55 protein-coding genes (2 of these 55 running past the window's edge) are annotated in these 57,671 nt (G+C 53.2%); 34 read left to right on the forward strand and 21 right to left on the reverse strand.

Features of this window, described 5'->3' with window-relative positions; all coding sequences use genetic code 11:
- From MT343_RS02745 to MT343_RS02800, 12 genes are all read left to right on the forward strand, one after another.
- Window positions 1-1,270, forward strand: partial view of a peptide chain release factor 3 gene (locus tag MT343_RS02745; protein WP_145471063.1) — the 3' portion only. It extends 320 nt beyond the left edge of the window; 1,270 of the gene's 1,590 nt are visible here — the last part of the coding sequence; its start codon lies beyond the left edge, outside the window; the stop codon is at window positions 1,268-1,270.
- A gap of 180 nt (window positions 1,271-1,450) precedes the next feature.
- Window positions 1,451-2,080: a response regulator transcription factor gene (locus MT343_RS02750; protein ID WP_145471062.1), complete on the forward strand. Its 630-nt coding sequence runs from the start codon at window positions 1,451-1,453 to the stop codon at window positions 2,078-2,080.
- A gap of 46 nt (window positions 2,081-2,126) precedes the next feature.
- Window positions 2,127-3,899: an ATP-binding response regulator gene (locus MT343_RS02755; RefSeq protein WP_186436047.1), complete on the forward strand. Its 1,773-nt coding sequence runs from the start codon at window positions 2,127-2,129 to the stop codon at window positions 3,897-3,899.
- Between the two features lie 79 nt (window positions 3,900-3,978).
- Complete coding sequence (locus MT343_RS02760; RefSeq protein ID WP_145471060.1) at window positions 3,979-4,290, forward strand: hypothetical protein; 312 nt, start codon at window positions 3,979-3,981, stop codon at window positions 4,288-4,290.
- 222 nt (window positions 4,291-4,512) lie between these two features.
- Complete coding sequence (gene rplM, locus MT343_RS02765) at window positions 4,513-4,944, forward strand: 50S ribosomal protein L13 (protein ID WP_145471059.1); 432 nt, start codon at window positions 4,513-4,515, stop codon at window positions 4,942-4,944.
- Between the two features lie 4 nt (window positions 4,945-4,948).
- Entirely contained in the window at window positions 4,949-5,341 is a 393-nt protein-coding gene (gene rpsI, locus MT343_RS02770) for a 30S ribosomal protein S9 (protein WP_145471077.1), read from the forward strand.
- A gap of 223 nt (window positions 5,342-5,564) precedes the next feature.
- Window positions 5,565-6,161, forward strand: coding sequence for a ubiquinol-cytochrome c reductase iron-sulfur subunit (gene petA, locus MT343_RS02775; protein WP_145471058.1), 597 nt, complete (start codon window positions 5,565-5,567; stop codon window positions 6,159-6,161).
- Window positions 6,161-7,393 (forward strand): cytochrome b, encoded by a 1,233-nt coding sequence (locus MT343_RS02780; RefSeq protein WP_222428625.1) that lies wholly within the window; start codon window positions 6,161-6,163, stop codon window positions 7,391-7,393. Before petA ends, MT343_RS02780 begins: the two co-directional genes overlap by 1 nt.
- A gap of 2 nt (window positions 7,394-7,395) precedes the next feature.
- Window positions 7,396-8,151: a cytochrome c1 gene (locus tag MT343_RS02785; RefSeq protein WP_145471057.1), complete on the forward strand. Its 756-nt coding sequence runs from the start codon at window positions 7,396-7,398 to the stop codon at window positions 8,149-8,151.
- A gap of 89 nt (window positions 8,152-8,240) precedes the next feature.
- Window positions 8,241-8,867, forward strand: coding sequence for a stringent starvation protein SspA (sspA, locus tag MT343_RS02790; protein ID WP_145471056.1), 627 nt, complete (start codon window positions 8,241-8,243; stop codon window positions 8,865-8,867).
- A gap of 11 nt (window positions 8,868-8,878) precedes the next feature.
- Window positions 8,879-9,286 carry a ClpXP protease specificity-enhancing factor gene (locus MT343_RS02795; RefSeq protein WP_222428627.1) on the forward strand — a complete coding sequence of 136 codons (408 nt, stop codon included), beginning with the start codon at window positions 8,879-8,881 and terminating at the stop codon, window positions 9,284-9,286.
- A gap of 233 nt (window positions 9,287-9,519) precedes the next feature.
- Complete coding sequence (locus MT343_RS02800) at window positions 9,520-10,572, forward strand: BMP family ABC transporter substrate-binding protein (RefSeq protein WP_255449073.1); 1,053 nt, start codon at window positions 9,520-9,522, stop codon at window positions 10,570-10,572.
- Window positions 10,573-10,642: 70 nt separating this feature from the next.
- On the opposite strand, the gene MT343_RS02805 is transcribed toward MT343_RS02800, so the two are convergent.
- The 4 genes from MT343_RS02805 to gatC form a co-directional block, all read right to left on the reverse strand.
- Window positions 10,643-11,254, reverse strand: a complete 612-nt coding sequence (locus tag MT343_RS02805; protein ID WP_145471053.1) for an SRPBCC family protein — start codon at window positions 11,252-11,254, stop codon at window positions 10,643-10,645.
- Between the two features lie 140 nt (window positions 11,255-11,394).
- Window positions 11,395-12,855: an Asp-tRNA(Asn)/Glu-tRNA(Gln) amidotransferase subunit GatB gene (gatB, locus tag MT343_RS02810; protein ID WP_145471052.1), complete on the reverse strand. Its 1,461-nt coding sequence runs from the start codon at window positions 12,853-12,855 to the stop codon at window positions 11,395-11,397.
- A 10-nt stretch (window positions 12,856-12,865) separates the two neighbouring features.
- Window positions 12,866-14,332, reverse strand: a complete 1,467-nt coding sequence (gene gatA / locus MT343_RS02815; RefSeq protein ID WP_145471051.1) for an Asp-tRNA(Asn)/Glu-tRNA(Gln) amidotransferase subunit GatA — start codon at window positions 14,330-14,332, stop codon at window positions 12,866-12,868.
- A gap of 41 nt (window positions 14,333-14,373) precedes the next feature.
- Window positions 14,374-14,661 (reverse strand): Asp-tRNA(Asn)/Glu-tRNA(Gln) amidotransferase subunit GatC, encoded by a 288-nt coding sequence (gene gatC, locus MT343_RS02820; RefSeq protein ID WP_145471050.1) that lies wholly within the window; start codon window positions 14,659-14,661, stop codon window positions 14,374-14,376.
- A 126-nt stretch (window positions 14,662-14,787) separates the two neighbouring features.
- Here gatC and MT343_RS02825 point away from each other — a divergent pair, with 126 nt between their 5' ends.
- From MT343_RS02825 to MT343_RS02855, 7 genes are all read left to right on the forward strand, one after another.
- Window positions 14,788-15,825, forward strand: a complete 1,038-nt coding sequence (locus MT343_RS02825) for a rod shape-determining protein (protein ID WP_145471049.1) — start codon at window positions 14,788-14,790, stop codon at window positions 15,823-15,825.
- A gap of 183 nt (window positions 15,826-16,008) precedes the next feature.
- Window positions 16,009-16,854 (forward strand): rod shape-determining protein MreC, encoded by an 846-nt coding sequence (mreC, locus tag MT343_RS02830; RefSeq protein WP_145471048.1) that lies wholly within the window; start codon window positions 16,009-16,011, stop codon window positions 16,852-16,854.
- A complete protein-coding gene (gene mreD / locus MT343_RS02835; protein WP_145471047.1) occupies window positions 16,851-17,330 on the forward strand; it encodes a rod shape-determining protein MreD in 480 nt (159 codons plus the stop codon). The genes mreC and mreD overlap by 4 nt, the downstream gene beginning before the upstream one ends.
- Complete coding sequence (locus tag MT343_RS02840) at window positions 17,327-17,914, forward strand: Maf family protein (protein WP_145471046.1); 588 nt, start codon at window positions 17,327-17,329, stop codon at window positions 17,912-17,914. Before mreD ends, MT343_RS02840 begins: the two co-directional genes overlap by 4 nt.
- Window positions 17,915-17,918: 4 nt before the next feature.
- Entirely contained in the window at window positions 17,919-19,370 is a 1,452-nt protein-coding gene (rng, locus tag MT343_RS02845) for a ribonuclease G (RefSeq protein WP_145471045.1), read from the forward strand.
- 8 nt (window positions 19,371-19,378) lie between these two features.
- Entirely contained in the window at window positions 19,379-23,398 is a 4,020-nt protein-coding gene (locus MT343_RS02850; protein WP_145471044.1) for a YhdP family protein, read from the forward strand.
- Window positions 23,398-24,195: a carbon-nitrogen hydrolase family protein gene (locus MT343_RS02855; protein WP_145471043.1), complete on the forward strand. Its 798-nt coding sequence runs from the start codon at window positions 23,398-23,400 to the stop codon at window positions 24,193-24,195. Before MT343_RS02850 ends, MT343_RS02855 begins: the two co-directional genes overlap by 1 nt.
- Window positions 24,196-24,206: 11 nt before the next feature.
- Here the strand turns inward: MT343_RS02855 and yjgA are convergent, their stop codons facing one another.
- The 12 genes from yjgA to MT343_RS02915 form a co-directional block, all read right to left on the reverse strand.
- A complete protein-coding gene (gene yjgA / locus MT343_RS02860; protein WP_145471042.1) occupies window positions 24,207-24,719 on the reverse strand; it encodes a ribosome biogenesis factor YjgA in 513 nt (170 codons plus the stop codon).
- Window positions 24,720-24,739: 20 nt separating this feature from the next.
- A complete protein-coding gene (gene mgtE, locus MT343_RS02865) occupies window positions 24,740-26,095 on the reverse strand; it encodes a magnesium transporter (protein ID WP_145471041.1) in 1,356 nt (451 codons plus the stop codon).
- A 109-nt stretch (window positions 26,096-26,204) separates the two neighbouring features.
- On the reverse strand, window positions 26,205-26,474 hold the full coding sequence (locus tag MT343_RS02870; protein WP_145471040.1) for an HPr family phosphocarrier protein: 270 nt from the start codon (window positions 26,472-26,474) through the stop codon (window positions 26,205-26,207).
- Window positions 26,475-26,479: 5 nt separating this feature from the next.
- Window positions 26,480-27,352 (reverse strand): RNase adapter RapZ, encoded by an 873-nt coding sequence (gene rapZ, locus MT343_RS02875; RefSeq protein WP_145471039.1) that lies wholly within the window; start codon window positions 27,350-27,352, stop codon window positions 26,480-26,482.
- Window positions 27,353-27,385: 33 nt separating this feature from the next.
- Complete coding sequence (gene ptsN, locus MT343_RS02880; protein WP_145471038.1) at window positions 27,386-27,850, reverse strand: PTS IIA-like nitrogen regulatory protein PtsN; 465 nt, start codon at window positions 27,848-27,850, stop codon at window positions 27,386-27,388.
- 3 nt (window positions 27,851-27,853) lie between these two features.
- Window positions 27,854-28,156, reverse strand: a complete 303-nt coding sequence (gene hpf, locus MT343_RS02885) for a ribosome hibernation-promoting factor, HPF/YfiA family (RefSeq protein ID WP_145471037.1) — start codon at window positions 28,154-28,156, stop codon at window positions 27,854-27,856.
- Window positions 28,157-28,188: 32 nt separating this feature from the next.
- The gene (locus MT343_RS02890; RefSeq protein WP_145471036.1) at window positions 28,189-29,688 is read right to left on the reverse strand and encodes an RNA polymerase factor sigma-54; all 1,500 of its coding nucleotides are present in this window, start codon (window positions 29,686-29,688) and stop codon (window positions 28,189-28,191) included.
- 128 nt (window positions 29,689-29,816) lie between these two features.
- Window positions 29,817-30,542: an LPS export ABC transporter ATP-binding protein gene (lptB, locus tag MT343_RS02895; protein ID WP_145471035.1), complete on the reverse strand. Its 726-nt coding sequence runs from the start codon at window positions 30,540-30,542 to the stop codon at window positions 29,817-29,819.
- A complete protein-coding gene (gene lptA, locus MT343_RS02900) occupies window positions 30,539-31,120 on the reverse strand; it encodes a lipopolysaccharide transport periplasmic protein LptA (protein ID WP_145471034.1) in 582 nt (193 codons plus the stop codon). The genes lptB and lptA overlap by 4 nt, the downstream gene beginning before the upstream one ends.
- Window positions 31,107-31,670 carry an LPS export ABC transporter periplasmic protein LptC gene (gene lptC, locus MT343_RS02905; RefSeq protein WP_145471033.1) on the reverse strand — a complete coding sequence of 188 codons (564 nt, stop codon included), beginning with the start codon at window positions 31,668-31,670 and terminating at the stop codon, window positions 31,107-31,109. Before lptC ends, lptA begins: the two co-directional genes overlap by 14 nt.
- Window positions 31,670-32,644, reverse strand: a complete 975-nt coding sequence (locus MT343_RS02910; RefSeq protein WP_145471032.1) for a KpsF/GutQ family sugar-phosphate isomerase — start codon at window positions 32,642-32,644, stop codon at window positions 31,670-31,672. The genes lptC and MT343_RS02910 overlap by 1 nt, the downstream gene beginning before the upstream one ends.
- Window positions 32,641-33,603 (reverse strand): calcium/sodium antiporter, encoded by a 963-nt coding sequence (locus MT343_RS02915; RefSeq protein ID WP_145471031.1) that lies wholly within the window; start codon window positions 33,601-33,603, stop codon window positions 32,641-32,643. Before MT343_RS02915 ends, MT343_RS02910 begins: the two co-directional genes overlap by 4 nt.
- A 185-nt stretch (window positions 33,604-33,788) precedes the next feature.
- Between MT343_RS02915 and MT343_RS02920 the strand changes: the two genes are divergently transcribed.
- From MT343_RS02920 to hisC, 10 genes are all read left to right on the forward strand, one after another.
- Window positions 33,789-34,601 carry an ABC transporter ATP-binding protein gene (locus MT343_RS02920; protein ID WP_145471030.1) on the forward strand — a complete coding sequence of 271 codons (813 nt, stop codon included), beginning with the start codon at window positions 33,789-33,791 and terminating at the stop codon, window positions 34,599-34,601.
- Window positions 34,601-35,395: a lipid asymmetry maintenance ABC transporter permease subunit MlaE gene (gene mlaE, locus MT343_RS02925; RefSeq protein ID WP_145471029.1), complete on the forward strand. Its 795-nt coding sequence runs from the start codon at window positions 34,601-34,603 to the stop codon at window positions 35,393-35,395. The genes MT343_RS02920 and mlaE overlap by 1 nt, the downstream gene beginning before the upstream one ends.
- A gap of 2 nt (window positions 35,396-35,397) precedes the next feature.
- A complete protein-coding gene (gene mlaD, locus MT343_RS02930; protein WP_145471028.1) occupies window positions 35,398-35,859 on the forward strand; it encodes an outer membrane lipid asymmetry maintenance protein MlaD in 462 nt (153 codons plus the stop codon).
- Window positions 35,860-35,886: 27 nt separating this feature from the next.
- Entirely contained in the window at window positions 35,887-36,546 is a 660-nt protein-coding gene (locus tag MT343_RS02935) for an MlaC/ttg2D family ABC transporter substrate-binding protein (protein ID WP_145471027.1), read from the forward strand.
- Window positions 36,547-36,578: 32 nt separating this feature from the next.
- Entirely contained in the window at window positions 36,579-36,884 is a 306-nt protein-coding gene (locus MT343_RS02940) for an STAS domain-containing protein (RefSeq protein ID WP_145471026.1), read from the forward strand.
- Between the two features lie 140 nt (window positions 36,885-37,024).
- Window positions 37,025-37,258: a BolA family protein gene (locus MT343_RS02945; protein WP_145471025.1), complete on the forward strand. Its 234-nt coding sequence runs from the start codon at window positions 37,025-37,027 to the stop codon at window positions 37,256-37,258.
- An 11-nt stretch (window positions 37,259-37,269) separates the two neighbouring features.
- Window positions 37,270-38,535 (forward strand): UDP-N-acetylglucosamine 1-carboxyvinyltransferase, encoded by a 1,266-nt coding sequence (murA, locus tag MT343_RS02950; protein ID WP_145471024.1) that lies wholly within the window; start codon window positions 37,270-37,272, stop codon window positions 38,533-38,535.
- A 50-nt stretch (window positions 38,536-38,585) separates the two neighbouring features.
- The gene (hisG, locus tag MT343_RS02955; RefSeq protein ID WP_145471023.1) at window positions 38,586-39,236 is read left to right on the forward strand and encodes an ATP phosphoribosyltransferase; all 651 of its coding nucleotides are present in this window, start codon (window positions 38,586-38,588) and stop codon (window positions 39,234-39,236) included.
- A gap of 17 nt (window positions 39,237-39,253) precedes the next feature.
- Window positions 39,254-40,558 carry a histidinol dehydrogenase gene (gene hisD / locus MT343_RS02960; protein ID WP_145471022.1) on the forward strand — a complete coding sequence of 435 codons (1,305 nt, stop codon included), beginning with the start codon at window positions 39,254-39,256 and terminating at the stop codon, window positions 40,556-40,558.
- Between the two features lie 5 nt (window positions 40,559-40,563).
- Complete coding sequence (gene hisC / locus MT343_RS02965) at window positions 40,564-41,640, forward strand: histidinol-phosphate transaminase (RefSeq protein WP_145471021.1); 1,077 nt, start codon at window positions 40,564-40,566, stop codon at window positions 41,638-41,640.
- Window positions 41,641-41,766: 126 nt separating this feature from the next.
- Here the strand turns inward: hisC and MT343_RS02970 are convergent, their stop codons facing one another.
- From MT343_RS02970 to MT343_RS02980, 3 genes are all read right to left on the reverse strand, one after another.
- On the reverse strand, window positions 41,767-47,958 hold the full coding sequence (locus tag MT343_RS02970; protein ID WP_243989457.1) for a beta strand repeat-containing protein: 6,192 nt from the start codon (window positions 47,956-47,958) through the stop codon (window positions 41,767-41,769).
- A 193-nt stretch (window positions 47,959-48,151) separates the two neighbouring features.
- Window positions 48,152-49,276, reverse strand: a complete 1,125-nt coding sequence (locus MT343_RS02975; RefSeq protein WP_145469955.1) for a hypothetical protein — start codon at window positions 49,274-49,276, stop codon at window positions 48,152-48,154.
- A gap of 165 nt (window positions 49,277-49,441) precedes the next feature.
- Window positions 49,442-50,629, reverse strand: coding sequence for a trypsin-like peptidase domain-containing protein (locus MT343_RS02980; RefSeq protein ID WP_145469954.1), 1,188 nt, complete (start codon window positions 50,627-50,629; stop codon window positions 49,442-49,444).
- Between the two features lie 82 nt (window positions 50,630-50,711).
- On the opposite strand from MT343_RS02980, the gene MT343_RS02985 reads away from it, so the two are divergent.
- Entirely contained in the window at window positions 50,712-51,470 is a 759-nt protein-coding gene (locus tag MT343_RS02985; RefSeq protein ID WP_186435981.1) for a Nif3-like dinuclear metal center hexameric protein, read from the forward strand.
- A 57-nt stretch (window positions 51,471-51,527) separates the two neighbouring features.
- Here MT343_RS02985 and MT343_RS02990 read toward each other — a convergent pair whose 3' ends face one another.
- A complete protein-coding gene (locus tag MT343_RS02990) occupies window positions 51,528-52,169 on the reverse strand; it encodes a TetR/AcrR family transcriptional regulator (RefSeq protein ID WP_145469952.1) in 642 nt (213 codons plus the stop codon).
- A 257-nt stretch (window positions 52,170-52,426) separates the two neighbouring features.
- Here MT343_RS02990 and MT343_RS02995 point away from each other — a divergent pair, with 257 nt between their 5' ends.
- The 3 genes from MT343_RS02995 (at window position 52,427) to MT343_RS03005 (ending at window position 56,015) form a co-directional block, all read left to right on the forward strand.
- Window positions 52,427-53,410: an NAD-dependent epimerase/dehydratase family protein gene (locus MT343_RS02995; protein ID WP_145469951.1), complete on the forward strand. Its 984-nt coding sequence runs from the start codon at window positions 52,427-52,429 to the stop codon at window positions 53,408-53,410.
- 84 nt (window positions 53,411-53,494) lie between these two features.
- On the forward strand, window positions 53,495-54,316 hold the full coding sequence (locus MT343_RS03000; protein ID WP_145469950.1) for an SDR family oxidoreductase: 822 nt from the start codon (window positions 53,495-53,497) through the stop codon (window positions 54,314-54,316).
- Between the two features lie 43 nt (window positions 54,317-54,359).
- Entirely contained in the window at window positions 54,360-56,015 is a 1,656-nt protein-coding gene (locus tag MT343_RS03005; protein ID WP_145469949.1) for a GMC family oxidoreductase, read from the forward strand.
- Between the two features lie 46 nt (window positions 56,016-56,061).
- On the opposite strand, the gene MT343_RS03010 is transcribed toward MT343_RS03005, so the two are convergent.
- Window positions 56,062-56,754 (reverse strand): TetR/AcrR family transcriptional regulator, encoded by a 693-nt coding sequence (locus MT343_RS03010; RefSeq protein ID WP_145469948.1) that lies wholly within the window; start codon window positions 56,752-56,754, stop codon window positions 56,062-56,064.
- Window positions 56,755-56,898: 144 nt separating this feature from the next.
- On the opposite strand from MT343_RS03010, the gene MT343_RS03015 reads away from it, so the two are divergent.
- On the forward strand, window positions 56,899-57,671 hold the 5' portion of the coding sequence (locus MT343_RS03015) for a flavin-containing monooxygenase (RefSeq protein WP_145469947.1). It continues 685 nt past the right edge of the window; only the first 773 of its 1,458 coding nucleotides appear in the window; its start codon is at window positions 56,899-56,901; its stop codon lies beyond the right edge, outside the window.

Consider the following 57,671-nt stretch of genomic DNA (forward strand, 5'->3'; position numbering starts at 1 on the left):
TTCCGTACTGATGGTTATCGACGGCGCCAAAGGTGTAGAAGACCGGACCATCAAGCTGATGGAAGTCTGTCGCCTGCGTGACACGCCGATCTTCACCTTTATCAACAAAATGGACCGTGAAGTCCGCGACCATATTGAAGTTCTGGACGAAATTGAAACCATCCTGAAAATCAAATGCGCCCCCGTTACCTGGCCAATCGGCATGGGTAAGGCATTTAAAGGTGTGTACAACCTGATCACCGACACTATTCATGTGTTTACACCGGGTCAGGGCAGTGTGGTGCCGGATGATATTCAGATTCAGGGGCTGGAGTCCGCTGAAGCAGAAGCCTTGCTGGGCGCTGATTTAGTCGCCGAGCTGGTGGATGAAATTGAACTGGTGCGCGGCGCCAGCTATGAGTTTGATCTGGATGAATACCTGCGCGGTGAAATGACCCCGGTATTCTTCGGTACGGCACTGGCTAACTTTGGTGTGCGTGAGCTGCTCAACTACTTCGTTGAATGGGCACCGGCGCCATTAGCCCGTGAGACTGATAAGGGGCCGGTTGCTCCGGCCGATGATAAGTTCACCGGCTTTATCTTTAAGATTCAGGCCAATATGGATCCGAAGCACCGTGACCGTATTGCCTTTATGCGTATCTGCTCTGGCACCTACAGCAAGGGCATGAAGATGAAGCACGTACGCATTGGCAAAGATGTGAAAATCGCCGATGCCGTAACCTTCCTTGCCGGTGACCGTTCGGCGGTGGAAGAGGCTATTTCCGGCGATATTATCGGTCTGCATAACCATGGCACCATCCAGATTGGTGATACCTTCACCTTTGGTGACGATATGCAGTTCACCGGTATTCCGCATTTTGCTCCGGAACTGTTTAAGCGTGTGCGTCTGAAAGATCCGCTGAAAATGAAGCAGCTGCAGAAAGGTCTGCAGCAGCTGTCCGAAGAGGGTGCGACCCAGCTGTTTATGCCGCTGAATAATAACGACCTGATTCTGGGGGCGGTGGGGGTACTGCAGTTTGATGTGGTACAGCAGCGTCTGCGTGATGAATACAAGGTGGAATGTATTTACGAGCCGGTCAGTGTCAGCACTGCCCGCTGGGTGTACTGCAGCGACAGTAAAATGCTGGAAGACTTCAAGCGTAAGGGCGGTGAAAACCTGGCCATCGATGGTGGCGGTTACCTCACTTATATTGCCCCTACCCGGGTGAATCTGAGTCTGACTCAGGAGCGCTGGCCGGATATCGATTTCCGCGCGACACGCGAACACTGAAGCTGAACACGAAGCCCGCATTATGCGGGCTTTTTGTTGGCTGTTTTCCGGTGTGTCCACGTGATCTGCGCATTCCATTCTTTCAGCTGGTTACAGTCTGACCGGGGTGCGATAGATTAAAGAGTTTGGCGGCAGAGTGTTTGCTGGCTGACGGATCGCCATTTTCAGCAGGAAGGGATTATGAAAATACTACTGGTCGATGATCATCAGATGTTTCTGGACGGGTTGAGGGGCATTCTTGCCGGGTCTGGCCTGGCGACGGAGATAGATGCCGTTAATAACGGTCAGGATGCGCTGAAGAAACTGCTGTCCGGAGCATTTGATATCGCGCTGATCGACTTGCGTCTGCCGATCATGGATGGTTTTACCCTTCTGGCTGAGCTGAATCAGCGCAACAATCTGACGCCGGTTATTATTGTGTCCGCTTCCCGTGATCCGGATGATATGCAAAAAGCAGTTGAGCTGGGGGCGATGAGTTTTATCCCTAAATCGTCTTCCGGGCAGCGGATCATTCAGACAATCAACAATGTTCTGGATGGTAAAGTCACATATTCCAATGATGGTTACCCTGCTGCCGATACGGCTTTTTTAAACGAAAGTGAAGAGTGGGCGGCGCAGCATAATATGACCCGCCGGCAGCTTGAGGTGCTGCGCCTGGTCAGGAAAGGGCTGTCGAACCAGGCAATTGCCGAACAGATGTGTCTGAGTGTGGCCACGGTCAAATCGCACATCAGCGCTATTTTCCACGCGCTGGGTGCACAGAGTCGTTCCGAATCGAGCAAAAAGGCCCATCAGCTTGGGCTGGATTAGGCGGGTCTCTGTGCGGCATCCGTGGCGTGCCCAGAACAGCGCTACCGTGTCAGAGTATGAGAATGAAATTCTCGCCGAAAAAATCAGGGTAGTTCACCGTAATACACCCATGATTCTGGCGGGCAATTTACTCGGCAGCGCTCCTCTGCTGATTGTTTTCTGGCATGGCGATTACTCGACCCGCGTCATCCTCTGGTCTGTTTTACTTTATATAATGCTGGCTATCCGGATGCTGCATTATCATTTTCCCGGTAGTGCGATTGTCACACACCGGGAAACATTCCGTTATGGCATAGAGCAGGTACTGCTGATTTTCCTGACAGGTTGTATCTGGGGGATCGGCGGGGCGATATTATTTGATGCCGATAACATCAATAATATTGCTTATCTGATTCTCACGTTTATCAGCATGATTGCTGGCAGCATGGTATCGCTGTCTTCCCGCCCGGTTGCCTATATTTTATTTTCAGCCCCTCTTATGACGCCCATGGTTCTGAGTATGTTTATTCAGGATGAATATATGTATCGCTGGATGGGATTTGGGGCTGCAGTCTATTTATTTGCGACGTTTGGCTTCAGCCGGACGATACACCGGGTTATTGATAACTCCATCCGCCTTAAATATGAAAATCTGGATCTGATCGCAGACCTACAGCAACAAACCGACCGCGCTAACCGCGCCAGTGAAGAAAAATCGCGTTTTCTCGCATCTGCCAGTCACGACCTCCGTCAGCCTCTGCATGCGGTCAGTCTGTATGCCGAAATTCTTAATAAAAAAATTGTGGTCCGTGATCAGCGTGAAGATCTGGAAAATATCAGCCAGGGGCTGGAGTCTCTGAGTGAACTGCTGGAAGCACTGTTTGACGTATCGCGTCTGGATGCCGATAACAACGTTGCCATTAATAAACAGAGTTTCTGTATCGATGATTTGCTCGACAAGCTGGAGCGGCAGTTTGTTATCGACAGCACCTTAAAAGGGCTTAGTTTCAGCGTCGATTACTGCAATTGTGTGGTTTACTCCGACCCGGTTCTGCTGGAACGGGTGCTGACTAATCTGCTGGTTAATGCCGTGAAATATACCTCGGAGGGTGGTATCCGGGTGTTATTTGAAGCAGCAGATCAACAGGTTAAATTGCGTATTATCGATACCGGTATTGGCATCTCGGAAGAAGATCTGGACTGTATTTTTCAGGAATTTTTTCAGGTACATAATCAGGAGCGTGACCGTAAGCGCGGTCTGGGGCTGGGGCTGGCTATTGTGCAGCGGATTCTCAAACTGCTGGGCCACGAAATACAGGTGAGTTCGGTATTGGGGCAGGGAACTGAGGTTGCCTTACTGCTGCCGCTCGGTCATGAGCCGCTACCGGTTAAACCGGCTCTCGCAGGCAGCCCGGAGGGATACAACGCTTTTGCCGGGCTGAATATCATGGTGGTTGATAATGAAGCCTCCATCGTTATGGCGATGGAGTCGCTTTTATCGGTCTGGGGAAGTCACTGCATCAGTTTTTCCTCAACAAGTGACGCGCTTGCTGCGATAGCAGACGGATTTATTCCGGATTTTATGATCGTTGATTACCGTATGCCCGGCCGGTATGACGGCTGTTCTTTTGTGCATGAAGTCAGGCGGACGTTAGCGGATGTTCCGGCTCTGATTGTCACCGGTGATACCAGTGACGAAGTGGTCAGCAGCTTCCACCGTCAGCGGCTGGATTATCTGCACAAGCCCATCAAGCCGGCGCAGCTGAGAATGCTGGTGGCACGTATACTGCGCCGTCATGCAGAGGCGCAGGAAAGCATTGCGCAGGATCGTATGCACTGATAATAAGGTCAGTGCTGTCTTGCAGCTGCAGAGATCTGAGCTAGGCTTTAGCCAGTTATCGTTCTGCAGGTTAATCGTTATGGTTGCTTTTTTTCTGGTCGGCATGGCGCTGGCCTGTGCTCTTTGTTACAGCGCTTACTTCCTGTTGCAGGCAAAGGTTCTGGATGAAACGCTCACGATGGATGACGGCAAGGGCTATTTTCTGGTAGCCTGCATCCTGATTGGTTTTGTCGTCAGCGTTACCTGCTTCTATGTCGGGCAAACGCTGGGTTACGACCAGCAGGAAGACACCTCGACCATGATGGCTCTGGCCATTCTGCTCGATATCATGGTCACCATGCTGACCCTGATTTACGGTCTGGTGAAGTTCCGCGAGCCGGAACATTACTGATCAAATCATAGCCGGTACAGATACCTGAACCGCCGTTTGCTGACCGCAAACGGCGGTTTCTTTTACTGTGTCGGCGGGCGCCATCCCAGTGCCGGTGCGGGCTTAACCGCAGTGGCCGGTCGGATCATAATTCATACAGGATTATGACTTGCGGAAGAATCTTCCTTCCTATAGAATGCCGCCCTCTTTTCGAATCAACATGCCCTTAAAGGCGAGAAATTGATGAAAACATACAGCGCGAAACCCGAAACCGTAAAACGTGAGTGGTTTGTAGTTGATGCAGCTGAACAGACGCTGGGTCGCCTGGCCACTGAGGTTGCTCGCCGTCTGAGAGGCAAGCACAAGCCAGAATACACTCCACACGTTGATACCGGCGATTACATCGTTGTTATCAATGCAGACAAAGTTAAAGTTACCGGTAATAAAACCAGTGACAAGATGTACCATCATCACACTGGTTACCCAGGTGGTCTGAAGTCTATTTCTTTCGAGAAACTGATCGACCATAAGCCTGAAATGGTAATCGAACTGGCCGTTAAAGGTATGCTTCCAAAGAATCCTTTAGGTCGTGCCATGTACAAAAAAATGAAAGTTTATGCTGGTAGCGAGCATCCGCATACCGCTCAGCAGCCGCAAGAACTGAAACTGGGATAATATGATGGCAGTCTCTCAATACTATGGTACCGGTCGTCGTAAGACTTCCACAGCTCGTGTGTTCCTGCGTCCTGGTACAGGCAGCATCGTAGTTAACAAACGTCCTCTGGATGTTTACTTCGGTCGTGAAACCGCTCGCATGGTTGTTCGCCAGCCACTCGAACTGACTGAAAACCTGACCAAGTTTGACGTTATTGTTAACGTTAACGGCGGTGGTGGTAACGGTCAGGCCGGTGCTATCCGTCACGGTATTACCCGTGCACTGATGCAATACGACGAAACTCTGCGTCCTTCTCTGCGCGCAGCGGGTTATGTTACCCGTGACGCTCGTGAAGTTGAGCGTAAGAAAGTGGGTCTGCGTAAAGCACGTAAGAAGCCACAATTCTCCAAGCGTTAATTCGCTCGAAGGATACAAAAAGAAGCGTTCATTGGCCTATGTCAATGGACGCTTTTTTTATGCCCAAAACCCCATGTTCTGTGGGTTTTTCAGGTTGTTTCCACCTCCCAATTTCTTTACTATGTGCGCCGCTCTGTATGCTACGCTGGGTCTGTACAAAAAACATACAGCAGGCTCCTGACCTTGTAGCACAAAAGAATTTTTTTGATGGGAGAAGATGGTAATGAGTCAAGACGGCGTGAATAAGGGTCGGCGTACTCTGCTCGTAGGCGCTACAGCCGGCGTCGGTGCTGTCGGCGCTGGCTTTCTCGCAGTACCCTTCGTGAAATCTTGGTTGCCAAGTGAGAAGGCGAAAGCAGCAGGTGCTCCGGCAAAAGTCGATATCAGCAAAATTGAGCCAGGTGCAATGCTGACCGCCGAATGGCGTGGTAAGCCGGTGTATATTGCACGCCGCACTCAGGAACAGCTGGACAATCTGCCAAACCTGAACGACAACCTGAAAGACCCGGAAAACAGCGTTAAAGAGCAGCAACCTGCTTACGCCGATAATATTTATCGCTCACGCAAGCCGGAATTTATTGTACTGCTGGGTGTGTGTACCCACCTGGGTTGTGCACCGAAATACTTCGCTGAAGTTAAGCCGGAAACATTCGACGCCAACTGGCAGGGCGGTTGGTTCTGTCCGTGTCACGGCTCCCGCTTTGATTTATCTGGCCGCGTATTTAACGGCTCACCAGCTGCTACCAATCTGATTGTTCCTCCTTATTCTTTCGAGGGCGACAATGTTCTGGTGATCGGTGTTGATGAGGAGAACGCTTAATGAGTAAGCAGCAAAACACTCTGATGGGCTGGATTGATGACCGTCTGCCGGTTACCCAGACCTATGAAAAGCATATGTCCAAGTACTATGCACCGAAGAACTTCAACTTCTGGTATTTCTTCGGCGTACTGTCAATGATGATGCTGGCTAACCAGATTCTGACTGGTGTCTGGCTGACCATGAACTTCGTGCCAAGTGCCGAAGGCGCTTTTGCCTCTGTTGAATACATCATGCGTGATGTTGAGTGGGGCTGGCTGATCCGCTACCTGCACTCCACTGGTGCTACCTTCTTCTTTATTGCCGTTTATCTGCACATGATGCGTGCGATTCTGTACGGTTCATACCAGAAGCCGCGTGAGCTGATTTGGATCTTCGGTATGCTGATTTATCTGGCTCTGATGGCGGAAGCTTTCATGGGTTATGTACTGCCGTGGGGACAGATGTCTTACTGGGGTGCGCAGGTAATTATCTCTCTGTTCTCAGTTATTCCTTTCGGTATCGGTGATGCTCTGACTGAGTGGATCCGTGGTGACTTCCTGATTTCCGGTGCCACCCTGAACCGCTTCTTTGCTCTGCACGTTATTGCTGTGCCTCTGGTTATCGTTATGCTTGTGGTTCTGCACCTGCTGGCGTTGCACGAAGTGGGCTCTAACAACCCTGATGGCGTTGATATCAAGAAACTGAAAGACGAAAACGGCAAGCCGCTGGATGGTATTCCGTTCCACCCTTACTACACCGTTCATGACCTGGTGGGTATCGTCGTCTTCCTGATGATTTTCTGTACCGTACTGTTCTTCTTCCCTGAAGGTAACGGCTTCATGCTGGAGTACGCGAACTTTGAACCAGCGAATGGCCTGAAAACCCCAGAGCACATTGCTCCTGTATGGTATTTCGGTGCGTTCTACGCAATTCTGCGTGCAGTACCGGATAAGCTGTTGGGTGTAATTGCCATGGCTGCCGCTATTGCTGTTCTGTTTGTTCTGCCATGGCTGGACCGCAGTCCGGTTAAGAGCTGGCGCTACAAAGGCTGGATCAGCAAAGTATTTATCATTGTCTTTGCCGCAGCCTTCGTTGAACTGACCTGGCTTGGTACTCAGCCAGCAAACGACCTGAATACTTTCCTGGCTCGTTTCTGCTCATTTATTTACTTTGGTTTCTTCCTGCTGATGCCGTTCTACACCCGCATGGAAAAAACCAAACCAGTACCAGAGCGCGTAACCGGGGGCCACTGATAATGAAAAAAGTATTCGCGTTAATTGCCGCATTTATTCCAGCCGTTGCTATGGCTGCAGGGGCCGGAGTTCATCTGGATAAGCACCTGACTGATCTGACTGACACTGCATCTCTGCAGCGTGGTGCGCAGACCTTTGCTAACTACTGCATGGGCTGTCACTCTCTGGAGCATGCCCGTTTCAACCGTGTTGCCCGCGATCTGGGTATCCCGGAAGATCTGATGAAAGAAAACCTGATTTTTGCCGACAAACAGTTCGGTGAACTGATGACCATCGGTATGCAGAAGGAAGACTCCAAGCGCTGGTTTGGTGCGACTCCTCCGGATCTGACTCTGGTTGCCCGCGTACGTCGCCCTGACTGGGTATATACCTACATGCGCAGCTTCTACGAAGATCCAAGCCGTCCATGGGGCGTGAACAACGTTGTATTTAAAGACGTTGGTATGCCGCATGTTCTGGCTGATCTGCAAGGCCGTCAGGTAAAAGGTACCGCACAGGTTGCTGTTGGTTTTGATACCCTGACTGGTCAGGAAATCACCGAAGAGCACGAAGGTGTTCTGTACCTGGCTGAAGAAGGCAAGCTGTCTGCTGAAGAGTACGACAAAGTTGTGTATGACCTGGTTAACTTCCTGGTTTACATGGCTGAGCCAATTGCCGTTGAGCGTGAGCGCATCGGCTGGTGGGTACTGTTATTTCTGGCAATCTTCTTTGTTCCTGTATATATGCTGAACAAAGAATACTGGCGCGACGTTAAGTAATACGTCCGGCAGTTAATTGCCTGCACAGCCCGTCCGCTTTTGCGGCCGGGCTATCTTTGTTTTTGGGTTTGCTAAGAGGTAAGGAAATTATGGGGGTTGTGGCTAAACGCTCTTCCATGACGTTCTATTCGGATGCGTCAGATCATTACAGTCACCGTGTACGTATCGTACTGGCTGAAAAAGGGGTGGCGGTAGAAATTCATGACGTCGATCCCGACAACAAGCCAGAAGATCTGGCATCACTGAACCCATACAACTCGCTGCCGACACTGGTGGATCGCGATCTGGTTCTGTACGAACCAAACGTGATGATGGAATACCTCGACGAGCGCTTTCCGCATCCGCCGCTGCTGCCGGTTTACCCGGTTGCCCGTGCGCAGAGCCGTCTGTGGATTAATCGCATCGAAAAAGACTGGGGCGGTCTGATCGACACCATCCTTAATGGTAAGGGTAAAGACGTTGAGGCTGCCCGTAAGCAGCTGACTGACAGCCTGATCGCAACCAGCCCGATCTTTGCAGAACTGCCATATTTTATGAGCGAAGAGTTCTCCATCGTTGATTGCTGCGTTGGCCCGATCCTGTGGCGTCTGCCTGTACTGGGTATCGAATTGCCGGAGAAATCCTGTAAGCCGATGCTGCAATATATGGAGCGTCTGTTCGAGCGTGAATCCTTTATCGCCAGCCTCTCTGAAGCTGAGCGGGAAATGCGCGACTGATGAGTAATACCATGACACCCAGCCGCCCGTATCTAATGCGGGCGCTGAATGAGTGGATTCTCGATAATCAGTGCACGCCTTACGTTCTGGTTGATGCCTTACTGCCCGATGTTCAGGTTCCGCAGGAATATGTGAATAACGGGCAGATTGTGCTGAACATCAGTCCCGGGGCAGTGCAGAACCTGCTGATTGATGAAAGCGGCCTGTCGTTTAACGCCCGCTTTGGTGGTGTGCCTATGGCAGTCTTCGTTCCTGTCATTGCCATACTGGCAATTTATGCACGCGAAAATGGCCAGGGTATGGTGTTCGGCTCTGAAGCCGGAGCACCGGACCCGGACGATCCGCAGCCGCCGAAGAAAAAACCTGCAACGGATACTCCGTCAGGTGGCGCAAGACCTTCACTGAAAGTAGTGAAGTAGTTGTTTTCGTCAAAATAAAAGAACCGCCGTCAGGCGGTTTTTTTATGTCTGCCTGTTACCCATGCTCCTCCCGGGCTGTTATTCAATAAATGGCGCGTCTTTGACCACTTTTGAAAATTTATTGTGATAGCTATCGATAAATGAAGATCCTGCGCTTGAAGGCAGAAACTGGCTGAGCATAATGCCTGACCAATTGGTCAAGTATTAATGGTCGGATCGCTATGCGCCTCTGTATGTTAAATCTGTTACTCGTATGTTTGTACTCACTGACAACTGCTGCTCATGCACAAATTAAAGCGGCTTTCATTTATGTCGGACCAGCAAAAGAAGTGGGCTGGTCACACTCGCATGACGAAGGCCGTCAGTACCTGGAAAAAGTTTTCGGTGCGGATGTTAAAACCGAGTATGCAGAATTCGTACAGGAAGGGCGGGCTTCCGCCGAGGCGATCCGTAAACTGGCTGAAAATAACGATATTATTTTTACCACCTCACAGGGCTATATGGTCACCACAGCGCGTGTTGCGCGCGAATTTCCGGCGGTTAAATTTGATAACGCCACCGGACTGCGTCTGAGTGATAATCTCGGCAGTTATGCTGCACGTGCTTATGAACCTCGCTATTTATCCGGCATGATTGCCGGTGCCATGACCCGCAGTAACCGCATTGGTTTTGTTGCCGCCCATGCTATTCCGGAAGTTATCCGTGGTATTAATGCATTTACCCTTGGCGTGCGCCGGGTAAACCCTCAGGCGGTTGTTGAAGTAAAGTGGACCCGTCAGTGGTACGCGCCGGACAAAGCCTCTGAGCTGGCCCGTGAGCTGCTGAAAAGCGGTGCTGATGTGCTGACCCATCACACCGACTCGCCAGCGGTTGTTAAAGAAGCAGAAGCCGCTGGCGTGTTTGCCATCAGCTTCCATTCCAATATGTCGGAATTTGCCCCGACCAAACAAATCGCCTCGGTTGGTTATGATTGGGGAAAATACTACGCCACACAGATTCAGGCGTTAAAAGAAGGCAACTGGAGCAGCAAGCGATTGTGGCTGGGTATGAGTGAGGATATTGCCCAGCTGAATAATCTCAGCGATCAGATTCCGGCGGCGGTACGCGAACAGGTTTTGCAGGTTGAGCAGGAGATAAAAAATAAAACCTTCAACGTTTTCTCCGGCCCTGTTCTTAACAGTCGCGGTCGTCCACTGGTACGTTCTGGCGAATCTCTCACCGATGATGAGCTGCTGCGTATGAACTGGTATGTGGAAGGTGTGGTTGGTGAGATGCCGTCGTTCTGAGGGCGGTGTATTACAGTGCTAAAGCGATTTCCCTGATGCTTTTCGGCATCAGGGAATGTAAGCAGCCAACTCAGGCATCAAACGGGCTGTGCGGCTCCCACGGATGCGGGCGCTCGAACGCATCTTTCTGTTCAATCATGGCCTTGATGTTTTCCAGGTTCAGGCGGAATACCCGCTCTCCTTCGAACTGACTGACCCAGAATACAAAATGTTCAAAAACGGAATATTTTGTATGGTCGTCGAGATCACCTTCAAAGGTCAGGCGGGTGGTGCCATTGCCCAGATCTTCATACAGCTGATAGGCGGTAAACTGAAAACGCTCGAATAATTCCCAGCTGGTGTTGGAGACATTATAGGTGCGCAGGGTACGGCGTTTGTATGGTTCGGCGGTCAGCGTGCGTTCATCCCAGAAAAATCCTTCTTCATTGTCGTTGCGGAAGCAGCGGCGCAGGGCACCGATCTGGCCTTCGGCAACCGGTGAACTTTCCAGTGGGCGGATATGATCGAAGATTACCGACCAGCCTTTCGCGTGGCGGTTATCAGAAAGAAAATCCCAGACTTCTTTGACGGGCGCATTAATAACAACGCTGTGTGAAGTAACAACGTGGCGCTGGGCCTGAGCAATAAGGATAACAACAGACAAAGTGACAACGGCCACCAGTCCGGCTAATAGTTTTTTCATAAGCGTTTCCGGATAAATAAGGAGGGTGAGTCGTGAGATGTCCGGCAGAAAGAGTGCCGGAAAATAATTCCGTCCGTGGTGCTTTTATTATGGTGTTATAAAACGCCCGCCGCGGTTATTGGCGGCGGGCGCTGAGGGGCTTACAACTCTGACAGTTTTTTCTGCAGTACGTCCATAACCACCTGCGGGTTAACCCCTTTAGCGGCTTTACGCACCAGACCAATAAAAGGCCCGATGGCTTTGGCACGTTTATCTTCCGGAGTGGCCAGATAGCCTTCAACCAGTTTCGGGTTGGCGGCCAGAACCTCGGCCACAATGGCTTCGATTGCGCCGCTGTCAGATACCTGTTTCAGGCCCAGAGAATCGACCAGCTTGTCGACGCTTTCTGCGCTGCCGTCACCTTTACCTTCGACCAGTGCATTAAAGACTTCTTTTGCACCACCGTTGTTCAGGGTGTTGTCTTTAATCAGCTGCAGAATGCGGCCCAGTTGTTCGGCGCTGACGGCCAGTTCGCCGATGCTGATTTCCAGACGGTTCAGTGTGGCAGACACATCGCCCTGCACCCAGTTGGCCGCCAACTTATAGTCGTTGGCAATTTTTGCCGCGGTTTCGAAATAGTGTGCCAGCTCACGGTTGGCCGCCAGTACGGCAGCATCGATGGCGCTCAGGCCGTGTGCGTGGGCAAAGCGGGCACGTTTGGCATCCGGCAGTTCCGGCAGGGTGGCACGTACAGCTTCAACATAGTTGTCGTCGATGATTACCGGTAATAAATCCGGGCAAGGGAAGTAGCGGTAATCGTTGGCAACTTCTTTGGAGCGCATGGCGCGGGTTTCGTTTTTGTCGGCATCGTACAGGCGGGTTTCCTGAATGATTTTGCCGCCGTCTTCGAGAATATCCATCTGCCGTGCAATTTCTGCATCGATGGCACGTTCCACGTTGCGGAAAGAGTTTACGTTTTTAATTTCGGTGCGGGTGCCGAATTCTTCCTGACCTTTCGGGCGCAGGGAAACGTTACAGTCGCAACGCATTGAACCCTGAGATAAATCGCCGTCGCAAATGCCCAGGTAAGTCACGATGCTGTGCATTTTACGGAAATAGGCTGCGGCTTCTTTGGCGTTGCGCATTTCCGGCTCGGATACGATTTCAATCAGCGGCGTGCCGGCACGGTTCAGGTCGATACCGGACATACCGTTAAAGCCTTCGTGCACCGATTTACCGGCGTCTTCTTCCAGGTGCGCACGGGTAACGTTAATACGCTTGCTGCTGCCGTCTTCCAGTTCGATATCGATATGGCCGATGCCAACAATCGGATGGTGCAGCTGGGTGGTCTGGTAGCCTTTGGGAGAATCCGGGTAGAAATAGTTTTTACGGTCAAAAACCGATTTCAGGCCGATTTCTGCGTCAATGGCGAGACCGAATTTCACTGCCATACGCAGTGCTTCTTCGTTAAACGCTGGCAGTACACCAGGCAGACCCAGATCGATGGCACAGGCCTGGGTATTGGCGTCGGCACCGTACGCGGTCGACGAGCCGGAGAAAATTTTCGATTTGGTGGCCAGCTGAGCGTGAATCTCAAGGCCGATTACAACTTCCCATTCCATGATTCGCTCCTCAGATGTCAGCCTGGTTTTTAAGGTCAGGTGTTTTCAGATGCCAGTCGGTGCTTTGCTGGAATTTATGCGCAGCATTCAGCAGACGGCCTTCGTCAAAATAATTACCAATCAGCTGTAAGCCGACAGGTAAGTTGTTTACCTGACCACAGGAAATCGACATGCCAGGCAGGCCTGCCAGATTCAGGGCGATGGTGAAAATATCTTCAAGGTACATGTCGACCGGATCGGCGGTTTTTTCGCCGCATTTAAATGCCGGCGTCGGAGTGGTTGGGCCCATGATGATATCGACTTCGTTAAAGGCATTCACAAAGTCATTTTTAATCAGGCGGCGTACCTGCTGCGCTTTTTTGTAGTAAGCATCGTAGAAACCGGCAGACAGGGCATAAGCACCGACCATAATGCGGCGTTTAACTTCGATACCGAAACCTTCACCACGCGAGCGTTTGTACAGGTCGTTAATATCCTGCGGATTTTCGCAACGGTAACCAAAACGTACACCATCCATGCGTGACAGGTTGGCGGAGCACTCGGCCGGCGCAATGATGTAATAAGCAGGAATGGCCAGATGGGTATTCGGCAGTGAAATTTCTTTCACTTTCGCGCCCATCTTTTCGTATTCGGCGATGGCGTTGCGCACCTGCTGCTGCATTTCGGCACTTAAATCGCTGCGGAAATATTCTTTCGGCAGGCCGATGGTTAAACCTTCGATGCTGTTATTCAGTGTGGTGGTGTAATCCGGTACGTCACGGTCAACACAGGTGGAATCTTTGGCATCAAAGCCGGCCATAACATTGAGCATCATGGCGGAGTCTTCGGCGGTACGGGTAATGGTACCGGCCTGATCGAGACTGGAGGCGTAAGCAATCATGCCCCAGCGTGATACGCGGCCATAGGTTGGCTTCAGACCGGTCAGGCCACAGAAGGCGGCAGGCTGGCGGATCGAACCACCGGTATCCGATGCCGTGGCACCCGGTACCAGTTGCGCGGCTACGGCGGCGGCTGAACCACCGGAAGAACCACCGGGAACACGGTCGGTATCCCATGGGTTTTTAACGGCGCCGAAAAAAGAGCTTTCGTTGGATGAGCCCATGGCAAATTCATCCATGTTCAGCTTACCCAGAGACACAGCACCGGCGTTATTGAAGTTTTCAACAATGGTGGCGTCGTAAGGCGCAACGAAATTGCTCAGCATTTTTGAGCCGCAGGTGGTCAGAACACCGTTGGTACAGAAAATATCTTTATGTGCCATCGGCACGCCGGTCCAGGCATCGGCATTGCCGGCTGCGCGACGGGCATCGGCGGCTTTGGCCTGAGCCAGCGCCTGTTCTTCGCTCACGGTAATGAAACTGTTGTAGCGATTATCGGTCTGTTTGATGCGGGAAAGCAGGTTCTCAGTAATTTCGACACTGCTGTATTCACCGGCCGCCAGATCGCGGGAAATTTCTGCGATGGTTTTGTTATGCATAAGGAATCCTTGTCCCCGGGGCTGAGCCTCAGGTTTTGCTGTTACTCAACGACGCGTGGTACGAGGTAGTAGCCGTTTTCGGTCTGAGGAGCGATCTGCTGGAAATGATCGCGGTTATTCTCTTCGGTCACGACGTCAGCCCGCAGGCGCTGAACTGCATCCAGCGGGTGTGCCATAGGTTCGACAGATGAGGTGTCGACGGCGGATAACTGATCGACCAGGTCGAGAATGTTGCTCAGATTTTTCTGGTATTCCGCGATTTGTGCCTCGTCGATTTGCAGACGGGACAGATCGGCAATGTCACGAACCTGTTGCTGGTCCAGAGCCATGTGCTTACTCCAGTGTTGATGCCTGTTGGAAAGGTGCCGAGCGTAGCATAAATGCGCCTTGCCCTAAATCCCCACCATTGCTAGAGTTACCCACAATTTTGCCACCTGTGAACAGGAATCGATTGGATGTTTAAGAAGTTAAGAGGCCTGTTTTCCAGTGATCTGTCGATCGATCTGGGAACTGCAAACACTCTGATTTACATGCGTGATCAAGGCATTGTCCTCAATGAGCCATCAGTTGTAGCCATCCGTCTGCAGGGTCATCAGAAAAGCGTGGCAGCGGTAGGTACCGAAGCAAAACGTATGCTGGGTCGTACTCCGGGAAATATTCAGGCCATCCGGCCAATGAAAGACGGCGTGATTGCCGACTTTGAAGTGACTGAAAAAATGCTGCAGTACTTTATTAAAAAAGTGCACGAAAGCAGTTTTATGACTCCAAGCCCACGAGTTGTGGTCTGTGTGCCGTATCAGGCAACCAAGGTTGAACGCAAAGCGATCCGCGATTCTGTTCTGGGTGCCGGTGCACGTCGTGCTTATCTGATTCACGAACCAATGGCAGCAGCGATTGGTGCCGGCCTGCCGGTTGATGAAGCCCGTGGCTCCATGGTTGTGGATATCGGTGGTGGTACCACCGAAATCGCCATCATCTCCCTGAGTGGCGTAGTTTATGCGGAATCGGTAAAAGTGGGTGGTGACCGTTTTGATGAGGCCATCGTCGCTTATATCCGCCGCAACTACGGCAGCCTGATCGGTGAAGCGACCGCTGAGCGTATCAAACAGGAAATCGGTACCGCCTATCCGGGTGGCGAAGTACGTGAAATCGACGTCCGTGGCCGTAACCTGGCCGAAGGTATTCCGCGCAGCTTTACCCTTAACTCCAATGAAATTCTCGAAGCGCTGCAGGAATCGCTGGCGGCTATCGTGCAGGCGGTTAAGGGTGCGCTGGAGCAATCTCCACCGGAGCTGGCGTCTGACGTTGCCGAGCGCGGTATGGTATTGACTGGTGGTGGCGCATTGCTGCGTGACCTCGACAAGCTGCTGAGTGAAGAAACCGGCCTGCCGGTGATCGTTGCTGATGATCCTCTGACCTGTGTCGCCCGTGGCGGCGGTAAGTTCCTGGAAACGGCAACAGAGCAACAGCTGGAAATGCTGGTGCTGGATTAATCGCCGGAAATAAGTGCTGAAAAAGCGGAGCTTTGGCTCCGCTTTTTTTATGCTTAAAGCATTCCTTTATGCGGCGGAAGCGCTGACTCAGGCCTGCCGGTGCTGGTTCCTGTTTGTGCTTGGCGGTATAGTTAGCCACTTCAATTTTTATTCGGGTACAGCGTTATTAAGTCGCAGTTTCAGGTGCCGACGTTTCAGCGGCAGCGGGTATTGGGGATTGTTGTTCTGGCACTGGCGCTGATGTGGCTGGACAGTCACGCTCCGTGGTTACAATCCGTGCGTTATATCACCGGCTATCTGCTGGCGCCTGCGCAACAGGTGGCTCTGGTTCCCTCCGCTATTGGTAACTGGTTTGGTGAATCCGCTGCCAGCCGTCAGGAATTAACCAACGAAAATAAACAGCTGACAGCGCGCAATCTGGTACTGGAGCTGCGTGCCCAGCGCCTGGCCGCGCTGGAAGCGGAAAATATTGAACTGCGTGAATTACTCAGTGCTTCTGAGCAGGTCGATGACCGCGTGCTGGTCACTGCAGTTGTGGCCGTTGATCCTGATCCTTTCAGTCAGCAGATTCTGATCAACAAAGGCGGCGAAGACGGCGTATTTATCGGCCAGCCGGTGCTGGATGCCTACGGCCTGCTTGGTCAGGTGATCGATGTAATGCCCTATAGTGCGCGGGTATTGATGATTGCCGACTCCAACCATGCGATTCCGGTGCAGGTAAACCGCAATGGTGTGCGCGCAATTGCCGTTGGCACCGGTGCGCTGGATGAACTCGAACTGATTTATGTGCCCAATACCGCCGACATTATCAAGGGCGACCTGCTGGTCAGCTCCGGTCTGGGCGGGCGTTATCCGCGTGGTTATCCGGTAGCAACCGTGACCAAAGTAGAAAATATTCCCGGAAAATCCTTTGCCGCCGTTACTGCAGAACCCAGTGCTCATCTGGATCGCAGCCGGCATTTATTGCTGGTGTTCAGTCATGGCTCCGGTCAGGTGCCACCGGGCGGCTTATGGCAGGGTAAAGAATGAATATCCGTGCACTGATTCTAGTGGCTACCGGTATGTTTCTGGCCTTTGTGCTTGAGCACCTGCCTATGCCCGATATTCTGTTGTGGCTGCAGCCGGCCTGGGTGTTGTTATTGGTAACCCTGCTGGTGCTGCATGCGCCACATATTTTTGGTTTATGGCTGGCCGTGCCGCTGGGGCTGATGCTGGATGTCGAGCACAATTCGTTGCTTGGTATGCACGTACTCACGCTGGCAGTGCATATTTTTGTGCTGCAGCTGCTGTACCGGCGTATGGCGATGTTTAATTTTCTGCAGCAGACCGCCGTGGTGTTCTTGCTGGTGGTGCTGCAGCAGTTACTGAGTTACTGGGCGGTAGCCCTGGTGAGTGAAAATATGGTGCCGGTATCGCTCTGGACTCCGGCTCTGACCTCGGCGCTGGTCTGGCCCTGGGTGTACGCCTTAACCCATATGGCGCTGGCGCGCCTGCATCTGTCATGACGGAGGCAAAAGGCCTGATTCTGGCGTCCGCTTCGCCACGGCGACGGGAATTACTGCAGCAGATTGGTGTGCAGTTTCGTGTGCAGGTGGCCGATATTGACGAAACACCGCAGGCGGGAGAGACACCGGCTGCTTATGTTGCCAGACTGGCACTGGGCAAGGCACAGAAGGTTGCAGCAGCTAACCCCGGTTGTGTGGTGCTGGGTTCAGACACCACGGTAGTGCTGGACGATGAAATTCTGGGCAAGCCGGAAAACGATGCCGATGCAGCGCGTATGCTGGCCGCCCTGGCTGGTCGCCGCCATCAGGTCATGACCGCCGTTGCCCTGGTGCAGGATGATCAGCAGCGGGTGCAGACGGTCATCACCAATGTTCACTTTACGTCGTTAAGTGCCGCGCAGATCACCGCCTATGTGGCGACCGGCGAGCCGGCCGATAAAGCCGGAGCTTATGGAATACAGGGACTGGGCGCAGTGCTGGTGGACGCCATTGAAGGCAGTTACAGCAATGTGGTTGGTCTGCCGCTGACGGAAACAGCGGCCATGCTGCAAGAATTTAATATTCCCATCTGGGACAAGGATTAAGCCTGTGAATGCAGAAATTCTGATGAACGTTACCCCGACGGAAACGCGGGTAGCGGTGGTCGAGAACGGCGTGGTGCAGGAGATTTTCCTCGAACGCACCAACCACCGCGGACTGGTCGGCAACATTTATAAAGGCAAAGTAGTGCGCGTGCTGCCCGGTATGCAGGCGGCCTTTGTCGATATCGGTCTGGAGCGGGCTGCTTTTATTCACGCGGCAGAAATCGGCACGGGTGATGGCAATGCGCCGATCAGCCAGCTGGTACACGAAGGCCAGGCGCTGGTAGTGCAGGTTACCAAAGACCCTATCGGCACCAAAGGTGCCCGTCTGACCACTCAACTTGCTATTCCGTCACGCTATCTGGTGTATATGCCGGGAGCGGATCATGTCGGCATTTCACAGCGTATTGATGACGATGGCGAACGCGAGCGTCTGAAGCAGCTGGTGAATAACTGCATGGAAGCGGAAGGTCTGACCGGCGAAGCGGGGTTTATCCTGCGTACCGCAGCTGAAGGCGTGGGCGATGATGAAATTCTGTCCGATACCCGCTACCTGCGCCGTTTATGGCGCAAGCTGGAAGAGCGCATTAAAGACAATAAACCACCGAGTCTGGTGTATGACGAGCTGCCGCTGTCGCTGCGTACCCTGCGCGATTATTCGCGGCCGGAAGTTACCAAGATTCTGATCGACTCGCGTGAAACCTTTCAGAAAATCGAGCAGTTTGTGCAGCAGTATGTGCCGGAAGTTGCCGACCGTATTGAGTACTATCCCGGCCCGCGTCCGCTGTTTGAACTGTACAGCGTCGAAGATGAAATCCAGCGTGCGCTGGAGCGCAAGGTGCCGCTGAAGTCCGGCGGCTATCTGGTGATCGATCAGACCGAAGCCATGACCACCATCGACGTGAATACCGGTGGCTTTGTCGGCCGCCGCAACCTCGAAGAAACCATTTTCAAAACCAACCTCGAAGCCGCCACCGCCATTGGCCGGCAACTGCGCCTGCGCAATCTCGGCGGTATTATCATCCTCGATTTTATCGATATGGTTGAAGCCGAGCATCAGCGTCAGGTTTTGCGCATGCTGGAAAAGGTACTGGAAAAGGATCACGCTAAAACCAAGATCAGTGGTGTATCTGAGCTGGGACTGGTGGAGATGACGCGTAAGCGTACGCGTGAGAGTCTGGAGCAGATGCTGATGGAACCCTGCCGTTGTTGTGGTGGGCGCGGTTCGGTAAAAACCGCAGAAACCATCTGCTATGAAATTTTCCGTGAAATTCTGCGCGAAGAACGGGCTTACGGTGCCGGAACCTATTCCGTACTCGCCAGTCAGCAGGTAGTGGACCGGCTGCTGGACGAAGACAGCAACGGTCTGGCGGATCTGGAAGCCTTTATCGGCAAGGCCATTAAGTTACAGGTCGAGCCGTTATACACCCAGGATCATTACGACATCGTCCTGCAATAGGCATTGTTATGATTTGGTTGCGCGAGTTCTGGACACAAATCTGGATTACCCTGGTGGTCGCCGCGGTGACCCTGGCGCTGTATACCAGCCTGGGTCGCCAGCTGATTCCGCTGGTGGAAACCTACCGTGCCGATCTCGAACATGAACTGAGCCTGCAACTGGGCCAGCCGGTATCCATCGGTCAGCTGCAGGGCGACTGGAACATGCTGTCGCCTGTGGTGCGCATGCGCGATGTACAGGTGGGGCTGCTGGCCGACGGTATCCATGTGGCACGCATGGAGGCTGAGCTGGATGTCAGTGCCAGTGCTTTCTATCGTCTGCCGGTGTTCAAACGTATCGAAATTCAGGGCGTACGCGCCGACCTTTATCAGCGTGATCAGACACACTGGTCTATTGGCCGTGGCTGGTCGGTCGATCTGAGCGGAATCAAGCGTCAGCCTGCGGCTGCCGACAATGTGAAAATTGCCGCTTCTTCCAATCCTTTGTGGCTGAACTGGCTGGAGCTGCAGCAGGCCATTGTTCTTACCGACTGGAATATCACCAGCTTTGATCCACAGATGACCCGTGAAGACGTGCAGATTGACCGGCTGGTCTGGCGCAACCGCGGCGACAGCCATGAGCTGGACGGCAACCTGGCCTGGGGCCGTGAGCAACTGGCAAATATCAAACTGATGGCTTCGGTGGATGGCGATCTCTGGCCCTGGTACCGGCAGAACGGCGAAGTCTTTCTGCGCATTGATAACCAGGAATGGACGCGCTGGATTCCCGATCAGCTGCCCGGAGGTCTGAGTATTGAACGTTTTACCGCGGGCGCTGAGGCCTGGCTCAGTATCCGTGACGGCGATCTGAACGCGTTGTACGTCGATGCCGATATACCGGCCTTTACCCTGAATACCAGTGGCCAGCCGCTGGCGCTGAGCGGTGGCAGCCTGAAAATTGGTGGCGAACACAATGGCGATGACTGGCACCTGCGTGTATTACCGCAGTTTGATCAGCAACTGCCCCTCGACAGCCTGAGTCTCAGTGCCATCACATTGCCGCAGCAGAAAGGCTGGCAGATTGGGGTGCCGTTGCTGGATGTGGCAGCTGCCCGCCGTTTTATTCTTGACCATCAGTTATTGCCCGAGCCGTTCGACCAATATGTTGAAGGTACTGACGGCCGCGGAGAAGCGCGTAATCTGCGTATTTCGCTGTTACCCGGCGAGCATTGGCAAGTGGATGTGCGCAGCGATATTGTCAATGCCAGCAGCGCGGCCTATCACGGCATTCCGGCGTTCAGCGATGTAACCGGTACGCTGCATCTGCAACCACAGGGTGGTTTGTTACAGGTGAAAGGTGATGATCTGAGCGTTCATCTGGCCGATGTTTACAGCCAACCCTGGGACCTGAAAAAATTGTCGGCCGGCTTTTACTGGGCGATCAAACCCGATTTCTATCAGCTGCAGCTGCGTGGCCTGAAAGCCGGTTTGCAGGAGAATGACTCTGCAACGGTATGGCCGCTCAGTGGTGAACTCGCGATTAATCTGCCACGCAGTCACAGCGCCACCGAATCTACCCTGAGCCTGTTGTTTGGTTTGCCACAGGCGCCGGCCAGTCTGCGCTCGCAACTGGTGCCTGAGCTTCTTGATGAGGCAGTGCGTGACTGGCTCGGTCAGTCGATTGTGGCCGGAGACTTCCGCGATGCCGCTTTCTTGCTGCACGGTAACCTTGAGCATGAACATCCTGACAACAGCCTGACCACTCAGCTGTATCTGGAAGTGGAAGGTGCCGAACTGAAATACATGCCGGACTGGCCAGCGCTGCGCGCTATTAAAGGCCGGCTGATGATGGATGCGCCGGCACTGGACGTATGGCTGGAGCAGGGCCGAACCCTTGGCGGCGAGCTGGTACCGCATTCCGGCCGGGTGCGTTTACGTCCGGGACGTGATGGTCACACCGAACTGTCGGTGGCCGGTCGTCTGCGCGGAGACAGTGGCGACGCATTACGTTATTTCACCGAAACGCCATTACAGGGCGTGGTGAACAATGCCTTTGATCACTGGCAGGCCAATGGTCCGATGACGGCCAATATGCTGCTGGAAATGCCGCTGGGCTCTGAGCACACCGAACCCGAGATCAAACTGGACGTGGAGCTGAGCGATAACCAGCTGCGTCTGGACGACCTCAATATTGATCTGGCAAACCTCAAAGGCCGGCTGCGTTACAACAGCCAGGTAGGTCTGCTGTCCGACTGGCTCGAAGGCGATGTGTTTGGCGGTCACTTTAATGCCGGTATCGAATCGGTCGGTCGCCCCGGTGGCTTCGATATGGTGCTGAGTGCCAATGGTGATGCCCGCTGGGATCGTTTTAAACAGTGGATGCCACTGTTTTTGCTGGACCCGGTCAGTGGCGCTCTGGACTACAACGCCCGTCTGACCGTTGGCGCGCAGGGTGTGGTGTTTAATTTCAATTCCGATCTGCAGGGCACGGCTATTGATCTGCCTTATCCGTTAGGTAAAACAGCCGATAGTGCTGCACGGCCGATGGAGGTGCGGGTCGAGCCCGGCACAGAAACCCGGATCAACCTCAACTACGATAACCTGTTGCGTGCTGCACTGGCGCTGGATGCTGATGGCCTGAACCGGGGGCAGGTGTACCTTGGCGGCTCGGAACCTTTCCTGCCGAGTGATAAAGGCGTGGTGGTTCGTGGCCAGCTGAGTGAATCCATTGTTGCCGCAGACTGGTGGGACACCTGGCAGCATCTGTCCAGCCTGCTGGCAGCAGAAAGCAAGGCGCAGAAAGCTGGTGCCACAGTCAAAAGTGAGGCAACTGCACACAGTAATAATCCGCTGCGCAGTATTAATCTGACGCTGGGTGGCGTGGATGCCTGGGGAACAGCGATGGGGCCAACCCATATCATTGCTGCCCAGCAGTGGGATGAATGGGATTTTGACGTCGACAGCACGCTGGTGAAAGGCAAGATCCGCATGTTGCCGGGCAATGAGCCGATTCAGCTGGCGCTGGACTATATTCATTTGCCGCAAAGTGAAGAGGAGCCGGGAAACCTGGCAACACTGGATGGCAGCCAGGATGAAGTGACAGTGGTTGCTGACAAGCCTGATCCGCTGGCCGCACTCAATCCGGCGGATTTCCCGCCGATGGATATGGATCTTGCAGAGCTTTATGTCGGCAGCCGTAACTTTGGTCGCTGGAAACTCAGCAGCCGGCCACAGACTGATGGTATGCAGATCACCCTGCACGACAGTGATATGAAAGGTATGGCCTTTACCGGGGATGTGTACTGGCTGAAGCAGGGTGACCAGCATCAGACCCGCCTCGATACGTTGCAGATCAGCAGTAACGACATTGGCCGGGTGCAGCGCGCTTTCCGTCAGGAAGCCGCGATTGAAGGTAAGGATATGCGCTCGACCCTGCAGCTGAACTGGCAGGGCTCGCCACTGGCTTACAACAACAAAACTCTCAATGGTCTGGCCAGTTTCCGTGTGAAAGACGGCAATATGGCTGCCGAAGGTGCCGGAGCGTTAAAAGCCTTTGGTGCGCTGAACTTTAATTCGGTCGCCCGCCGCCTGAAGCTCGACTTCTCCGATCTGTATCAGTCCGGGGTGGCCTTCGACACACTGAAAGGCAAAGCGCGGATTGAAAATGGTCTGCTGACCCTGACCGAGCCGCTGAGCATGGACGGCCCGGGTGGTAAATTCCTGACCTCAGGCAGCACCGATCTGAAGACCCAGACACTGGATATGAAGCTGGCGGTGACCTTCCCGGTATCCAGTACGCTGCCGATGGTGGCGCTGCTGGCCGGTCTGGCACCACCGGTAGCGGCCTCGATTTATGTTACCGAGAAGCTGATCGGTGACGAGCTGGCACGCTTCACCAGTGCCAGTTACGACCTGAAAGGCACCTGGGAAAAACCGGATCTGAAGATCAATCAGGCCTTTGACGATAAGGTCGACGGTAAGAAGAGCCGCAGCCTGCTGGAACGCTTCAAGAGTATTTTCTATATCTTCGGCGGAGGCGATGACGACTGATGGCTAACGTCGCGGTGATTCAGTTCAGCAGCCAGCCACAGATTGAACACAATCTGGCACAGGCCTATGACCTGCTGCAGCAGGCCGCGGCACAGGGTGCGGTGCTGGCGTTACTGCCGGAAATGTTCCTCACGCTGGATGGTAAGCAGTACAACGCCATTGCCGCTGATCCGCAGTATGTGCAGCGTCTGGCCGGCTGGGCGCAGGAGCTGAAACTCTGGCTGGTGGCCGGTGCCGTGCCGATGCCATGCCCGGACGGAGATCCGCGGGTGCGTTCGGCCTGTCTGGTGTTTAACAGCAAAGGCGAACAGGTTGCCCGCTACGACAAGATTCATCTGTTTGATGTCGATGTTGGCGATGCCCACGGCAGTTACCGTGAATCAGAACGCTTTGCACCCGGGGATGAGGTGGTGCTGGTGGATACACCGGCCGGTCGTCTGGGGCTGGTGATCTGTTACGACCTGCGCTTTCCGGGGTTGTTTCAGCGTCTGCGCGAACAGGGGGCGGAGCTGATTTCTGTACCCGCGGCCTTTACCTACACCACCGGCGCCGCGCACTGGCAAACACTGCTGCGTGCCCGCGCGATTGAAACCCAGTGCTATGTGCTGGCCGCAAACCAGTGCGGCTGGCATGACGATAAACGCCGTACTTATGGTCACTCACAGATTATTGATGCCTGGGGAGCGGTGCTGACCGAGCTGGAGGAAGAGGCCGGAGTGGCGCTGGCGGAGATTGATCTGGCGCAGCTGGCGGAGGTACGCAAAAAAATGCCGGTGACTCAGCACCGGCGTTTCTGAACGGATGGCAGCTAGTCGGCCATCTGCTCCTTGATAAACTGAAACAGTTTTTTGTACGAACTGCCGGGCTTCGGTGGTTCGCTGCTCATTTCTTTCTGGGCGTTACGCACCAGATTACGCAGTTGCTGGCGGTCCACTGCCGGAAACTCTTCGATAAAAGCATTCAGCCCGTTGCTGTCGCTGACCAGACGGTTACGCCACAATTCCTGCTGGCGGATGCGGCGGCCGTAGGCTTCGCTGGACGGATCAAACAGGTCGAGTTTTGCCTGAATCGCATCCCGGTCTTCATCACCAACCAGACGGCCAATGTACTGCATATGGCGGCGCTTGGCTTCGTGCTGCTTCAGTCTGGCGTTTTCCACCAGAGCGTTGTACAGGGTTTCGCTGATCGGCAGCTCTTTCCACTTGGTGGCATTCAGCTCAGTCAGACGTTTGCCCAGTTCTTGCCAGCGCTCTGCTTCGCGCTTCATTTCGGACTTACTGACGTATTCGATCTCGTCGTCCGGGTAATCAGATTCGTTCATCAGGGGTACTTTAATGCAGGTTACAGATAGAACAGGGTAGCTAACCCCAGGAAAGATAGAAAGCCGATCACGTCGGTGACGGTGGTCAGCACCACGCTGCCAGCCAGGGCGGGATCGATGCCACGGGCCTTGAGCAGCAGTGGCAGACTGGCGCCGGCCATGGCAGCGACCATCAGATTGATGATAATGGCCGCGCCGATAATCAGGGCTATCGCCGGGTCGCGGAACCAGGCGTATGTAATTAAGGCGATAACCACAGCCCAGAGCACGCCATTAATGGCGGCGACCATAATTTCGCGGTTAAACAGCCAGCGGAAGTTACTGCCGCTGAGATGACCAAGTGCCTGGCCACGGATAACCAGAGTCAGCACCTGACTGCCGGCGATACCGCCCATGCTGGCGACAATCGGCATTAAAACAGCAAGAGCCACAACCTGCTCGATGGTTTTATCAAACAGGCCGATCACCGCAGAGGCGGCCAGTGCGGTGAGCAGATTAATGCCCAGCCAGACAGCGCGGCGGCGGCTGGTTTTCAGTGTCGGGGCGAAGGTATCTTCTTCGTCATCCAGACCGGCCATACTCATCAGCGAGTGGTCCGCGGTTTCGCGGATAACGTCAACCACGTCATCGATGGTGATACGGCCAAGCAGCATACCGGCGGCGTCAACCACCGGTGCCGATACCAGATCGTGGCGTTCAAACAGTTTGGCAACTTCGCTCTCGTGCTGGGTTGCCTGAATCACCCGCGCGTCGGTGCTCATCACCTCACGCACGGTTTGTTGCGGGTCGCTGACCAGCAGTTTGCTGATCGCCAGCGTGCCGATAAATTCGTTCTGGCGGTTAACCACCAACAGGTTATCGGTCATGGCGGGCAGGGATTTGTGGCGGCGCAGGTAGCGCAGTACAACCTCAAGGGTGATATCCGGACGGATGGTCACGGTATCGGTGTTCATCAGACCACCGGCGCTGTCTTCCGGATAGCCCAGTACGGCCTCAAGACGGGCGCGGTCCTGGTGGTCCATCGACTCCAGAACTTCCTGAGTTACACGCTCAGGCAGCTGCTGCAGCATGTCGGCCACGTCATCGGTGTCGAGGTCGGCGGTCAGGTCGACAACTTCTTCGGCACTCATGTCGCTCAGGAAGTGGCTTTGCAGCTCCTCGCTGAGGTTCTGCATGACCTCGCCTTCGAGTTCCTTATCGACCAGTTCCCACAGCAGCTTACGGGCTTTAGGCGGAGAAGATTCGATCAGGTGGGCGATATCAACCGGTGCCAGACCCGAATTCAGGATGCGACGCACCTGCGCCAGCGCACCACTTTCCAGCGCGGCGGTCAGGCTGTGTAACTTGGCTTTAGCCTTTTCGGTCTGCTGTGCCATGCGTCGGTTCGGTCCAGGGGATGGTTGAATGCTCAGATTCTAGCCTGATTAGGCCTCTGATACCACGAAACTACTCGCAGAATTGCGCGTAGAAGATTGTTTTGCCGGGCTATTCTTCTTCGTCAAAACGCCGGTTAATAAGATCAATCAGGGCTGCCAGTGCGTGTTCAGCATCCTGGCCTTCAGCATGGATATGTATGTTGGTGCCTTTGCTGGCGGCCAGCATCATCACCGCCATAATGCTCTTACCGTCGACCATGCGGTCGGGGTAACCGACTTTGATCTGGCAGGAATAAGCAGCGGCGGTGGAAACCAGCTTGGCGGCTGCGCGGGCGTGCAGGCCCAGCTTATTGATGATGGTGATTTCGGTGCTGGTCATCCGTATCAGTCCTGATGAATGTCGGCACTGCCCAGCTCGCGGTGGCGGACCTGAACATTGCTGTAATGATGACAGAATTCTGCCTTAAGTTGCTCTGCCAGGTAAACGGAGCGGTGCTGCCCGCCGGTGCAGCCGATGGCAATGGTCATATAGCTGCGGTTGGCATCGACAAAGGCAGGCAGCCAGCGCTGAATAAACCCGCTGATGTCCTGCTGCATTTGTCCGACCTGAGGCTCCCGGGCAAGGAAATCAATGATTGCCGGGTCGCGCCCGGTAAAGGCGCGCAGTGCCGGGTCCCAGTAAGGGTTGGGCAGGTTGCGGACATCGAATACATAATCGGCATCAATCGGGATGCCATGCTTGAAGCCGAAAGATTCAAACAGAATGGCGATGTCGGTGCTGGTTTTATCCGCCACCCGCAATTTAATCAGGCTGCGCAGCTCATGCACAGACATGCTGGTGGTATCCAGCGTCAGATCGGCAAGGTTGGCGATAGGCTCCAGCAGCAGGCGCTCTTTATCGATGGCTTCGGCCAGAGATGTGCTTTTACTGGTTAGTGGGTGCTTACGCCGGGTGGAGCTGAAGCGCTGCAGCAGCACTTCTTCGCTGGCGTCGAGATAGACGACATCCAGCTGGTATTCTTCGCTGGGTAGCTGGTGCAGTACATCGTGGATATTGTCGAAGGCATGGGGCAGGTTGCGGGCGTCAACACTGACGGCGACTTTGGCCAGTTTTTCTTCGCTTTCGGTCTGGCGGGCCAGCGCTGGCAACAAAGCGACCGGCAGGTTATCAATGCAGTAGAAGCCCAGATCTTCCAGTACGTGCAGAGCACTGGATTTTCCTGAGCCGGACCGGCCGCTGATCACCACTAAACGCATTGCTGTGCTCCTCCATTGCCCGTTGGGCTGATGTCAGCCCGGTTGTCCGCTCAGCGCCCGCTGATAAAACCGTTGCGCATCCGGCGCTTTGCGCAGTGCCTCGCGGTAGGCCGGCTCGCTGAAGTTGCGTGCCAGCATCGCCAGAACCTGCAGGTGCTGTTCAGTAGCTTCTTCGGGAACCAGCAGAGCAAACACCAGATCGACCGGCTTGCGGTCAATGGCGTCGTAATCCACCGGCTCCACCAGACGCAGCAGTACGCCCATCGCCTGGTCGCACTGCTTCAGCCGGCAGTGGGGAATGGCAATACCTTCGCCAATCCCGGTGCTGCCGAGGCGTTCACGGCTGAGTAATCGCTCGTAAATATCGTCGGCAGAGCTGTCGCTGAGTTGTTCTGCGATAAAACCTGCCAGGTACTCCAGTAATTTCTTTTTACTGGAAACCGGAGCATCTATCAGACTGCGTTCCGGTGTGAGGATATCCTCGATGCGAATGTCCATTAATCAGCCTTGTCCGTGTTGCCGCGCCACCAGTTTTTCTTTGTGTTTCAGTACCTGACGGTCGAGCTTGTCGGTCATCTGATCGATTGCAGCATACATATCATCGTGCTCAGCGCTGGCGTGCAGGTCGGCACCGCTGACGTGAATAGTCGCTTCAGCAATCATGCGCTCTTTAATAACGGTCAGGGTTACCTGGCCGTTGGTAATGTTGTCAAAGTGGCGTCCCAGCTTGGACATTTTTTCGTCTACGTACGCTTGCAGAGATTCGGTAACGTCAACGTGGTGACCGCTGATATTAATCTTCATGTCCAGACTCCTTGTTGCTGGCTTGTTGTTTTTTAAATCAATTGTTTACGTTCGTTCGAAGGCGGAATCATCATAGCCTCACGGTATTTGGCTACCGTGCGCCGTGCCACCTGAATGCCTTTTTCACCCAACACTGCGGCGATTTTGTTGTCGCTCAGCGGTTTGCGGGCATTTTCTTCAGCAATCAGTTTTTTAATCATGGCACGGATTGCGGTGGAGGAACATTCGCCGCCGCCATCGGTACTGACATGGCTGGAGAAAAAGTACTTCAGCTCGAAGATTCCGCGTGGCGTGTGCATGTATTTCTGGGTGGTTACCCGGGAAATGGTGGATTCATGCATACCAACGGCTTCGGCAATATCGTGCAGCACCAGCGGCTTCATTGCTTCTTCGCCCTGTTCGAAGAATTCAATCTGATATTCGACGATTTTGGTGGCTACTTTCAGCAGGGTTTCGTTGCGGCTTTGCAGACTTTTGATAAACCAGCGCGCTTCCTGCAGGTGGTCGCGCAAGAAGGCGTTGTCGGTGCTGTTATCGGAACGGCGTACCAGTGAGGCGTAATCGGCGTTAACGCGCAGCTTGGGGGCGATATCCGGATTCAGCTCAACCCGCCATTCGTCGCGGATATTGCGTACCAGCACATCGGGCACCACATATTCGGCCTGCTCGGCGCTGATGCCGGCACCTGGTTTGGGATTCAGTTCTTTAATCAGCCGCAGTACGGCTTTGAGGTCGTCTTCGCGCAATTTGGTTTTGCGCATCAGGGTCGGATAATCCTTGCTGCCGAGCAGTTCGATGTAATCGCGGATGACCATTTTGGCTTCGTTCAGCCAGGGCGTATCGGGTGGCAGTTGCTGCAGTTGCAGCAACAGGCATTCACGCAGGTCGCGGGCAAAAGCACCGGCCGGATCAAACTGCTGCAGGCGGTGGAGGACGGCCATGACTTCGTCTTCTTCGACGTCCAGAGCCGGGTCCATGCTTTCCAGAATGTCTTCGACGGTGGTGTGCAGATAGCCGTCGTCATCCACGCCGTCGATCAGCATCAGGGCGATCTCGCGGTCGGTATCTGACATCGGGGTCAAATTGAGTTGCCACAGCAGATGATCCTGCAGATCTTCGGTGCTGGCGTGGCGCGAGTCGTAATCGAAATCGTCGTCGATGGCGTTACTGCTGCTGCCGGAGGCAACGCTGGCGGTGGTCTGGTAAGTATCTTCCCACTGACTGTCGACCGGCAGGTCGTCGGGCAATTGCTCCTGCGACCACTGTTCATCCAGTTCCGGAGTGTCGTTGTGGCTGTCGTCCTGACTGCTGACTTCGTGGCTGCTGCTGGTGTCGTGATCGCTGTTGCGGGACAGATCGGGCAGGTCATCGTGCTCGTGTTCTTCTACTTCGAGCATCGGGTTGGAATCGAGGGCTTCCTGAATCTCCTGCTGCAGATCGAGGGTAGACAGCTGAAGCAGGCGGATGGCTTGTTGCAACTGAGGGGTCATGGTCAGGTGCTGACCCATCTTTAACTGAAGAGACGCTTTCATAAAAGTTCAGTAATCACTCAGTATCGGCATAGTCTGTGCATTATACGCCAAGCGGTAAACCTTGGAATCTTTTGTGCATCTTCCTTTGCTTTGGATCATCAGCCACTTCCCTGCAGCAGGGCTTGCCATCACAGGCGGAAATCCTCACCCAGGTACACTTTGCGTACCTGCTCGCTGGCCAATACCTGTTCAGCGGTGCCTTCGGCGATGATATGGCCACCCCCGACAATATAGGCTTTCTCACAGATAGCCAGAGTTTCCCTTACGTTGTGGTCCGTAATGAGTACGCCGATGCCACGTGCCTTGAGTTGTCGGATGATGTCCATGATGTCAGCTACAGAAATCGGGTCAACCCCGGCGAACGGCTCATCAAGCAGAATAAAGGACGGCTCAGCCGCCAGCGCGCGGGCAATCTCGACCCGGCGTCGTTCACCACCGGATAAGGCCATGCCCAGACTGCTGCGGATATGCTGAATATGAAACTCATTCAGCAGCTCTTCCAGTTTTTCCAGACGCTGTGCACGGTTGAGGTCTTTGCGGGTTTCGAGAATGGCGAGAATATTATCGGCCACACTTAATTTGCGGAAAATGGAGGCTTCCTGCGGCAGATAGCCAATGCCTTTCTGCGCCCGGCCGTGCATCGGCAGATGACTGATGTCTTCGTCGTCAATTTTGATGCGGCCTTTATCGGCCTGCACCAAATTCACAATCATGTAGAAACAGGTGGTCTTACCGGCCCCGTTGGGTCCCAGCAGGCCAACGATCTGACCGCTTTGCACAGACATGGATACATCTTTTACCACTTCCCGGCCGTTATAGCTTTTCGCCAGGTTTTCGGCTTTCAGGGTCTTCATGGCTGTTCCTGTACTGGCTTGCTGTTATCGGTGGCAGATTCTGCCGGAGCCTGTGGCTGAATTACGACTTTGATTCGTTGTTTTTCGCCATTACCACCAGTCTGGCCGGAGGTACTGGTGCCGCCGCTGGCGCTGACGGTTTCTTTGGTCATGTCATAGAGGATGCGCTCACCACTGAACAGGTTGCCGTCCTGCTGCAGTTGAGCATTGCCCTGAATGTTGACTTCACGTTGCCGGGCAAAGTAATCAATGCGCTGGCCGTGTGCTTTGGTCAGGGGTTTTCCCGGATTGATCTGTTGCTGATAGCGTGCCGGTTTTTTCGCTGTCCCTTCGGCAACGGCTTTTTCCAGTGTGCTATCGGTGCGGATAATCAGCAGGCGCTCCGATTCGATGCGCAGGGTTCCCTGGGTCAGAATCACATTGCCTTCATAAATAACAACGCCAGCCTTGCGGTCGAGCTCAGCGTGGTCAGAGAGAATGACCATTTCCTGCTGCCAGTCGTCGGGTAAGGCATAAGCAGAGGCTGCGCTGCACAGGACAAACAGGCCGGCCAGAAAACGATGATTATTGCGGAACATAGCGGCTATCCACCTGTGATTTGAATTCCATGCGCTGACGCGCGATATCCAGTGTCATACCGGTTGCATTGATATGTGTTTGCGGGCTTGTAATGGTTACCGGCTGATCAGTCTCGGCCAGTTGCTGGCGGCTGTGGTAGGTCAGGATACTGGTTTCGATCAGAATATCGTCCGCAGCGTCGGCCGGATCGAGCGGCCGGATTTCGACCTGGCCTATAAGGCGCAGCGACTGCTCGTTATCCTGTAGTGTTCCTTCGCGGGCATTGACCTGCCAGGTCTGGCCATCATCATCGTCTGACATCAGCAGCGGCCCGGTAAAGAGGGTGCTTTTCGTCTGCGGATAATGGGTTGAGCGTGCTGCAACAAAGGTTTGCTGTAATTCGCCATTACTGTCGTACTGGCGGTTGTACAGGCCTTCGCCATAGTAATCCGGTTCATGATTCTGCAGCTCACTCAGGGGGGGCGTCTGCTCCTGGGTGTAGCGATCCACTGCCAGCAGAGCCAGACCAAAGATCAGGGTCAGCAGTAACAGCAGATAACGCTTGCGCATCAGATTACGCCCGCGCGCAGCAGATCGTGCATATTGATGACGCCAACCGTGTCGTCGCCATTTTTAACGACCAGGGCGTTGATTTTGTTGTCTTCCATCAGCTTCAGCGCTTCGGCAGCGAGGGTACCTGGCGTGGTGGTTTTGCCACCGACGGTCATCACATCGGCCATGGTGGCGGTATGGATATCAACTCCGTGATCAATGGCACGACGCAGGTCACCGTCGGTGAAAATACCGGTCAGCTTGCCGTTATCCTGCACGGTGGTCATGCCCAGACCTTTGGAGGTTACAACCAGCAGGGCTTCAGACAGCGTGGCGGAAGGGGAAACCACCGGAATCTGATCGCCACTGTGCATGATGTCTTCCACTTTCAACAGCAGGCGGCGGCCAAGTGAGCCGCCCGGATGAGAGAAGGCAAAATCTTCGGCGGTAAAACCACGGGCTTCCAGCAAGGCAACGGCCAGCGCATCACCCATCACCAGCGCGCAGGTGGTGGAAGAGGTTGGTGCCAGATTCAGCGGACAGGCTTCCTGATTCACTCCGGTATTTAAGTGGGCGTTAGCGGCACGGCCGAGGGTAGATTCCGGATTACCGGTCATGCTGATCAGGGCGGTGCCGAGGCGTTTAAGCAGGGGGAGCAGACTGGTAACTTCACCGGTTTCACCGGAGTTGGACAGAGCGATAACCACATCCGATGGCTGAATCATGCCCATGTCGCCATGGCTGGCTTCACCCGGATGCACAAAAAAAGCCGGGGTGCCGGTGCTGGCCAGGGTTGCAGCCATTTTATTGCCGATATGGCCGGATTTACCCATGCCGGTAACAACAACACGTCCTTTGCAGTTCAGAACCAGCTGACAGGCGGTGGCGAAATCGCCGGTAAGACGACCTTCCAACTGTGCAATGGCCTCCTGTTCCAGTTTGATGGTACGGCGGGCGGATTGCAGAAAATCAAAATTCATATCAGTGGTCATGAGTCAGCCATATAAAACAGAGATACCAGATAGCCAGCGTAGCTGGTGGTCAGGAACAGACCGGCGAAACGTCCGAGAGTGCCCTTACGATAACTGATTAAAAACAGAACCAACAGGGCGAGGGTCAGCGCCATCATCACGGCATAGTCACGGTACAGTGCCAGCGGATCAACCACGGTTACTGCCAGCAGACCCGGGATTGGCATTACGGTCAGCAGGTTAAAAATGTTGGAGCCGATCACGTTACCGATGGCAATGTCATGGTGGCCTTTCAGGGCGCTGGCAACGGAGGCCGCCAGTTCCGGCAGGCTGGTGCCGATGGCGACAATGGTAAGGCCGATCACCAGATCACTGACACCATAGGCGCGGGCAATTTCGGTGGCGCCCCAGACCAGCAGTTTGGAACTGAACATCAGTGCGATCAGTCCGGCTACCAGCCAGAACACGGCAGTACGTATAGGGGTATTTTCGATTTCGGCGGCTTCGTCTTCATCGACAATGGCTTCGCCGGATTCGCTGGTATCAAGAAACATCAGGTACAACGCGACGGCCATGGAGCCAAATAAAATAATGGCGTCGGTCATATTCAGTTCGAGGTCGGCCAGTGTCAGGCCACCGATAATGCTGATCAGAATAAGCAGCGGCAGCTCTTTTTTCAGCAGTTTTTTCTGCAGCGGGATCGGACTGATCAGTGCGGTGATACCCAGTACCAGGGCAATGTTGGTGATGTTGGAGCCGAGTGCATTACCAATGGCCAGATTGCCGGCACCGTCGAGGGAAGCAACGGCAGAGACGAACATCTCCGGCGCGGAAGTTCCCATAGCAACGATGGTCAGGCCGACCAGTAAAGGAGACATGCCCAGGCGACGGGCAGAAGCAGCGGCGCCAATAACAAACTTGTCAGCGCTCCATACCAAAACAATAAGACCAGCAATAACGGCAGCATAAGCTGTGAGCATGGGGGCACCAGAGTTAATTATCAGCAGAAAATTCAGCGCGTCATTGTACCCAAGGTAATTCTGCACGCAATTGCAACTCAGCGTTTTATGAGGGGCTTATTACAATAGTTTACAGGCGTTGGTTCCGCCCGGACATTCCGCTATGCTAGCCCGACTATCCGTACCGAGTTAAAAGGACGACATTCATGTCCGTCAGTCAGCCCTACGTCTCTGTTCGTGGAATGAGCTTCAGCCGTGGTGACCGGCTGATTTATAACAATATGGATGTGGATTTTCCGCGTGGCAAAGTAACGGCCATTATGGGGCCAAGCGGAACCGGTAAAACCACACTGTTGCGTCTTATCGGCGGTCAGCTGTTACCGGACAGCGGCACTATTATGGTGGACGGACACAATGTACCGACTCTGCCGCGCAAAGAACTGTTTGATCTGCGCCGCAAAAAAATGGGCATGCTGTTTCAGACCGGTGCCCTGTTTACCGACCTTAATGTTTTCGACAACGTGGCCTTTCCGCTGCGTGTTCATACTGATTTACCTGAATCCATGATCCGCGACCTGGTGCTGATGAAGCTTGAAGCCGTTGGTCTGCGTGGTGCGCGTAATCTTTCTCCGGCAGAACTGTCCGGCGGCATGGCCAGACGCGTTGCTCTGGCACGCTCCATTGCCATGGACCCGGAAATTATTATGTACGATGAGCCTTTTACCGGTCTTGATCCGATCTCTATGGGCATGATCGTTAAACTGATCCGTGGTCTGAACGAAGCGCTGGGGCTGACCAGCCTGCTGGTGTCTCACGATGTTGAAGAGTCCTGCGCTATTGCTGATTACCTGTGTCTGTTGTCCGATGGCCGCGTGATTGGTTTTGGCACACCGGAAGAATTAATTAACGAAGGTAATGATGAAGTCCGCCAGTTTTTACGTGGTGAACCGGATGGTCCTGTGCCTTTCCATTACCCGGCGGACGATTACCGCAGCGATATTCTGGCGGGAGTGAATTAATGCTGGGCAAATTACTGGATCAATTACAGGCCGTTGGCCGCAGTGGTACCGCCGCCATCGAAGCCATTGGCCGTGGCACCTTATTGCTGAAAAATTCACTGTTCTGGGGTGGGCCGGGCAGTGCCGGATTTTATGATCTGCTGAAGCAGATTTATTCGGTTGGTGTGCGCTCCCTCATTATTATCGTCGTCGCCGGTTTTTTCGTCGGCATGGTGCTGGGCCTGCAGGGCTATAACATTCTGATCGACTTCGGCTCTGAGGCGGCACTGGGCACCATGGTGTCGCTGACGCTGCTGCGTGAGCTGGGGCCGGTGGTCACTGCCTTGTTATTTGCCGGTCGCGCCGGTTCGGCATTAACCGCCGAAATTGGCCTGATGAAAGCCACCGAGCAGTTATCCGCCATGGAAATGATGGGTGTCGATCCGTTTAAACGGGTGATCACACCGCGTCTGTGGGCCGGCATTATTTCCATGCCGATTCTGGCGCTGTTGTTTTCTACCGTTGGTATCTGGGGCGGTGCCTTTGTGGCGGTGGATATGCTGGGCATCGACGATGGTGCCTACTGGGGCAACATGCAGGCGTCGGTCGAATTTTATGAAGACGTGGTCAAGGGCATTATCAAATCGGTGGCATTTGGTGTGGTGGTGACCTGGATCGCGGTGTATCAGGGTTATGATTCGGTGCCGACTTCGGAAGGTATCGGTAAAGCAACGACTCAGACGGTGGTGATTTCCTCACTGGCGGTGCTGGGACTGGATTTTGTTTTGACAGCCGTCATGCTGGGAGGCGTTTAATCATGCGCATGCGTTATATCGAAATTACCGTCGGAGCCTTTATGGTGATGGGTATTGTGGCTCTGGTGCTGATGGCGTTCCGCGTCAGTGGCCTGTCACTGCAGGATGCCGGTGACACTTACACCATCAAAGCGCGTTTCGAGAATCTGGGTGGTCTGACTGAGCGCGCCAAGGTATCAATGTCGGGTGTCACCATTGGCCGGGTGACCAAAGTGTATCTCGACCCTGAATGGTATTCCGCCGTGGTGGAAATGGAGATCAGCAAATCCATGAGCACTCTCACCAAAGACACTTCGGCGGCTATTCTGACTGCGGGTCTGTTGGGTGAAAAATACATCGGTCTGACGGTCGGCGCGGAAGATGAATATCTGCAGACCGGTGACTGGATCGAAGACACTCAATCGGCGCTGGTACTGGAAGAACTGATCGGGCGCTTCCTGTTTAATAAGGCCGAAGAAGGTTAAACGATCTAGAGGTTAAAGGAGTTAGCCATGCGCTGGTTGCTGGTATTGCTGTCGTTAACGCTGGGCTCTGCCGGCCATGCTGCCGATTCCGGTGATCTGGCTGAGCAGGCTCATGAAGTGGTCAAGCGCACCACTGAAAAAGTGATGGCCTCCATCAATAAAAACCGCTCTATCTATGAAAGTGATAAGGCGCGTTTTTTTTGGGAACTGGAGGATGTGCTTGGCCCGATGGTCGACTTTCAGCGTCTGACCCGTCGCATCATGGGAAATTATTACCGCGAAGCGACACTGGAGCAGCGTAAGCGTTTTGCCAGTGCCTTTAAGCGCAGTCTGCTCAGTTCGTATGCCACCGGCCTGATCGAATTCGATGATTACGAGGTGCGTGTGCTGCCTCCCAAGACCGGCGTGGAAAATACGTTGCGTAATACGCTGGTTGATCTGGAAGTTGTGACGCCCAGTGGCAAAGTCTTTCCCATTACCCAGAGCATGTATTTTCACCATCGCGACCGTCGCTGGATGGCGCAGAACGTGATCGTCAATGGTATTAATGTGGGCAAACTGTTCGGCGAGCAGTTTGAGCAGATGGTGCAGGACAATGATAGTAATATCGGCGCCGCCATCGAAGACTGGATTGAAGCTCTGCAGGAGCAGGGCCGTAAGTTACGTAAAAAAGCCCCGGGTGCGTGACACCTGTTTCTGAGCGAGACTGAGGACCGACCATGAGCGTATCGCTGACCCGTATTGATGATAACCGTGCCGAGCTGGCTGGCAGTCTGCTGGCTACCACTGTGGTCAGCGTTCTGCCAGACGGGGAAAAGCTGATCCGTGCGGCAAAGGGGCAGTGGACGCTGAATATGGCCGCAGTCAATGAAGTATCCAGTGCCGGTGTTGCTTTACTGCTGGAGTGGCTGCGCTGTGCGACAGCGGCTGGCATCAATCTGCATATTGAGAATCTGCCCGAACACATGAAGCCTATTATCAGCATCAGCGATCTGGACTCGCTGTTTGAGCCCTTGCTGGCCTGAGTCCTGATACAGGTCCGCTGCCTGTGATCTGTTACCCGCTTTCATCTTTTCATTACATATTGCCGCCGCCATTTACTTCGCCCCGACACATAAATCCGCTATGATTGGGCGTTTTCCCCCAAGCTGAGTGGTGAAGCGGTATGTCCCCGGCGGAAATTCTGCAAATTCTGCAAACAGAATCCCCTGAAGTGAGCTGGCACGTTGATGGTGACGGCTACAAATATGAAGTTGAAGCAGTTGGTGATGTGTTTGATGGCCTGAATGCCGTTAAACGTCAGCAGTTTGTTTATCGTGTGCTTAATCCTTACATTGCGGATGGTCGTATTCATGCGGTCACCATTCGTACCTATACGCCTGCTGAAAAAGCCGAATAATAAGAACCCCTATGGATAAATTACGAATTGTGGGTGGAAAGCGTCTGGACGGTGATGTCCGTATCTCCGGCGCTAAAAACTCAGCGTTACCTATTCTTGCGGCCACCTTATTGGCCGAAGGTGTGATGCGGGTGGGTAACCTGCCGCACCTGCACGACATCACCACCATGCTGGAGCTGTTGGGCTGCATGGGCGTGGAAGTCGCTATTAATGAAGATATGTCGGTAGAAACCGACTGTGCCGGCGTTAAAAGCTGTGTTGCCCCATACGATCTGGTGCGCACCATGCGGGCATCCATTCTGGTACTGGGTCCGCTGCTGGCACGTTACGGCGAAGCGGAAGTGTCACTGCCTGGCGGTTGCGCCATCGGTTCGCGTCCGGTGGATCTGCACCTGCGTGGTATGGAAGCCATGGGCGCAGAAGTGGAAGTGCTGGATGGCTATATCAAAGCCCACGTTCCGGGCGGCCGTCTGCATGGCGCCAATATCTTCCTCGATACCGTGACCGTAACCGGTACTGAAAACATTATGATGGCGGCGGTTCTGGCTGACGGCACCGTTACCATCGAAAACGCTGCGCGTGAACCCGAGGTGGTTGACCTGGCGAACTGCCTGAACGCCATGGGCGCGAAAATCAGTGGTGCCGGTTCCGACACTCTGGTGATTGAAGGCGTGGAAAAACTCTACGGCTGCTCATTCGATGTGCTGCCGGACCGTATCGAAACCGGTACTTATCTGGTTGCTGCCGCCGTAACCGGTGGCCGGGTACGCACCAAAGATACCGACCCGTTAATTATGGAAGCGGTACTGCATAAGCTCGAAGAAGCCGGTGCTGAAATCACCACCGGCCCGGACTGGATTGAGCTGAATATGCACGGCAAGCGGCCGAAAGCGGTGAATATCCGCACCGCGCCGCACCCGGCGTTCCCAACCGATATGCAGGCCCAGTTTATGGTGCTGAATGCGGTGGCTGAAGGCACGGGTACCGTGATTGAAACCGTCTTTGAAAACCGCTTTATGCACGCCCAGGAACTGGTGCGTATGGGTGCGGATATTCATGTTGAAGGCAACACTGCCATTGTCACCGGCCGTGCAACCCTGCAGGGGGCTCCGGTGATGGCAACCGACCTGCGCGCATCCGCCTCGCTGGTGATTGCCGCACTGGTGGCCAGTGGCACGACCGATGTAAACCGCATCTATCACATTGACCGCGGTTACGAATGTATTGAAGAAAAATTCCAGCAACTGGGCGCCAATATCCGTCGCGTATCAGCCTGATACGCCCGCCCTGCCGGATCGCTGACAGACAAGAGAGGATCAGCAACACGATGACTCAGCCGTTAACCATTGCCCTGTCGAAAGGGCGCATTCTGGATGACACTTTGCCCCTGCTGGCGGAAGCCGGTATCCATCCGGCAGAAGACATTCATAAGAGTCGCAAGCTGATTTTTGATACCAACCATGACCATATCAAGCTGGTGGTGATCCGTGCCACCGACGTGCCCACCTACGTGGAATACGGCGCCGCCGATCTGGGTGTGGCCGGTAAAGATGTGCTGATGGAATACGACAGCAACAACCTGTGCGAGCCGCTGGATCTGAACATTGCCACCTGCCGTCTGATGACGGCGGCAATTAAAGATGCCGTGATGCCACAGGGCCGTCTGAAAGTGGCCACCAAGTTTGTGAATACCGCCAAACGTTACTTTGCCGAGCAGGGTCGCCAGGTGGACATCATCAAACTCTATGGTGGTATGGAGCTGGCTCCGATCATGGGCCTGGCCGATATGATTGTGGATATCGTCGATACCGGAAATACCCTGAAGGCCAATGGTCTGGAAGCGCGCGACTTAATTGCCCCGATCAGCTCACGTTTAGTGGCAGGACGCGCGGCAATGAAAGTAAAGCATGCGCAGATTCAGCCCATCATTGATCAGATGGCGGCGGCAGTAGAACGCCAGCGCCAGGCCAAGGCTTAATTTTCCGGAGTAATACAATGACTATCGAAATCCGCCGTTTCAGTTCTGCTCAGCCGGACTATGCGCAGCAGATGGATACTCTGCTGGCATGGGAAGCTGTGTCTGATGCTCAGGTGCAGAAAACCGTATCTGACATCGTGTTCGATATCCGTACCCGTGGCGATGCGGCACTGATCGAATACACCAATAAATTCGACCGTATGAATGTGTCCTCGATGGCGCAGCTGGAACTGAATCAGGAGCAGCTGCAGAAAGCCCTCGACGAATTACCGGCCGAACGCCGCACCGCATTGTTGCTGGCGGCTGAGCGTGTGCGTGCTTACCACGAAAAGCAAAAACAGGATTCCTGGGACTATACCGAAGCTGACGGTACTCTTTTAGGCCAGAAAGTAACGCCGATGGATCGCGTCGGTATTTACGTTCCCGGTGGTAAAGCGGCGTATCCGTCGTCTGTGCTGATGAATGCTATTCCGGCCCATGTTGCCGGTGTGCAGGAAATCATCATGGTGGTGCCAACCCCCGATGGCGAACTGAACCAGCTGGTACTGGCTGCTGCAGCGGCAGCCGGTGTCAGCCGCGTATTTACCGTGGGTGGCGCGCAGGCGGTTGCCGCGCTGGCGTACGGTACCGAAACCGTACCGGGTGTGGATAAAATCGTTGGCCCGGGCAACATCTATGTGGCCACCGCCAAGCGTATGGTGTTTGGCCAGGTTGGTATCGATATGATCGCCGGTCCGTCGGAAATTCTGGTGGTCTGCGATGGTAAGACCGATCCGGACTGGATTGCCATGGATCTGTTCTCCCAGGCGGAACACGATGAAGACGCGCAATCGATTCTGGTATCGACCGATGCCGACTTCCTCGATGCCGTTAAAGCCTCCATCGACAAGCTGTTGCCAACCATGGAGCGCGCCGACATTATCCGTACCTCGCTGACTGAGCGTGGCGCCCTGATCCACGCGCAAAGCGATGCTGATGCGATTGCCATCATCAACCGCATTGCGCCGGAGCACCTGGAATTATCGGTAGAAGATCCGCAAGCCTGGCTGCCAACCATCCGTCATGCCGGTGCTATCTTTATGGGTCGTTACACCGCAGAAGCGCTGGGCGATTACTGTGCCGGGCCGAACCACGTATTGCCGACCTCCGGCACTGCGCGTTTCTCGTCGCCACTGGGCGTGTACGATTTCCAGAAGCGTTCGTCGCTGATTATGTGCTCGGCCGATGGCGCTTCTGAACTGGGTAAAACTGCCTCTGTGCTGGCCCGTGGTGAATTCCTCACCGCTCACGCCCGCTCGGCTGAATACCGTATTAAGGACTGATATCAATGAGTCAGTTCTGGAGCCCGTTTGTAAAAGACCTGGTGCCTTATGTACCGGGTGAACAGCCGAAAATGACGCGGCTGGTAAAGCTCAATACCAACGAAAATCCATACGGCCCGTCGCCTAAGGCGATTGCGGCGATGCAGGCGGAAGTGAATGACGATCTGCGTCTGTACCCGGACCCGAACGGTGACCGTCTTAAGCAGGCGGTTGCCGAATATTACGGCGTCAGCACGGCGCAGGTATTTGTTGGTAACGGTTCTGATGAAGTGCTGGCCCATGCCTTTCATGGTTTATTCCAGCACGGCAAGCCGCTGTTATTTCCGGATATTACCTACAGCTTTTATCCTGTGTACTGCGGTCTGTACGGTATTGAGCCAAAACAGATTCCGCTGGATGAAAACTTTCAGATTAATATTGCTGATTACACCCGTGAAAATGCGGGAGCCAATAAAGGGAAAATCGGCGGCATTATTTTCCCCAATCCGAATGCGCCCACAGGATGTCTGCTGCCATTAGCCGCGATTGAACAGCTGCTTAAGCAAAATAGCGATACTGTGGTGCTGGTCGACGAAGCCTATATCGACTTCGGTGGTGAAACGGCTATTGCGCTGGTCAACCAGTATCCGAATCTGCTGGTCACACAAACGCTGTCCAAGTCACGTTCGCTGGCCGGTCTGCGTGTGGGTATTGCCGTTGGTCACCCGGATTTAATCGAAGCGTTAGAGCGTATTAAAAACAGCTTTAACTCCTATCCGCTCGATCGCATGGCGATTGCCGGTGCGGCCGCAGCCTTTGATGACCGTGAATATTTTGACGATACCTGTCAGCGTGTGATCGACAGCCGCGATACCGTTGTTGCCGGTCTTGAGCAGCTGGGTTTTGACGTACTGCCATCAGCCGCGAACTTTGTCTTTGCCCGTCATCCGCAAAAAGATGCCGGAGAACTGGCCGCGGCGCTGCGTGAACAGGGCATTATCGTGCGTCATTTTAAAACGCCACGTATTGCCCAATTCCTGCGTATTACCATCGGCACGGATGAGCAGAACCAGATTCTGCTGGATGCGCTGAAAGCACTCTAATTTAAGCCGGCTGAACTTAGAATAAACGGCATAAAAAACAGACATAAAAAACGGGCTTAAAAGCCCGTTTTTTATTTCTTCAGTATGCGTAAAGGGTAATACCGGCAGGGTATTGCCCTTTGTCGCTTAAGGGGTGTTGATACTATCCATCTGACCGTCGCCATCGCTGTCACGGAACACAGTACCGTTTAACAACAGGCCAGGCAGCTGATAACTGTCACCGAAATCCCAGTAAGCATTGCCTTCAGCATCGGTTACAGAAGACCAGCCAGTGTACAGCGTATTTGCTGCACAGGACGTACTGTCAGCACTGACCGGACATTGCAGCTGTGTCAGCAGTGCACCGACGTAACCGTTTGCGCTGTCCGCTGCACTGCTGCCAGTCTGGCCGCTGCTGTCTGTCGCCCAGTAGCTGTTGGCTACGTTGGCTGCTGAGACTTTACCAATCAGTCCACCGCGGTTGGCACCGGAAGCGCTGACGTTGCCGCTGGCGTAGCTATGGCTGATGGCAGAACTGTTATACAGCGAGCCGGCCAAACCACCCACGTAGTCAGTACCAGTAACACTGGCAGTGCTGAAGCTGGCATCGATGGTAGTGGACGAGTACACACGGCCAATCAGACCACCGGTATGCGCTGCTCCACTGACACTGCCGGTTACAAAGCTGGCGCGGATCAGATTGTTGGAATAGGCATGACCACTCAGGCCGCCGACATAATCGCCATTACCGCTGATATGACCGCTGACGTAGCTGTTGATGATGGTGTTGCCGTTATAAATACGGCCAACCAGACCACCAACGTAGGCTTTACCGCTGACGTGCATCAGCTCACCGTTCAGACCGATATTGCGGAAGGTTGCCCCTTCGGCATAACCGAACAGACCGATGTAACTGGTTGTTGCGCGGCTGATATACAGGTTACTGATGGTGTGACCATTACCTTCAAAGACGGCGGCAAATGGTGCGGTGGCGGAGATACCAACCGGCAACCATCCATAACCGTTGTTATAGAAGTCATCGCTGGCATCAATGACGCCGTCCTGATTGCTATCAAAATCGAGATCAGCAGTCAGTTCATAACCGTTACAGCCGCTGTTGAGCGGGCAACCTGCAGTAACGCCGTTCAGGCTGGTGCCATTCAGGTCATTACGCATGTTATCGAGTGCTGCCAGCGTGGCGATTTCGATCAGGCCATTGCCATCAGCATCGACAGCGTCCGCGGCTGATGAACCGGTTGCGTCCTGTGGGAATGCATCGGCATTGTCACCTACACCATCACCATCGGTATCGAGAGTTTCAGTCGGATCGTGAGGGAATGCGTCGGCATTGTCACCCACGCCGTCGTTGTCACTGTCACGGGATTCCGTTGCATCGTATGGGAAAGCATCGCTGTTATCACCGACTCCATCACCATCGCTGTCCAGACTTTCGCTGGCATCCGTCGGGAAAGCATCAGCGGCATCATTAATGCCATCGCCATCGTGATCGAACGGTGTGTTATCGGTATTGTCTTCGATACCGTCACCATCGCTGTCACGGAACACCGTACCGTTTAACAACAGACCAGGCAGCTGATAACTGTCACCGAAATCCCAGTACGCATTGCCTTCGGCATCGGTCACAGAAGACCAGCCAGTGTACAGCGCATTTGCTGCACAGGACGTACTGTCAGCACTGACCGGACATTGCAGCTGTGTCAGCAGTGCACCGGCGTAACTGTTTGCGCTGTCCGCTGCACTGCTGCCAGTCTGGCCGCTGCTGTCTGTCGCCCAGTAGCTGTTGGCTACGTTAGCTGCTGAGACTTTACCGATCAGTCCACCGCGGCTGGCACCGGAAGCGCTGACGTTGCCGCTGGCGTAGCTGTGGCTGATGGCAGAACTGTTATACAGCGAGCCAGCCAAACCACCCACGTAGTCGGTACCAGTAACACTGGCAGTGCTGAAGCTGGCATCGATGGTAGTGGACGAGTACACGCGGCCAATCAGACCACCGGTATGCGCTGCTCCACTGACACTGCCGGTTACAAAGCTGGCGCGGATCAGGTTGTTGGAATAGGCATGACCACTCAGGCCGCCGACATAATCGCCATTACCGCTGATATGACCGCTGACGTAGCTGTTGATGATGGTGTTGCCGTTATAAATACGGCCAACCAGACCACCAACGTAGGCTTTACCGCTGACGTGCATCAGCTCACCGTTCAGACCGATATTGCGGAAGGTTGCCCCTTCGGCATAACCGAACAGACCGATGTAACTGGTTGTTGCGCGGCTGATATACAGGTTACTGATGGTGTGACCATTACCTTCAAAGACGGCGGCAAATGGTGCGGTGGCGGAGATACCAACCGGCAACCATCCATAACCGTTGTTATAGAAGTCATCGCTGGCATCAATGACGCCGTCCTGATTGCTATCAAAATCGAGATCAGCAGTCAGTTCATAACCGTTACAGCCGCTGTTGAGCGGGCAACCTGCAGTAACGCCGTTCAGGCTGGTGCCATTCAGGTCATTACGCATGTTATCGAGTGCTGCCAGAGTGGCGATTTCGATCAGGCCATTGCCATCTGCGTCGATGTCACTGTTATTGCCGACACCATCGTTGTCGCTGTCTGCTGTTTCTGTAGGATCCTGTGGAAAGGCATCAAATTCATCATCGACACCGTCGTTGTCGAAATCGCGCGGATAAGCATCAATAGCATCCTCGATGCCATCGTTGTCGTAATCATGCGGATAAGTGTCTTCACTGTCGGGGATGCCATCACCGTCGCTGTCTGGCTCGCTGGTCTGCAGAATATTCAGTGTTGGCAGATCGTTGCTGGTTCCGAAGTTCCAGTAAGGGTTGCCTTCACCGTCAACACTGGTTGCCCAACCGGTAAACAGAGGTTGTGTGGTACAGGTCAGATTATCAGCACTGACCGGACATTTCAGTTCGGCCAGAGTCACGCCAAAATAACCGCTGCTGATGGATTCTCCGGCACTGTTTAACTGACCGGTAGCGTCGGTGGCCCAGTGACTGTTGGATATCGTGCCGTTATCGTTTTCCCCGATTAACCCACCTGTATAGGCATCACCACTGACAACTCCAGTGGCATAGCTGTTATAAAGAGTAGCTTCGGATATTACACCTAAGAGGCCACCAATAGCGTTTGTTCCGGATGCATTAGCGTTTGAGTAGCTTGCTTCAGTAATAGCGTTGTAAGCCTGGAAGCCAACAAGTCCCCCGACATACAATTCCCCGCTGACACTACCTGCAGAGTGACAGGCACTAATCAGAGAGCTTTCTATGGCTGCACCAATAAGTACGCCGACATGGCTAGTACCCGTGACCGTTGCTTCTGCGGAACATCCGGATACGGTTGTCTGGTCAATAACGCCGGCGAGAACCCCGATTCCCATTTGCCCGGTGACAGATGTCAAAGGTCCGTTAAAGTGCAGATTATTTACTGCGCCGCTCCGGATCCAGCCGAATAAACCGACGATATCCTGTTCCGGACGATTAATATAAAGGTTACGGATCAGATGGCCGTTGCCTTCAAAAATGGCGGTAAATGCCAATTCCTGAGAACCTACAGGCTCCCAGCCTAAACCGTCATTCCAGAACTCGTCTCCGGCGTCGATAACACCATTCTGGTTGGTGTCGAAGTCAATATCACTGGTCAGTTCAAAACCAATACAGCCTGTTGCCGGACAGCCAGGCCCCTGAGCCTTGAGAATAATGCCGTTAAGATTATCGCGCAGTTGATTCAGAGCGGTGACTGAGTTGATTTCAATCAGACCATCACCATCGATATCCACCGCATGTTCGGGTAACCAGGCATCCGGATCGTATGGGAATGAATCGTTATCATTATCCACACCGTCGCCATCAATATCCGGGTCTGTTGCATCAACAATGCCATCACCGTCCTGATCGCGCAGCACAAGACCATTAAATTTCAGCGCGGGCAATTGTTGAGGAGTCCCGAAATCCCAGTAAAGTTGGCCATTGTCATCGGTGAGGTTCTGCCAGTTCACAAACAGAGTTTGTTCCGAGCAGGATGTGTTATTAGCTGACGTTGGGCATTTCAGCTCGGTCTGTGTTACACCTGCGACTCCATCAAGTGAACTGGTGTTCTCGCCAATAGCTGTACCCTGCATTGTACTGTCAGTTGCCCAATAGGAATTGCTGATAACAGACGTCTGCGCCAGACCAATAAGGCCCCCCGTACCGTTTGTTCCGCTTACTAGACCGGTGGCATAGCTGTTATGCAGTTCTGCCCGTGGGCCTGATCCACTGAAGCCGCCAATCAGGCCGCCAGCAGCTTCTACACCAGTAACCTGAGCATTTGAATAGCTGTTGTTAATTATGGTCGCAAAACCAGCCCCGATTAGACCGCCTGTCAGTGATGTACCGTTCACGGAGCCAGTTGTATAGACTGCTGTTATAGCACTGCTTGCAACAGTTCCGATAAGGCCGCCAACGTATTGCTGGCCGGAGATACTACCCTGAACGTAGCTGTTCTTAATGGTTGAGTTTGCATTGGCAGCACCAGATAACCCTCCAACAGAGTGTCTTCCTGTTACCTGAGTCAGAGAGCCAATTAGGCCAAGGCTACGAACAGTTGCACCGCTTAACCCGCCAAAGAAACCAACAAAATCCTGATCCGGTCGGTTTATATAAAGGTTACGAATAACATGGAAATTACCCTCGAATACACCTGTATAAGCGTAACCAGAGCTTTCACTGCCAATCGGCTCCCAGCCCAAACCAGAGTTCCAGTACTGGTCCAGCTCATTCATGATCCCGTCATTATTGGTATCAAAATTCAGGTCGGTAACCAGCTCATACCCTGCACAGCCGGTGTCAGGGCAGCCGCTTTCGATAGGGTATAAATAAAGGTTTGTTCTGATTTTATCCAGATCAGCCAACGAGCGGATTTCAATCAGCCCGTCGCCATCGCGGTCCAGATCTTCGTTGTTACCGATACCATCCAGATCGTCGTCGGCACTTTCATTGCTATTGTATGGCAGAGCGTCACTCTCATTGGCGATGCCATCATTATCGCGATCCGGATCCTGGTCGTCCGTGAGGCCGTCATTGTCGTAGTCGAACGGTGATGCATCGCGGAAATCAACAATCGTATCGTTATCTGAATCCCGGTAAACCTGGCCATTCAGACGAAGTGCCGGAAGTTGCTGGTCGCTGCCGAAATGCCAGTAAGCCAGGCCCTCGGCATCCTGATACGTATTCCAGTTGGAATAGATAGTAACGGAGGAACATTGCTCATCATCTGCCGCCGTTGGGCATTGCAGTTCAGCAAGTGTCAGACCGCTTTCCGGACCGCCACTGCTACTCTGGCCACTACTGTCGGTTGCCCAGAAACTATCGGTGATGATGGAGTTGTTCTGATCACCCTGCAAGCCTCCAACGGATTGCAAGCCTCCAGGGGGTTGTGAGTCTCCTATTAGATGAAGTGCCATGATTGCGCCAGTGGCATAGGACGCAGCAATTTCAGAGTCGTATGTGCTGCCGATCAGGCCACCAATGTAGCCACCACCGGAAGTGGTATCATTAACCAGGCTTTTGATTGCAACCGTTGAAAAGCTGGCCTGAACGGTTGATTGTGAAAGACTGCCTATTAGTCCACCAACCGCGTTGGAAAAGCCCCTGCCATCAACCGAACTAATTATCGTGCCAATGCTGTAACAGGCGGTGATGTCGGTTGTTCGGGCTTCACCAATCAGGCCGCCAATTCTTGTATTGTATTTTGTTGAATGGCTGATAACACGCCCATTGGTATAGGAAGCCGTAACAGTGGTTTCTTCAGCCAGACCGGTCAGTATGCCAACCTGATCGCGGCCAGAGATCAGAACTGCGGAGCCGCTGATACCAATATTTTTAATATCGGCATTATTGGTGTGGCCGAATAATCCAATCTGATCTTCCGCCGGCCGGTTTATATGAAGATTGGTAATTTCATAGCTGTTACCGTTAAAAGCGGCGTTGAAATATTGTTCACCGGAGCCGATAGGCTGCCAGCCTTCACCGTTATTCCAATAAGCGTCATCTGCATCGATGTTGCCGTTGCCATTGGTATCAAAATCCAGATCGGTGGTTAGCTCGAAACCATTGCAGCCCGTCACTGGGCAACCGGCACTCTCACCATAAAGTGAGGCACCATTCAGGTTATTGCGGATTTCATTCAGATCAGCCAGATCATTGATTTCAATCAGGCCATTGTCGTCAATATCGTAATCACTGCGCCCACTCTCAGCCCATGCCTGCTGATTAAGCAGGGCTAAAAACATCGCAGTGACAAGAGTGTGTCTTGTCATGGTAATCCCTTATCGATTGTTATTAGGGGTTCATTCTGAACCGAGTACGAGTGTACCAATCTGCGTATAGGATTATGTAACTGATAATGAACTGAGTAGCCTTCTTGGCATGTATAGATACATTTTTTTGGCCTCTATGAATAAGAGGCCGGAGTGTTTTTACGAACGTTTATTCAATTATTGGTAGATCGCTTTATTCAAACACCTCATGCCCGGTCGGCTCAAAACGTTCAACGCCATTGGCCTGTAAACGGAAGTCGGAAATATCTTTCATCACTACCCGGCGGGCGCGGTTAATGCCGCCAATAGGGCGGTGTTCTTCCAGGCTGTGCCACGGGTTAAAGGAGATATTTTCGCAGAATTGTTTTTGCGCCTCTGAGGTAAAACTCTGTGGTGGAATATTAATCCGCGCTAGTGGAATAAAGGGCGAGTCATCTTCATCCCAGCTGATCAGGGCGTTTTCGGTCGGATTATCCTTGGGGTCTTTTTGCAGCTGAATTAAAAAGTCGAGACAGGCGCTGCCTTTGCTCAGCTGCTCAGCAAGGTTTTCTGCAAGGTAATCATCGGAGTCGGTCATCTGGCCTGGATTATCGGAGCAGGTACGCAGCGCATAGCGCACGACCGTTGGGTAAGTCTGTACGCCATCGCTGCCTTCCAGTGGCAGGCCCAGAGCATAGGGCGTTACGCTGTTCCATTTAACATTCAGCGGATTATTGTAGACCTTGGCGCCGCGCAGAATATTCCAGGCGCCGCGCGGATGGGTCAGTAAAAATCTCAGGCGCTTGCCATTAAAATTAGCATCAAAAAAATCAAAAAACTGCTGAGGGTTGGCGGCAAAGAAAGCATCGTGACCCAGGAATAAAAAATCCTGGCTGTGTTGCTCATCGCCAGGCAACGGCAGACGGTTGCCTTTAACCTGAGTCAGTTTCATCGCCAGACCGCGGAAGTCTTTTTCTTTATCGCTGGTAATTTCTTCCACCGAGTTGGAAAAACGCATCCATAGCGGGTAGCTGGCGGCCGGCTGAAAAATGCCATGACGGTAACGCTCATCAATCTGTTCGTTAACAACCAGATTGCCACGAATACAGCCATTATCTTTGGGATGAGTGTCGCGCAGGATATTGTCGCTGGCGTATTGTTCTTTCAGGTGGTCGGTGAGCAGGGTGCTGATGTCTTTGAATAATACTTCTTCGCCTTTAACCGGCAGTTCCTGTCCTAAAGGCAGGTCCGGCGTTTTGGTGCAGGCGCTGAGGGTTAATAGAGCACAGCTCAACAGCAGAGCAGAAGATCGGCGTAAACCGGGTGCGATGGCTCGCATGATAAGTTCCTTTTATCGTTGAATTCCTGTTGTTTTTGCGGCGCTGATGTTATTTGCCGCGTGCGTGCCAGTGTAACTCCGCCACAGCCGAAATCCTATGCAATGCCGTGGCAATGGCGCGGATTGGCAGATGCTTTCTTCAGGGGGCGTTACTGATGTGCTTTATTAATGTGCCTTACGTTGGCCGGCAATAGCGTGGGTCTGCATTTTTTGTCCGGCGCGGATAAATTCCAGGTCAATGCCATCACCCGGGCGCAACGCTGCAATCTGGTTCATGGCACTGCGGGCGTTAGCAGCGTCCTGATTATTAATCCGTACCAGAATATCGCCGATGGCGAGTTTTGCCTGATCAGCAGGCCCGTCGGGATAAATGCCGGTAACGATCAGGCCGGTTAACGCCTGTGGCAGGCTGAGGGCGGTGAGCAGTTGCGGCGTGGATTCCTGCACCTCAATGCCGAGCCAGCCACGAATCGTGGTGCCGTGGGTAGCAATATCGGTCAGGGTGCGGCTGGCCACTTCAGCAGGAATGGCAAAGCCAATGCCCTGACTGCCGCCGGATTTGGAGAAAATGGCGGTATTTAAGCCGACCAGCTCGCCATGAGCATTAATCAGGGCGCCGCCGGAATTACCGGGGTTAATGGCAGCGTCGGTCTGGATATAATCTTCGTAGGTGTTTAATCCCAGCTGGTTACGGCCGGTGGCGGAAACGATGCCGAGGGTTACCGTCTGACCAACGCCAAAGGGGTTACCGATGGCGAGTACCACATCGCCGATGCGCAGCTGACTGTCGTGGGCGACCTGAATCTGTGGCAGATTTTCCAGCTCAATTTTCAGTACGGCGAGGTCGGCTTCGGGGTCGGTGCCGACCACGGTGGCATTAACCTCACGGCCATCGTGCAGGGCGACCACAATCTGGTCGGCACCATGAATCACATGATTGTTGGTCAGCACATAGCCATCCGGGGACATAATGACACCCGAGCCCAAACTGGATTGCATACGTTCGCTGGGTTCAGGATTGGTGCGGAAAAAACGCTGGAAAAAAGGATCATCAAACAGCGGATGGGTTTTGCGCCGTACCAGTTTGCGGGTAAAAATATTCACCACCGCCGGTGCTGCCCGGTCAACGGCATCGGCATAGCTGACCGGACCGCTCTGGGTGATGCTGTTGCCGGTGGCGTTTTGCTCCGGCATCGGACCGATTCCGGCAAGCGGGGCATAGGTTACCGCCGGGGCTTTGGGAGTGGCTGGTGTAACCAGATCCGGCGCCCAGAGCAGGACGGCAAAGGCGACAACCAGACCAACCAGAACCGGTATGACCAGTGTATTCACAATGAACTGAGCAGAACGCATTTGCTGTGAATCCCCCGTAACCCATAAACTGGGCTGACACTATAAACCGGCATTTTATCAGAATATAAATGAGGGCCATATCATGGTTGAGCGCCGCCAATTACTGAAGCACCTTGACTCACTCTTACAAACAGAGCGCTTTCGCGATTATTGCCCTAATGGTCTGCAGGTGGCAGGGCGTGAACATATCAGCCATATCGTTACCGGTGTTACCGCCAGTCAGGCGTTAATCGATGCCGCTATTGAGCGTGGTGCTGATACGATTCTGGTGCACCATGGTTATTTCTGGAAAGGAGAAGATGAGCGTATTACCGGCATTAAACGTGAGCGTCTGAAAGCGTTGCTGGTTAATGACATCAACCTGATTGCCTATCATCTGCCCCTCGACGGTCATCCGGTTTACGGCAATAACGTGCAGCTGGCCGATGTTCTCGGACTGCAGATTGATGGCCCGCTGAGTGAAGACGACCCCAGCATTCCGGGCCATATCGGGCGTTTGCCCCGGCCAATGAGCGGCAAAGAATTCAGCGCCTGGCTGGGTGAGTGCCTGCAGCGCGAGCCCCTGCATATCGGTGAAGAAACCGACACCATCGAAACCATTGGCTGGTGCACCGGTGGCGCTCAGGGTTATTTGCAGGTGGCCGTTAATGCCGGCGTCGATGCCTATTTAACCGGTGAAATCAATGAACCGGCGGTTCACCTGGCGCGTGAAACCGGCACCCACTTTTTCAGCGCTGGCCATCACGCAACCGAGCGTTACGGCGCCAAAGCGCTGGGGGAATATCTGGCGGATGAGTTTGGTCTGAATGTGGAGTTCGTCGATATCGACAATCCGGTGTAAGACTGCGGCTTGCCGTAGCTGGTGGTAAGGGCTGAGCGTTGCCGGCACTGGAAAGCCTTAAAGAGCTCCCAGCTGTCCGACCACGCCGGATAAAATCATCCTGCTGTTTGCTACAACATCATCGATAGATAACTTATACCCGCTTTTCATCCAGTCGATAGCGCTGAATGCCATTGCCCCGCAAACAGAGTACCCCAGCGCTTCCAGTCTGGCTCTGGGCACACTGACCGGAAACCGGGACGTCGCCAGAGTGTCTATCATCAGCAGGCCGAAAGACCGGGTCTGGTTCATATGAATTGCATCCACACTTTCACTGATTCCCAGAACCTCCAGCATTGTAATCTGTGCAAAGGCCGGGTTACTGACTTCCCGGTAAAAACAGTACAGCCCCTTATTTATAAAATCATTAATGTCAGTGCTTTCTTTCAGCGTCTGCAGGAGTTCTTTCCGGAAGCCCGACATCAGTTGCTGATAGCAGGCAATCAGCAGTGCCTCGGTGCTTTCGAAGGATTCGTAGAAGTAACGGCTGGTCAGGCCTGCTTCGCTACAGATTGCCCTGACACTGCTGTTATGGAAGCCCTGGCTGCCAAATAAACGGATGCCAGCGGCGATGATCTGTTGCTGCCTCAGCTTCTGGCGCTCCTCCGAAGAACACCCGGCATATTTCTTACCCAGCATTGGGGATGATGAACTACTCACTTGGTTCCCTTTTTACATTTGACAACGCATGTAGTCAGATTTAATCTGACTACCAATGTTGTCAGTTTACTCCCTTCCGGTGATTGGGATAAACCGTCAGCAGGCATAGCAATAAGATAAAAATAATGAATACCTCTCCGCTTGTATTGATCCGCTGTGTGGGCAGAGAGAATGGTGATGGTCTCGCTGCGAAGCCTCATTTCTCTGATGAGGCCGCATTTATCTGATTATCCGTAAATCTCAGAAAGGGGTCAGGCGTGCATAAAATAAAAAAAATATTTGTAACCGGAGCCAATGGCTTTATTGGCCGGGCAATCATGGAGCGTTACAAACAGAAAGGCATTGATATCTGTGGTGTCGATATTACGGCCGATCCTTCCCGCAACGTTGTGCGCGGTGATGTTTCCAATGCCGGAGAATGGCAGGAACATGCAAAGGGGTGCGACATCATTTTTCATACAGCCGCTGTCGTTTCAAATACGGCATCAGCGGACATGTATCAGAAGGTGAGTGTTGGCAGTGTGAAGCAGGTGGTTGCTGCTGCAAAAAAATATCATATTGCACGCGTTGTTCATATTTCCTCAATTGCAGCATATGGACTGAACTTTGATACTGATCAGGATGAAAACTGCAGCATCTCGGTTCTGAGTGGATCTTCATATTGTGATGCCAAGGCAGCGAGTGAACACGGCTTTCTGGCGGCTCATGCCGCAGGGGATATCTGCACAACGATAATTCGTCCGGGAGATGTCTATGGTCCGGGGTCCAGGCCCTGGGTTCTGATTCCTCTGACGATGATCAGTAAAAAGCAATTTGTTTTACCAGCCATGGGCAGAGGGATATTCAGCCCTGTTTATATTGATAATCTGGTGGATGGTATTGTTCTGGCTGCTGAAAAAGAAAGTGGTAAAGGCCAGATTTTCAATATAACCGATGGGGCAGGCATAGAATGCAGAGAATTTTTTAATAATCATTACAAATGGCTTGGGAAAAACACCGAGCCAGTCTGCTTACCCACACGTGTCGCCGAAGGTATAACCAGTGTCGGGTCGTTTATTTTTAATACGGTATTAAATGCCAATACTGAAATAGACCGGAGCTCCCTGGCGATGCTGTCAAGAAAGGCCACCTATTCCATTGATAAAGCCAGAGACATGCTTGGTTACGTACCTGTGGTATCTCTTACCGAAGGAATGGCAAGAACAGAAGCTTGGCTGAAAGAAAATCGTGGGGTTTTATAAGTTTCCTTAGCAGAATCGCCGTCAGCGGTTTACAGCCTGCCATGCACTGCCAGGCCGTTCTTAAATATACTAAAAGGGTGCGGTGTGAACGTTGTATTGATAACAGGATCTTCAAGCGGCCTTGGTATGCATCTGGTCGGTGTATTTCTGGCTAAAGGATACCGAGTGGCCGCATCTGCCAGAAATATGGATCTTCTTCGTCGGAAGGCTGAAGAAGAAAAATGGCCTTCAAATAACCTGCTCTTACTCCGGCTGGATGTAACGTCAGGAGCTGATTGGTCTGATGCTGTCTCCGGGGTGCTGAGTAAGTGGAAGAGTATCGATATATTGCTGAATGTGTCCGGTTACCTTCAGGCTGGTCGGGTTTATGAGCAGGATGAAGAAGAAATACACCGGCATATAGATACGAATGTAAAAGGTTTAATGCTTGGTTGCCGGTTATTGGTACGGCAAATGATTCAGCAACGATCAGGGCATATTATTAACATAGCATCAACCGCAGCGCTTTCTCCTGTACCTGGTCTGGCTCTTTATAGTGCTTCAAAATTTGCGGTAAGAGCATTCAGTATTGCTCTTGCAAAAGAAGTAAAACCTTTGGGTATTCGTGTGAGTGTTCTTTGCCCTGATGCTATTGAAACACCGATGTTAAAGAAACAGGAGAATGCTGCTTCAGCGGCTTTGACTTTTTCAGGTGGAAATATTCTTTCTGTTAATGATGTTTCTGATGCCATATTGCATCATTTTGTCCATAAGAAAAAACTTGAATATGGTATGCCGAAAGGCAGAGCCTTTATGGCTAAGGTAGCCAATATCTTTCCTGAGCGCTTTAGCTGGATTGAACGATATTTAAAACATAAAGGGCGTAGTGCTCAGAGAAAAAGAAGTCTCAGGCAGGACAGGTTCTGATCTTTTTTCATCTTTCCACATTAGTGAAATAACGGTACCGGATATGTTTGATTACATTATTGTAGGCGCAGGATCTGCAGGCTGTGTGCTGGCAAATCGCTTATCTGAAGATAAAAATAACCGGGTCTGCCTGATTGAGGCTGGCGATACCGATAAAAGCTACTGGATCAGAGACTGTAATCCTTTCAATATGCTGGTTCTGATGAATAGCGGTAAATATAACTGGCTTTATAAAACTGAACAGGATGACAATAATTCTCAGCGGTCATATTTCTGGCCCCGCGGTAAGGTTATGGGAGGATCAAGCTCAATCAATGCAATGATTTATACGCGAGGACATCCCTGCGACTATGATGGCTGGGAAGAGCAGGGGAATCCTGGCTGGGGCTATGAGTCTGTTCTGCCATATTTTAAAAAATCAGAGCGACAGATCAGAGGGGGAGACGGGTTTCATGGTGTCGATGGTGAAATGGATGTCTCTGATACAAATTATCATCTTCCGGTTTGCGATGCATTTATTGATGCCTGCGCAGAGGCCGGGTTCAGAACGACAGATGATTTCAATGGTGCAGAACAGGAAGGCTGTGGTTATTTTCAGGTAACGCAAACCCCGGAGGGGAAGCGTGCCAATTCCTCCACATCATTTCTCGATCCTGTGGAAAACAGATCAAATCTGGTCATCCTTAAGAAAACGCATGTTACCAGGGTTTTATTTGATGAACGTGGGGAATCGCCAGCCGCATGTGGTGTTGAAATTTACAATGCCAGAAAGAGAATAAGAGAATCGTTATTGGCCAGAGAGGTCATTATCTCTGCGGGTGTTATTAATTCACCACAAATACTGAAGCTATCAGGTATCGGGCCATCTGCTGAGCTTGAAAAGCATGGCATCAGAGTTGTTAAAGATCTTCCTGGCGTCGGTGAAAACCTGCAGGATCATCCGGATATTCTGTTGCGCTATCAGACGGCTAACGATGGGACACTTGTAATGGCTCCCTGGAGCAAGTCGTTCTGGGCATTTGTCGGGCGTTATCTGAATCGTACCACGCCGCTGTTATTTACCCCGACCGATTGTGGTGGATTTATTAAATCGGATGAGCATCAGCCGTTGCCTGATTTGCAGCTGCAGTTTGCCGCCGTGAGGATGAGTCCTCATGGACGGGATCTGAAGCTGCCGATGAAGGCGGGTTATGTGTTGCACGTTTGTCATCTCCGCCCGAAAAGCCGGGGGCGGGTGTTGTTGAGGGATAATAATCCTTTCAGCAAAGCAAAAATTGAAGCCAATTATTTTGCCGATAACACGGAGCTGAATGCATTGGTGAATGGTGTAAAAATCGCCCGCCGGATTATGGAACAGCCCGCTTTCAGGGCCTATAAAGGCAAGGAGGAAGCGCCAGGGATCTCTGTTCAGACGGATGACGAAATACGTGACTATATCCGCTCTCATGTTGAAACCGTGTACCACACGGCCGGCTCCTGCAAAATGGCTGCTCTGGCGGATGGTGGTGTGGTTGATCCGGAGCTGAGAGTGCATGGTGTTACTGGCCTGCGGGTTATTGATTCATCGATAATGCCCTCGATTACGGGAAGCAATATTCACGCACCGACCGTTATGATTGCTGAAAAGGGCGCTGATTTTATTCTCAGGCGTAGCGCGCAACCCGCAGGAGCTGAATATTCAGTGCAGGAGCCGGCTTAATGAAATCATTCAGACATGTTCCGGTTTTATCCGCAGCCGGATAAATTTATTGCTCGCTTTCTATTTGCCGCACCAGTCCCATAATCATGCGCATACCGGTGCTGACCAGTGTCTGCTGCGAGGCACTGCAACCGCTCTGCAGCCAGTAGGTAGTTACCTGACGCATGGCGCCGATAAAGCCCATTCCCAGCAGCGCATACTCGTCATCACTGAGTTGCCAGTGTGGGTGCACGGTACGCGCCAGTGTCATCACCATATTGGCAAAATCCTGCATATAGCCGTGATAGAAACGGTCGGTCGCTGCACTGACGCCTTCGAGCTCCAGCATACAGACCCGTGCGACACGGGCGTCCTGCATGGCACTGAAAAAGGCCGCCAGTCCTTGTTGTGCCAGCACTTCAATCTGCCCGCCGGGCTGCGCCTGAGAGAAAGCGTTAAACAGCTGCTGTTTGATGCTGTCCATGCACTGGCCGTATACCGCCTGCAGCAGGCCTTCGAGATTACCGAATTCGCTGTAAAAGTAGCGGTCGGTCAGCTGCGCCTGACGGCACAGGCCACGCACGGTGGCATTGCGGAAGCCTTCGGTGCCGAACACCTCAAGCCCGGCCTGCAGAAACTGCTGGCGCCGCTGGGCTTTGCGTTGTTGCTGGCTCTGGCCGCCATAGGTGCGTCCGCCTGTTCTGGCTGCCGGAGTATCGCTTGTGGTGTTATCGCCGTTGCTGGCGGTGGATTTTCCCATCGGAAAAATTGTCCGGAAATGACTCGTATAGCAATTTGACGACAAGTGTCCTCAGAAGTAAAGTGAGGACATCTGTCGTCAGATTTACTGGCGTGTGCAATATAACAATAAAATTTCCGGCCGGTGCCGGGCGAAGAGGTCCGTATGTCCAGTTATGGTGTGATCATTATCGGCAGTGGCTTTGGTGGTCAGTGTGCCGCCATCAATCTTAAAAAACGTGGCATTGACGATTTTATTATTCTCGAGCGGCGTGAATTTATGGGCGGTACCTGGGCACAGAATACCTATCCCGGTGCTGCGGTGGATGTGCAGTCGCCGCTGTATTCCATCGAGTCCGAGCCGTATGACTGGTCGCAGATGTTTGCCGAACAGCACGAACTGCAGCAGTACACGAATCATGTGATTGATAAACACAGCCTGCGGGAAAAGACCCTCACCCACGCCAATGTTGAAAAAATTGAATGGCACGAAGCTGATCAGCGCTGGCACGTGCATGTCGATGGTAAAGGCGTGCTGCAGGCACGTTTTGTTATCAATGCCTCCGGGCCATTAAGTACCCCGGTGATTCCGGAGTTTAAAGGCCGTGACAGCTTTAAAGGAAAAGCTTTCCACACCAATAACTGGGATCATGATTACGACTATAAAGGTAAACGGGTCGCGATTATCGGCAGCGGTGCCAGCGCCGCACAGATTATTCCTGCCATAGCGGCCGATGTTGCTCATCTGCATATCTTTCAGCGCACGCCGCACTGGGTGTTGCCGCGTCCGGATTATGTGTTTAAAAACTGGCAGCGTAAGTTGCTGCGCAACCGTGGTATTTACCGCGCCCTGCGCGAAGCCATTTACTGGGGGCTGGAAAGCCGCGTAATCGGCTTTAAATACTCTTCCCTGATGCTGGAATTGCTGGCAGGCCGTAA

The sequence above is a fragment of the Venatorbacter sp. C2-1 genome (assembly GCF_022832715.1).
In the GTDB taxonomy this organism is placed as follows: domain Bacteria; phylum Pseudomonadota; class Gammaproteobacteria; order Pseudomonadales; family Oceanobacteraceae; genus Venatoribacter; species Venatoribacter alkanivorans.

Excerpts from the sequence above, each read along its gene's own strand:
- MT343_RS02750 (WP_145471062.1), top strand. The coding sequence starts at position 1,451 with ATGAAAATACTACTGGTCGATGATCATCAGATGTTTCTGGACGGGTTG.
- MT343_RS02760 (WP_145471060.1), top strand. The coding sequence starts at position 3,979 with ATGGTTGCTTTTTTTCTGGTCGGCATGGCGCTGGCCTGTGCTCTTTGT.
- rplM (WP_145471059.1), top strand. The coding sequence starts at position 4,513 with ATGAAAACATACAGCGCGAAACCCGAAACCGTAAAACGTGAGTGGTTT.
- rpsI (WP_145471077.1), top strand. The coding sequence starts at position 4,949 with ATGGCAGTCTCTCAATACTATGGTACCGGTCGTCGTAAGACTTCCACA.
- petA (WP_145471058.1), top strand. The coding sequence starts at position 5,565 with ATGAGTCAAGACGGCGTGAATAAGGGTCGGCGTACTCTGCTCGTAGGC.
- MT343_RS02780 (WP_222428625.1), top strand. The coding sequence starts at position 6,161 with ATGAGTAAGCAGCAAAACACTCTGATGGGCTGGATTGATGACCGTCTG.
- MT343_RS02785 (WP_145471057.1), top strand. The coding sequence starts at position 7,396 with ATGAAAAAAGTATTCGCGTTAATTGCCGCATTTATTCCAGCCGTTGCT.
- sspA (WP_145471056.1), top strand. The coding sequence starts at position 8,241 with ATGGGGGTTGTGGCTAAACGCTCTTCCATGACGTTCTATTCGGATGCG.
- MT343_RS02795 (WP_222428627.1), top strand. The coding sequence starts at position 8,879 with ATGACACCCAGCCGCCCGTATCTAATGCGGGCGCTGAATGAGTGGATT.
- MT343_RS02800 (WP_255449073.1), top strand. The coding sequence starts at position 9,520 with ATGTTAAATCTGTTACTCGTATGTTTGTACTCACTGACAACTGCTGCT.
- MT343_RS02805 (WP_145471053.1), bottom strand. The coding sequence starts at position 11,254 with ATGAAAAAACTATTAGCCGGACTGGTGGCCGTTGTCACTTTGTCTGTT.
- gatB (WP_145471052.1), bottom strand. The coding sequence starts at position 12,855 with ATGGAATGGGAAGTTGTAATCGGCCTTGAGATTCACGCTCAGCTGGCC.
- gatA (WP_145471051.1), bottom strand. The coding sequence starts at position 14,332 with ATGCATAACAAAACCATCGCAGAAATTTCCCGCGATCTGGCGGCCGGT.
- gatC (WP_145471050.1), bottom strand. The coding sequence starts at position 14,661 with ATGGCTCTGGACCAGCAACAGGTTCGTGACATTGCCGATCTGTCCCGT.
- MT343_RS02825 (WP_145471049.1), top strand. The coding sequence starts at position 14,788 with ATGTTTAAGAAGTTAAGAGGCCTGTTTTCCAGTGATCTGTCGATCGAT.
- mreD (WP_145471047.1), top strand. The coding sequence starts at position 16,851 with ATGAATATCCGTGCACTGATTCTAGTGGCTACCGGTATGTTTCTGGCC.
- MT343_RS02840 (WP_145471046.1), top strand. The coding sequence starts at position 17,327 with ATGACGGAGGCAAAAGGCCTGATTCTGGCGTCCGCTTCGCCACGGCGA.
- MT343_RS02850 (WP_145471044.1), top strand. The coding sequence starts at position 19,379 with ATGATTTGGTTGCGCGAGTTCTGGACACAAATCTGGATTACCCTGGTG.
- MT343_RS02855 (WP_145471043.1), top strand. The coding sequence starts at position 23,398 with ATGGCTAACGTCGCGGTGATTCAGTTCAGCAGCCAGCCACAGATTGAA.
- yjgA (WP_145471042.1), bottom strand. The coding sequence starts at position 24,719 with ATGAACGAATCTGATTACCCGGACGACGAGATCGAATACGTCAGTAAG.
- mgtE (WP_145471041.1), bottom strand. The coding sequence starts at position 26,095 with ATGGCACAGCAGACCGAAAAGGCTAAAGCCAAGTTACACAGCCTGACC.
- MT343_RS02870 (WP_145471040.1), bottom strand. The coding sequence starts at position 26,474 with ATGACCAGCACCGAAATCACCATCATCAATAAGCTGGGCCTGCACGCC.
- rapZ (WP_145471039.1), bottom strand. The coding sequence starts at position 27,352 with ATGCGTTTAGTGGTGATCAGCGGCCGGTCCGGCTCAGGAAAATCCAGT.
- ptsN (WP_145471038.1), bottom strand. The coding sequence starts at position 27,850 with ATGGACATTCGCATCGAGGATATCCTCACACCGGAACGCAGTCTGATA.
- hpf (WP_145471037.1), bottom strand. The coding sequence starts at position 28,156 with ATGAAGATTAATATCAGCGGTCACCACGTTGACGTTACCGAATCTCTG.
- MT343_RS02890 (WP_145471036.1), bottom strand. The coding sequence starts at position 29,688 with ATGAAAGCGTCTCTTCAGTTAAAGATGGGTCAGCACCTGACCATGACC.
- lptB (WP_145471035.1), bottom strand. The coding sequence starts at position 30,542 with ATGAAGACCCTGAAAGCCGAAAACCTGGCGAAAAGCTATAACGGCCGG.
- lptA (WP_145471034.1), bottom strand. The coding sequence starts at position 31,120 with ATGTTCCGCAATAATCATCGTTTTCTGGCCGGCCTGTTTGTCCTGTGC.
- lptC (WP_145471033.1), bottom strand. The coding sequence starts at position 31,670 with ATGCGCAAGCGTTATCTGCTGTTACTGCTGACCCTGATCTTTGGTCTG.
- MT343_RS02910 (WP_145471032.1), bottom strand. The coding sequence starts at position 32,644 with ATGACCACTGATATGAATTTTGATTTTCTGCAATCCGCCCGCCGTACC.
- MT343_RS02915 (WP_145471031.1), bottom strand. The coding sequence starts at position 33,603 with ATGCTCACAGCTTATGCTGCCGTTATTGCTGGTCTTATTGTTTTGGTA.
- MT343_RS02920 (WP_145471030.1), top strand. The coding sequence starts at position 33,789 with ATGTCCGTCAGTCAGCCCTACGTCTCTGTTCGTGGAATGAGCTTCAGC.
- mlaE (WP_145471029.1), top strand. The coding sequence starts at position 34,601 with ATGCTGGGCAAATTACTGGATCAATTACAGGCCGTTGGCCGCAGTGGT.
- mlaD (WP_145471028.1), top strand. The coding sequence starts at position 35,398 with ATGCGCATGCGTTATATCGAAATTACCGTCGGAGCCTTTATGGTGATG.
- MT343_RS02935 (WP_145471027.1), top strand. The coding sequence starts at position 35,887 with ATGCGCTGGTTGCTGGTATTGCTGTCGTTAACGCTGGGCTCTGCCGGC.
- MT343_RS02940 (WP_145471026.1), top strand. The coding sequence starts at position 36,579 with ATGAGCGTATCGCTGACCCGTATTGATGATAACCGTGCCGAGCTGGCT.
- MT343_RS02945 (WP_145471025.1), top strand. The coding sequence starts at position 37,025 with ATGTCCCCGGCGGAAATTCTGCAAATTCTGCAAACAGAATCCCCTGAA.
- murA (WP_145471024.1), top strand. The coding sequence starts at position 37,270 with ATGGATAAATTACGAATTGTGGGTGGAAAGCGTCTGGACGGTGATGTC.
- hisG (WP_145471023.1), top strand. The coding sequence starts at position 38,586 with ATGACTCAGCCGTTAACCATTGCCCTGTCGAAAGGGCGCATTCTGGAT.
- hisD (WP_145471022.1), top strand. The coding sequence starts at position 39,254 with ATGACTATCGAAATCCGCCGTTTCAGTTCTGCTCAGCCGGACTATGCG.
- hisC (WP_145471021.1), top strand. The coding sequence starts at position 40,564 with ATGAGTCAGTTCTGGAGCCCGTTTGTAAAAGACCTGGTGCCTTATGTA.
- MT343_RS02970 (WP_243989457.1), bottom strand. The coding sequence starts at position 47,958 with ATGACAAGACACACTCTTGTCACTGCGATGTTTTTAGCCCTGCTTAAT.
- MT343_RS02975 (WP_145469955.1), bottom strand. The coding sequence starts at position 49,276 with ATGCGAGCCATCGCACCCGGTTTACGCCGATCTTCTGCTCTGCTGTTG.
- MT343_RS02980 (WP_145469954.1), bottom strand. The coding sequence starts at position 50,629 with ATGCGTTCTGCTCAGTTCATTGTGAATACACTGGTCATACCGGTTCTG.
- MT343_RS02985 (WP_186435981.1), top strand. The coding sequence starts at position 50,712 with ATGGTTGAGCGCCGCCAATTACTGAAGCACCTTGACTCACTCTTACAA.
- MT343_RS03005 (WP_145469949.1), top strand. The coding sequence starts at position 54,360 with ATGTTTGATTACATTATTGTAGGCGCAGGATCTGCAGGCTGTGTGCTG.
- MT343_RS03010 (WP_145469948.1), bottom strand. The coding sequence starts at position 56,754 with ATGGGAAAATCCACCGCCAGCAACGGCGATAACACCACAAGCGATACT.